Source organism: Tabrizicola sp. T74, assembly GCF_057219935.1.
In genome coordinates this window covers 1-52,468 of record NZ_JBXVVT010000002.1, presented here as the reverse complement: position 1 = coordinate 52,468, position 52,468 = coordinate 1, and the positions used below count along the sequence as shown (strand labels likewise).

General features: G+C 66.0%; 57 protein-coding genes and 1 other RNA gene (1 of these 58 cut by a window edge). 31 read left to right on the top strand and 27 right to left on the bottom strand.

The window, feature by feature from the left end:
- Positions 1 to 305: the 5' portion of an NUDIX hydrolase gene (locus tag AC2EAL_RS06905; RefSeq protein ID WP_484723463.1), read on the bottom strand. Its footprint begins 241 nt before the window's first position; the window shows 305 of its 546 coding nt (coding positions 1-305); its start codon is at positions 303 to 305; its stop codon lies beyond the left edge, outside the window.
- Between the two features lie 164 nt (positions 306 to 469).
- Between AC2EAL_RS06905 and AC2EAL_RS06900 the strand changes: the two genes are divergently transcribed.
- The 11 genes from AC2EAL_RS06900 (at position 470) to AC2EAL_RS06850 (ending at position 11,421) form a co-directional block, all read left to right on the top strand.
- Complete coding sequence (locus AC2EAL_RS06900; protein WP_484723462.1) at positions 470 to 985, top strand: glutathione peroxidase; 516 nt, start codon at positions 470 to 472, stop codon at positions 983 to 985.
- Positions 982 to 2,121, top strand: coding sequence for an acetoin utilization protein AcuC (locus AC2EAL_RS06895; RefSeq protein WP_484723461.1), 1,140 nt, complete (start codon positions 982 to 984; stop codon positions 2,119 to 2,121). The genes AC2EAL_RS06900 and AC2EAL_RS06895 overlap by 4 nt, the downstream gene beginning before the upstream one ends.
- Positions 2,118 to 2,660, top strand: coding sequence for an RNA 2',3'-cyclic phosphodiesterase (gene thpR, locus AC2EAL_RS06890; RefSeq protein WP_484723460.1), 543 nt, complete (start codon positions 2,118 to 2,120; stop codon positions 2,658 to 2,660). Before AC2EAL_RS06895 ends, thpR begins: the two co-directional genes overlap by 4 nt.
- A 66-nt stretch (positions 2,661 to 2,726) precedes the next feature.
- Positions 2,727 to 3,755, top strand: coding sequence for an N-acetylneuraminate synthase family protein (locus tag AC2EAL_RS06885; RefSeq protein WP_484723459.1), 1,029 nt, complete (start codon positions 2,727 to 2,729; stop codon positions 3,753 to 3,755).
- Positions 3,752 to 4,909 (top strand): rhamnan synthesis F family protein, encoded by a 1,158-nt coding sequence (locus AC2EAL_RS06880; RefSeq protein ID WP_484723458.1) that lies wholly within the window; start codon positions 3,752 to 3,754, stop codon positions 4,907 to 4,909. The genes AC2EAL_RS06885 and AC2EAL_RS06880 overlap by 4 nt, the downstream gene beginning before the upstream one ends.
- 252 nt (positions 4,910 to 5,161) lie before the next feature.
- On the top strand, positions 5,162 to 6,070 hold the full coding sequence (locus AC2EAL_RS06875) for a class I SAM-dependent methyltransferase (RefSeq protein WP_484723457.1): 909 nt from the start codon (positions 5,162 to 5,164) through the stop codon (positions 6,068 to 6,070).
- 13 nt (positions 6,071 to 6,083) lie between these two features.
- On the top strand, positions 6,084 to 7,337 hold the full coding sequence (locus tag AC2EAL_RS06870; protein WP_484723456.1) for a glycosyltransferase WbsX family protein: 1,254 nt from the start codon (positions 6,084 to 6,086) through the stop codon (positions 7,335 to 7,337).
- Positions 7,338 to 7,459: 122 nt separating this feature from the next.
- Positions 7,460 to 7,750: a hypothetical protein gene (locus AC2EAL_RS06865; RefSeq protein ID WP_484723455.1), complete on the top strand. Its 291-nt coding sequence runs from the start codon at positions 7,460 to 7,462 to the stop codon at positions 7,748 to 7,750.
- Positions 7,747 to 8,862 carry a UDP-N-acetylglucosamine 2-epimerase gene (gene neuC, locus AC2EAL_RS06860; protein WP_484723454.1) on the top strand — a complete coding sequence of 372 codons (1,116 nt, stop codon included), beginning with the start codon at positions 7,747 to 7,749 and terminating at the stop codon, positions 8,860 to 8,862. Before AC2EAL_RS06865 ends, neuC begins: the two co-directional genes overlap by 4 nt.
- The gene (locus AC2EAL_RS06855; RefSeq protein ID WP_484723453.1) at positions 8,855 to 10,108 is read left to right on the top strand and encodes a 3-deoxy-D-manno-octulosonic acid transferase; all 1,254 of its coding nucleotides are present in this window, start codon (positions 8,855 to 8,857) and stop codon (positions 10,106 to 10,108) included. The genes neuC and AC2EAL_RS06855 overlap by 8 nt, the downstream gene beginning before the upstream one ends.
- Positions 10,105 to 11,421, top strand: coding sequence for a 3-deoxy-D-manno-octulosonic acid transferase (locus AC2EAL_RS06850; protein WP_484723452.1), 1,317 nt, complete (start codon positions 10,105 to 10,107; stop codon positions 11,419 to 11,421). Before AC2EAL_RS06855 ends, AC2EAL_RS06850 begins: the two co-directional genes overlap by 4 nt.
- A 64-nt stretch (positions 11,422 to 11,485) precedes the next feature.
- On the opposite strand, the gene AC2EAL_RS06845 is transcribed toward AC2EAL_RS06850, so the two are convergent.
- The 11 genes from AC2EAL_RS06845 to AC2EAL_RS06795 form a co-directional block, all read right to left on the bottom strand.
- On the bottom strand, positions 11,486 to 12,277 hold the full coding sequence (locus AC2EAL_RS06845) for an SDR family NAD(P)-dependent oxidoreductase (protein WP_484723451.1): 792 nt from the start codon (positions 12,275 to 12,277) through the stop codon (positions 11,486 to 11,488).
- Positions 12,270 to 12,965 (bottom strand): acylneuraminate cytidylyltransferase family protein, encoded by a 696-nt coding sequence (locus tag AC2EAL_RS06840; RefSeq protein ID WP_484723450.1) that lies wholly within the window; start codon positions 12,963 to 12,965, stop codon positions 12,270 to 12,272. Before AC2EAL_RS06840 ends, AC2EAL_RS06845 begins: the two co-directional genes overlap by 8 nt.
- Positions 12,962 to 13,897 carry a Gfo/Idh/MocA family protein gene (locus AC2EAL_RS06835; protein ID WP_484723449.1) on the bottom strand — a complete coding sequence of 312 codons (936 nt, stop codon included), beginning with the start codon at positions 13,895 to 13,897 and terminating at the stop codon, positions 12,962 to 12,964. The genes AC2EAL_RS06840 and AC2EAL_RS06835 overlap by 4 nt, the downstream gene beginning before the upstream one ends.
- A 24-nt stretch (positions 13,898 to 13,921) precedes the next feature.
- A complete protein-coding gene (locus AC2EAL_RS06830) occupies positions 13,922 to 15,343 on the bottom strand; it encodes an amidase (protein ID WP_484723448.1) in 1,422 nt (473 codons plus the stop codon).
- 132 nt (positions 15,344 to 15,475) lie between these two features.
- Complete coding sequence (locus tag AC2EAL_RS06825; protein WP_484723447.1) at positions 15,476 to 16,498, bottom strand: extracellular solute-binding protein; 1,023 nt, start codon at positions 16,496 to 16,498, stop codon at positions 15,476 to 15,478.
- A 29-nt stretch (positions 16,499 to 16,527) separates the two neighbouring features.
- Complete coding sequence (locus AC2EAL_RS06820) at positions 16,528 to 17,325, bottom strand: ABC transporter permease (RefSeq protein ID WP_484723446.1); 798 nt, start codon at positions 17,323 to 17,325, stop codon at positions 16,528 to 16,530.
- Entirely contained in the window at positions 17,322 to 18,230 is a 909-nt protein-coding gene (locus AC2EAL_RS06815; RefSeq protein WP_484723445.1) for an ABC transporter permease, read from the bottom strand. Before AC2EAL_RS06815 ends, AC2EAL_RS06820 begins: the two co-directional genes overlap by 4 nt.
- Before the next feature lie 3 nt (positions 18,231 to 18,233).
- Positions 18,234 to 19,307: an ABC transporter ATP-binding protein gene (locus AC2EAL_RS06810; RefSeq protein ID WP_484723444.1), complete on the bottom strand. Its 1,074-nt coding sequence runs from the start codon at positions 19,305 to 19,307 to the stop codon at positions 18,234 to 18,236.
- A gap of 64 nt (positions 19,308 to 19,371) precedes the next feature.
- Positions 19,372 to 20,820, bottom strand: a complete 1,449-nt coding sequence (locus AC2EAL_RS06805; RefSeq protein ID WP_484723443.1) for an amidase — start codon at positions 20,818 to 20,820, stop codon at positions 19,372 to 19,374.
- Positions 20,821 to 20,920: 100 nt separating this feature from the next.
- Positions 20,921 to 22,522 (bottom strand): ATP-binding protein, encoded by a 1,602-nt coding sequence (locus AC2EAL_RS06800; RefSeq protein WP_484723442.1) that lies wholly within the window; start codon positions 22,520 to 22,522, stop codon positions 20,921 to 20,923.
- 136 nt (positions 22,523 to 22,658) lie between these two features.
- The gene (locus tag AC2EAL_RS06795) at positions 22,659 to 23,003 is read right to left on the bottom strand and encodes a DUF6476 family protein (RefSeq protein ID WP_484723441.1); all 345 of its coding nucleotides are present in this window, start codon (positions 23,001 to 23,003) and stop codon (positions 22,659 to 22,661) included.
- On the opposite strand from AC2EAL_RS06795, the gene AC2EAL_RS06790 reads away from it, so the two are divergent.
- Together AC2EAL_RS06790 and AC2EAL_RS06785 are read left to right on the top strand one after the other, a co-directional pair.
- Positions 23,002 to 24,069: an RluA family pseudouridine synthase gene (locus AC2EAL_RS06790; protein ID WP_484723440.1), complete on the top strand. Its 1,068-nt coding sequence runs from the start codon at positions 23,002 to 23,004 to the stop codon at positions 24,067 to 24,069. The two genes, AC2EAL_RS06795 and AC2EAL_RS06790, sit on opposite strands and share 2 nt — an antisense overlap.
- Before the next feature lie 343 nt (positions 24,070 to 24,412).
- Entirely contained in the window at positions 24,413 to 24,670 is a 258-nt protein-coding gene (locus AC2EAL_RS06785; RefSeq protein WP_484723944.1) for a YjhX family toxin, read from the top strand.
- 251 nt (positions 24,671 to 24,921) lie between these two features.
- On the opposite strand, the gene AC2EAL_RS06780 is transcribed toward AC2EAL_RS06785, so the two are convergent.
- Positions 24,922 to 25,458, bottom strand: a complete 537-nt coding sequence (locus AC2EAL_RS06780; RefSeq protein ID WP_484723439.1) for a DUF4189 domain-containing protein — start codon at positions 25,456 to 25,458, stop codon at positions 24,922 to 24,924.
- Between the two features lie 353 nt (positions 25,459 to 25,811).
- Between AC2EAL_RS06780 and rpoH the strand changes: the two genes are divergently transcribed.
- The gene (rpoH, locus tag AC2EAL_RS06775) at positions 25,812 to 26,708 is read left to right on the top strand and encodes an RNA polymerase sigma factor RpoH (RefSeq protein ID WP_484723438.1); all 897 of its coding nucleotides are present in this window, start codon (positions 25,812 to 25,814) and stop codon (positions 26,706 to 26,708) included.
- 11 nt (positions 26,709 to 26,719) lie between these two features.
- Here rpoH and AC2EAL_RS06770 read toward each other — a convergent pair whose 3' ends face one another.
- Positions 26,720 to 27,685: an alpha/beta fold hydrolase gene (locus AC2EAL_RS06770; RefSeq protein WP_484723437.1), complete on the bottom strand. Its 966-nt coding sequence runs from the start codon at positions 27,683 to 27,685 to the stop codon at positions 26,720 to 26,722.
- On the opposite strand from AC2EAL_RS06770, the gene AC2EAL_RS06765 reads away from it, so the two are divergent.
- From AC2EAL_RS06765 to AC2EAL_RS06740, 6 genes are all read left to right on the top strand, one after another.
- On the top strand, positions 27,671 to 28,531 hold the full coding sequence (locus tag AC2EAL_RS06765; RefSeq protein ID WP_484723436.1) for a phosphatidylserine decarboxylase: 861 nt from the start codon (positions 27,671 to 27,673) through the stop codon (positions 28,529 to 28,531). The genes AC2EAL_RS06770 and AC2EAL_RS06765 overlap by 15 nt on opposite strands.
- Before the next feature lie 2 nt (positions 28,532 to 28,533).
- Positions 28,534 to 29,286: a CDP-diacylglycerol--serine O-phosphatidyltransferase gene (gene pssA / locus AC2EAL_RS06760; protein ID WP_484723435.1), complete on the top strand. Its 753-nt coding sequence runs from the start codon at positions 28,534 to 28,536 to the stop codon at positions 29,284 to 29,286.
- 87 nt (positions 29,287 to 29,373) lie between these two features.
- Positions 29,374 to 29,997, top strand: a complete 624-nt coding sequence (locus AC2EAL_RS06755; protein WP_484723434.1) for a class I SAM-dependent methyltransferase — start codon at positions 29,374 to 29,376, stop codon at positions 29,995 to 29,997.
- Positions 29,998 to 30,043: 46 nt separating this feature from the next.
- A complete protein-coding gene (locus AC2EAL_RS06750; RefSeq protein WP_484723433.1) occupies positions 30,044 to 31,027 on the top strand; it encodes a Gfo/Idh/MocA family protein in 984 nt (327 codons plus the stop codon).
- A gap of 146 nt (positions 31,028 to 31,173) precedes the next feature.
- Positions 31,174 to 33,000: a M3 family oligoendopeptidase gene (locus AC2EAL_RS06745; protein WP_484723432.1), complete on the top strand. Its 1,827-nt coding sequence runs from the start codon at positions 31,174 to 31,176 to the stop codon at positions 32,998 to 33,000.
- 80 nt (positions 33,001 to 33,080) lie between these two features.
- A complete protein-coding gene (locus AC2EAL_RS06740; RefSeq protein WP_484723431.1) occupies positions 33,081 to 33,944 on the top strand; it encodes a hypothetical protein in 864 nt (287 codons plus the stop codon).
- 48 nt (positions 33,945 to 33,992) lie between these two features.
- On the opposite strand, the gene AC2EAL_RS06735 is transcribed toward AC2EAL_RS06740, so the two are convergent.
- Positions 33,993 to 34,406, bottom strand: a complete 414-nt coding sequence (locus tag AC2EAL_RS06735; protein WP_484723430.1) for a baeRF12 domain-containing protein — start codon at positions 34,404 to 34,406, stop codon at positions 33,993 to 33,995.
- A 179-nt stretch (positions 34,407 to 34,585) separates the two neighbouring features.
- On the opposite strand from AC2EAL_RS06735, the gene AC2EAL_RS06730 reads away from it, so the two are divergent.
- Positions 34,586 to 34,897, top strand: a complete 312-nt coding sequence (locus tag AC2EAL_RS06730; protein WP_484723429.1) for a hypothetical protein — start codon at positions 34,586 to 34,588, stop codon at positions 34,895 to 34,897.
- A 51-nt stretch (positions 34,898 to 34,948) separates the two neighbouring features.
- Here AC2EAL_RS06730 and ssrS read toward each other — a convergent pair.
- A non-coding RNA gene (ssrS, locus tag AC2EAL_RS06725) (6S RNA) lies at positions 34,949 to 35,107 on the bottom strand.
- An 82-nt stretch (positions 35,108 to 35,189) separates the two neighbouring features.
- Between ssrS and AC2EAL_RS06720 the strand changes: the two genes are divergently transcribed.
- Positions 35,190 to 35,645 carry an MmcB family DNA repair protein gene (locus AC2EAL_RS06720; protein ID WP_484723943.1) on the top strand — a complete coding sequence of 152 codons (456 nt, stop codon included), beginning with the start codon at positions 35,190 to 35,192 and terminating at the stop codon, positions 35,643 to 35,645.
- Between the two features lie 57 nt (positions 35,646 to 35,702).
- Here the strand turns inward: AC2EAL_RS06720 and AC2EAL_RS06715 are convergent, their stop codons facing one another.
- The 3 genes from AC2EAL_RS06715 to AC2EAL_RS06705 are packed head-to-tail and all read right to left on the bottom strand — an operon-like array spanning position 35,703 to position 39,775.
- A complete protein-coding gene (locus AC2EAL_RS06715; RefSeq protein ID WP_484723428.1) occupies positions 35,703 to 37,904 on the bottom strand; it encodes an RNA degradosome polyphosphate kinase in 2,202 nt (733 codons plus the stop codon).
- A 45-nt stretch (positions 37,905 to 37,949) separates the two neighbouring features.
- Positions 37,950 to 38,573 carry a P-loop NTPase family protein gene (locus AC2EAL_RS06710; RefSeq protein ID WP_484723942.1) on the bottom strand — a complete coding sequence of 208 codons (624 nt, stop codon included), beginning with the start codon at positions 38,571 to 38,573 and terminating at the stop codon, positions 37,950 to 37,952.
- Positions 38,574 to 38,611: 38 nt separating this feature from the next.
- On the bottom strand, positions 38,612 to 39,775 hold the full coding sequence (locus AC2EAL_RS06705) for an AI-2E family transporter (RefSeq protein WP_484723427.1): 1,164 nt from the start codon (positions 39,773 to 39,775) through the stop codon (positions 38,612 to 38,614).
- Between the two features lie 218 nt (positions 39,776 to 39,993).
- On the opposite strand from AC2EAL_RS06705, the gene AC2EAL_RS06700 reads away from it, so the two are divergent.
- Genes AC2EAL_RS06700 through AC2EAL_RS06690 form a run of 3 tightly spaced genes read left to right on the top strand, consistent with a single transcriptional unit; the run spans position 39,994 to position 41,433 of the window.
- Positions 39,994 to 40,272: a PepSY domain-containing protein gene (locus AC2EAL_RS06700; protein WP_484723426.1), complete on the top strand. Its 279-nt coding sequence runs from the start codon at positions 39,994 to 39,996 to the stop codon at positions 40,270 to 40,272.
- Position 40,273: 1 nt separating this feature from the next.
- A complete protein-coding gene (locus AC2EAL_RS06695; RefSeq protein WP_484723425.1) occupies positions 40,274 to 40,921 on the top strand; it encodes a cytochrome b/b6 domain-containing protein in 648 nt (215 codons plus the stop codon).
- Entirely contained in the window at positions 40,918 to 41,433 is a 516-nt protein-coding gene (locus AC2EAL_RS06690) for a helix-turn-helix transcriptional regulator (RefSeq protein ID WP_484723424.1), read from the top strand. The genes AC2EAL_RS06695 and AC2EAL_RS06690 overlap by 4 nt, the downstream gene beginning before the upstream one ends.
- On the opposite strand, the gene AC2EAL_RS06685 is transcribed toward AC2EAL_RS06690, so the two are convergent.
- The 4 genes from AC2EAL_RS06685 to AC2EAL_RS06670 form a co-directional block, all read right to left on the bottom strand.
- Positions 41,417 to 42,196, bottom strand: coding sequence for a carbohydrate ABC transporter permease (locus AC2EAL_RS06685; protein ID WP_484723423.1), 780 nt, complete (start codon positions 42,194 to 42,196; stop codon positions 41,417 to 41,419). The genes AC2EAL_RS06690 and AC2EAL_RS06685 overlap by 17 nt on opposite strands.
- Complete coding sequence (locus AC2EAL_RS06680; RefSeq protein WP_484723422.1) at positions 42,193 to 43,041, bottom strand: carbohydrate ABC transporter permease; 849 nt, start codon at positions 43,039 to 43,041, stop codon at positions 42,193 to 42,195. The genes AC2EAL_RS06685 and AC2EAL_RS06680 overlap by 4 nt, the downstream gene beginning before the upstream one ends.
- Positions 43,042 to 43,100: 59 nt before the next feature.
- Positions 43,101 to 43,763, bottom strand: a complete 663-nt coding sequence (gene trhA, locus AC2EAL_RS06675; RefSeq protein ID WP_484723421.1) for a PAQR family membrane homeostasis protein TrhA — start codon at positions 43,761 to 43,763, stop codon at positions 43,101 to 43,103.
- An 85-nt stretch (positions 43,764 to 43,848) separates the two neighbouring features.
- Complete coding sequence (locus tag AC2EAL_RS06670; protein WP_484723420.1) at positions 43,849 to 44,505, bottom strand: ThuA domain-containing protein; 657 nt, start codon at positions 44,503 to 44,505, stop codon at positions 43,849 to 43,851.
- A gap of 151 nt (positions 44,506 to 44,656) precedes the next feature.
- Here AC2EAL_RS06670 and AC2EAL_RS06665 point away from each other — a divergent pair, with 151 nt between their 5' ends.
- From AC2EAL_RS06665 to AC2EAL_RS06645, 5 genes are read left to right on the top strand one after another with little or no spacing between them, the layout of a single operon-like run.
- Complete coding sequence (locus tag AC2EAL_RS06665) at positions 44,657 to 45,103, top strand: hypothetical protein (RefSeq protein WP_484723419.1); 447 nt, start codon at positions 44,657 to 44,659, stop codon at positions 45,101 to 45,103.
- Between the two features lie 3 nt (positions 45,104 to 45,106).
- Positions 45,107 to 45,325 (top strand): helix-turn-helix transcriptional regulator, encoded by a 219-nt coding sequence (locus AC2EAL_RS06660; RefSeq protein WP_484723418.1) that lies wholly within the window; start codon positions 45,107 to 45,109, stop codon positions 45,323 to 45,325.
- Positions 45,326 to 45,350: 25 nt separating this feature from the next.
- Complete coding sequence (locus AC2EAL_RS06655; protein ID WP_484723417.1) at positions 45,351 to 45,992, top strand: DUF2306 domain-containing protein; 642 nt, start codon at positions 45,351 to 45,353, stop codon at positions 45,990 to 45,992.
- Positions 45,989 to 46,708 (top strand): DUF2306 domain-containing protein, encoded by a 720-nt coding sequence (locus AC2EAL_RS06650; RefSeq protein ID WP_484723416.1) that lies wholly within the window; start codon positions 45,989 to 45,991, stop codon positions 46,706 to 46,708. Before AC2EAL_RS06655 ends, AC2EAL_RS06650 begins: the two co-directional genes overlap by 4 nt.
- Complete coding sequence (locus tag AC2EAL_RS06645) at positions 46,705 to 47,664, top strand: NAD(P)-dependent alcohol dehydrogenase (protein ID WP_484723415.1); 960 nt, start codon at positions 46,705 to 46,707, stop codon at positions 47,662 to 47,664. The genes AC2EAL_RS06650 and AC2EAL_RS06645 overlap by 4 nt, the downstream gene beginning before the upstream one ends.
- 2 nt (positions 47,665 to 47,666) lie before the next feature.
- On the opposite strand, the gene AC2EAL_RS06640 is transcribed toward AC2EAL_RS06645, so the two are convergent.
- A complete protein-coding gene (locus tag AC2EAL_RS06640) occupies positions 47,667 to 48,656 on the bottom strand; it encodes a potassium channel beta subunit family protein (protein ID WP_484723414.1) in 990 nt (329 codons plus the stop codon).
- Positions 48,657 to 48,838: 182 nt separating this feature from the next.
- On the opposite strand from AC2EAL_RS06640, the gene AC2EAL_RS06635 reads away from it, so the two are divergent.
- The gene (locus AC2EAL_RS06635) at positions 48,839 to 49,504 is read left to right on the top strand and encodes a hypothetical protein (protein WP_484723413.1); all 666 of its coding nucleotides are present in this window, start codon (positions 48,839 to 48,841) and stop codon (positions 49,502 to 49,504) included.
- A gap of 26 nt (positions 49,505 to 49,530) precedes the next feature.
- Here the strand turns inward: AC2EAL_RS06635 and proS are convergent, their stop codons facing one another.
- The 3 genes from proS to AC2EAL_RS06620 form a co-directional block, all read right to left on the bottom strand.
- Positions 49,531 to 50,868, bottom strand: a complete 1,338-nt coding sequence (proS, locus tag AC2EAL_RS06630; protein WP_484723412.1) for a proline--tRNA ligase — start codon at positions 50,866 to 50,868, stop codon at positions 49,531 to 49,533.
- A gap of 61 nt (positions 50,869 to 50,929) precedes the next feature.
- On the bottom strand, positions 50,930 to 51,619 hold the full coding sequence (locus AC2EAL_RS06625; RefSeq protein WP_484723411.1) for a DUF1194 domain-containing protein: 690 nt from the start codon (positions 51,617 to 51,619) through the stop codon (positions 50,930 to 50,932).
- Between the two features lie 168 nt (positions 51,620 to 51,787).
- Positions 51,788 to 51,919, bottom strand: coding sequence for a hypothetical protein (locus AC2EAL_RS06620; protein ID WP_484723410.1), 132 nt, complete (start codon positions 51,917 to 51,919; stop codon positions 51,788 to 51,790).
- Positions 51,920 to 52,468 lie beyond the last annotated feature (549 nt).

Here is a 52,468-nt window from a genome sequence, read left to right as displayed (position 1 = left end):
GCGACCGCACAGGGCACCGTGGCCGAGACGGAAATCCCCTTCTGATAGCCGAACCGACCGATGCACAGCGGGTTGATCTGGCCATTCACCCCGGCCTCTTCCCAGGCTTCCTGGGCGGCGGCGGCTTCGGGCGCAAGCCCGGGCATCGGCCAGCCCTTCGGGATGACCCAGCGCCCGGTGTCGCGGCTGGTGATCAAGAGCACCTCGACCCCGGCGTCGCCGTCCCGCCAGCATAAGGCCCCGTACTGCACCTTCGCATGTCCCAGACCGGCACCCTGTGCCGGTATCTTGTCCTGCCAACCCATCTCACGCCTACCTGATCGCCCGTTTACCGGGACTTGGATCTGCCCTTATCCTCAGCAACAATATGGCATGGCTGTGGAAAAATTCACAGGGGAAACCGGAAAATTTGACCTGAAACGGGGTCGGTTTATCTGACTTTTCGATGCAGGATGCAAAAGGAGGCAGCATGATCCGGTTCCTGACCAGCCTTTTGGCAGCCACGGCCTTGTCCCCTGCCTGGGCTGCGGACGGCTTCCGTTTTGCCTCGATCGACGGCGGCGTGATCGATCTGGACGACTGGCGCGGCAAGCCGGTGCTGGTGGTCAACACCGCTTCGCTCTGCGGCTATGCCGGGCAGTTCGACGGGCTGCAGGCGCTGCACGAACGGTTCGGGGACAAGGCTCTCATCCTGGCAGTGCCGTCGAACGATTTTGACCAGGAGCTGGCGGATGAAGCCGCGGTCAAGGAATACTGCGCCCTGACGTTCGATCTGACCCTGCCGATGACCGAGATCACTCATGTGAAGGGCGCGGAAGCGCATCCGTTCTATGACTGGGTGCAGGACCAGACAGGTTTTGTCCCCGGCTGGAACTTCAACAAGGTGCTGATCGCGCCCGATGGCAGCATCGCCGGAACCTTCGGTGCACCGGTCAAGCCCGAGGGACGCCAGATCGCCGGGCGGATCGAAGCGATGCTGGAATGATCCTCGGGCCGCCGCCGGCCCCTGGCGTGACGCTGGCTGCCTCCCTGTTCATCGGGTCCGAGATCTATCGTGGTTCGTCCTATGGCACGCGCCATCCCCTGCGGGTGCCGCGGGTCTCCGCCGTGATGGACCTGGCCCGCGCGCTGGACTGGCTGCCGCCCGACCGCTTCCGCACCAGCCCCCGCGCTAAGCCTGCGGCGCTGACCCTCTGGCACGACCCGGCCTACATCGCCGCCCTGCAAGCGGCCGAGGCCCTGGACGAAGCGACGCCAGAGATGCGCGAACGCTTCCACCTCGGCACCCTGTCGAACCCGGTCTTCCCCGAGGTCTACCGCCGCCCGGCGACCGGGGCAGGTGGGGTGATGCTGGCGGCAGAGCTTGTCACGCGGACCCCGGGCGTCATCCACATCCCCGGCGGGGGCACGCACCACGGCCTGCCGGGGCGGGCGAACGGCTTCTGCTACCTGAACGATGTGGTCCTGGGCATCAAGGTCCTGCAGCGCAGCCTGACCCGCATCGCCTATGTCGACCTTGATGCGCATCACTGCGACGGGGTGGAACTGGCCTTTGCCGGGGACGAAGGCGTGCGGATGATCTCTGTGCACGAAGAAGGCCGCTGGCCCTTCACCGGCCTTATGACCGACACCGCCCAGGGATCGGCCTTCAACCTGCCGGTGCCGCGCGGCTACAACGACAGCGAGGCGCGGGCGGTCCTGCACGGCCTGATCCTGCCCCGCGTCGCCGAGTTCCGCCCCGAAGCGCTGGTCCTGCAATGCGGCGCCGACAGCCTGACCGAAGACCCGCTGTCCCGCCTGACCCTGTCGAACCGCGCCTATCTGGAGGCGGTGCAGGCGCTGGTCCCCCTGGCTCCCCGTGTCCTGGTCCTGGGTGGGGGCGGCTACAACCCCTGGTCGGTCGGGCGGCTTTGGACGGCGATCTGGGGGCTTTTGTCGGGGCGCGAGCTGCCGGACCGGCTTCCCCCCGCCGCTCAGGCCGTGCTAGAGGGTCTAGGCTGGAATGGCGGCACCAGACCCCCGCCCGCAGCCGATATGCTGGAAACCCTGATCGACGCCCCCCGCGAAGGCCCCGTCCGGGCCGAAATCCGCGACCGCCTGGCGGTGCTGGCGCGGCGATGATCCGCGCCTTCCTTGGGATCGACCTGCCGCAACCCGTGCGCGGCGCGCTTCAGGTGCAGCAGTTCCTGATGCCCCTGCCGCGCAAGGTGGAACCGGAAAACCTGCACCTGACGCTGGTCTTTCTGGGCGAATGCCCGGAACCGGTGCTGGAGGCCGCGCATGAAGGGTTCGAGGCCCTGCGCGAGCCCCGTTTCACGCTGGCCCTGCAGGGCCTTGGTCTTTTCGGCAAGGCCAAGCCGCATGCCGCCTGGGCCGGTGTCGCCGCCTCGGCCCAACTCACCCGCCTGCAGGCCAAGGTCGAAACCATCGCCCGCCGCGCGGGATGCGCGGTCGACGGCCGCAAGTTCACTCCGCATGTCACCCTGGGCCGCTTTCCGACCCCCGACCCCGCCGACATCGCCCGGCTCGAACGCGCCGTCGCCATGGGCACCGGCTTTCGCACCGAGCCTTGGGAGGTGACGGAACTGACCCTCTGGCGCAGCCACCTGACCGCGCGCGGCCCGCAGTACGAGGTGCTGGTCCGCTATCCGCTGGGCTGACGGCCCCCGGCTTGACAGGGGCACCGGCCTCATGCAGCACGGGCACCAGCCTTTCGGAGACCCGCAATGAAGATCGCCCACCGCGAGATCGGCCCCGGCCACCCCCCGCTTGTCATCGCCGAGATCGGCATCAACCACGGCGGCGACCTGGCCGTCGCGAAAGAGATGGTGCGGCTGGCGGCGGGCGCGGGCTGCGAGATGATCAAGCACCAGACCCACATCCTTGAAGACGAGATGACCGACGAGGCCAAGTCGATCTTCCCGCCCAATGCCGATGTCTCGATCTGGCATGTGATGGAACGCTGCACCCTGACGCGGGACGAAGAGGCGGAGCTGAAGCGCTATACCGAAAGCCTGGGGCTGATCTGGATATCCACCCCCTTCTCCCGCGCCGCCGCCGACTGGCTGGAGACGCAGGATGTCCCTGCCTACAAGATCGGGTCAGGTGAGGCCGACAACCTGCCCCTCATCCGCCACATCGCGCGGAAGGGCAAGCCCGTAATCCTGTCGACCGGCATGCAAACCATTGAAACCATTCGTGCTTCCGTAGATATCCTCGACAAGGCGGGGGTCGAGTATGCGTTGCTGGAATGCACGAACCTCTACCCCAGTCCGGCCGAGATCGTCTCCTTGAGGGGCGTCACGGAACTGAAGCAGGCCTTCCCCAAGGCGGTCGTGGGCTTCTCCGACCACTCCATCGGCCCGGAAATGGCGCTCGCTTCGGTGGCCCTGGGCGCCTGCATCCTGGAACGCCACTACACCGACACCCGCTACCGCAAGGGGCCCGACATCATCAACTCGATGGACCCGGCAGAGCTGCGCTTCCTGATCGACCGGTCCAAGGAAATCTGGATCGCCGCCAACAACCCCAAGCAACGCAGCGCACCCGAAGAGGACGTCTACCGCTTTGCCCGCGGCTCGGTCGTGGCCGACAAGGACCTCCCCGCGGGTCATGTGATTCAGGAGGCCGACATCTGGGCCCGCCGCCCGGGGTCCGGAGAGATCGCGGCCTATGACTTCGACAAGGTCCTGGGCAAGCGCCTGACCCGAGCAGTCACGCGGAACACCCAGTTGCGGTGGGGCGATCTGGCGTGACACCGGGCTGGAAGGTCAAGCGAGAGCTCTGGCGCATCGTCGACAAGTTTCGCGAATTACCCCGGCGGCTGGTGGAACCGGTGCAGCGCTGGAACTACGACCGGACGCGCTGGCAGCGCATATCGGTGACCGGAACGGCGGAACCCACCGGTGACCGCTACTGCATTCTTCTGATTTACCAGCCTGACGGACTTGCAGCCTCGCTGCTGGAAACCTGCCGTTTCATGTCGGCCAATGGCTATGCCGTTCTGGTGGTGGCGAACAAGGGATTGCGTCCGGAAGACCGGGATCGCTTGGCCGGACTGGTCTGGCGCGTGCTGGAACGGCCGAACTTCGGCTACGACTTCGGCGGCTACCGCGATGGCATCCACTATCTCATGCGCCGGGATCGCACTCCGCGCTTCCTTATCCTGATGAACGACAGCATCTGGTTTCCGCTGAACCACAGCAGCAGCGTGATCCAAAGGCTGGAAGCCGCCGAATTCGACATGACCGGGCTCTTCCTCCATGTCCCGGCCCGCAACGAATACGCCAAGGAACGGGCCCGCTGGCGGCGTCGCAGGAAGCTTGCGGAACACATCGAATCCTACGTGACGCTGGTCCCCGAAACGACATACCGGACCAACGCCTTCAGGGCATTTTGGCAATCCTATCCTCAAACCAGTTCAAAGACGCTGACCATCCGGCGGGGCGAGATCGGCTTCTCCAAGGCGATTGCCGCCGCCGGACTGCGCGTTGGCGCCTTGTCCCGGCGCAGCCAGTTCATCTCGGCGATTGAAAGCCGACCGGACGAGTTCCTTGAGCAAACTTTGCGCTACGCCGCCTATTCCGACGAAGAGTTTGCCCTGACGGGCAAGGCCCTGCTGGCCGCACCGCGCGACGGGCACTGGCGCGACAAGGCGCTGGATCACATCCGCGCGGTCGTGGAACGTCGGCGCTTCAACGCGTCCTTCAGCTGGGCCACCGAGCTGATCTTCGACACGGGCTTCGTGAAGAAGCACCCGGGCCGACTTTTCCAGCTGGGCCGGATCCGCTTTCTGGAAGCCGTCGACACCGGCGATCTGGCGGTCGACAACAAGATAGCGCTTGCCGAAATCCGCGAACGCGTGGCCCGGGATAAGCTTTTGCTAGGGACGGATCTTGCAGCCGAGTAACTCTCGGCCTGCCTCTTGCGCGGACCTGTCAACAATTTCCCGCCTTGACCGGACCGCTGTCACCCGGTCAGCCGTCCGCCCATATTCCGCCAGATGGCATGGACGCGATGGGCGCGTTTCGCCACTTTGGACGCATTCAATCTTTCCATTTCGCGTATTTGGCGATAGCGGAGCAACTAGGGCATGCGGCCGTTCGGGGTGCACTCGCCTTGCGAGCGCGGCCAGAAAGTGACGTCAAGTGGTGGACAAGGGATGAGCGAACAGAAGCACGTTTACGATTACGACATCGACCTGACGTCCGACACGGCGCCCGCCCGCGTGATCCGCATGGTGCGGCGCGGCAGCAAGGTTCTTGAAATCGGGGCTGGTCCAGGCTCGATCACCCGGCATCTGGCGAACACGCTCGGCTGCGACGTCGACGCGCTTGAAGTTGACCCTTCGGCGATTGAAGTCCTGAAATCCTATGGCCTCAACGCCTATCCGGGCGATCTGAACAACGCCGGGTGGAGCCAGGAGATCGCTGCCCGGCGCGGCAAGTTCGATTTCGTGATTGCTGCAGACGTGCTGGAACACGTGCTCGATCCCTGGGCGGTGCTGGCCGAAATGAAATCGCTGCTCAACGATGGCGGCCAGATCATCCTGTCGATCCCCCATGTCGGGCACGCCGCCGTCGTGGCCTGTCTCCTGGACGAGGATTTCGAGTATGGGCCCTGGGGACTACTCGACCGTACCCATGTTCGCTTCTTTGGCATCAAGAACATGCAGGCCCTTATCAACGGCGCGGGCTTGGCCATCGAACAGGCCGAGTTTGTTGTCCGCACACCCGAAATGACCGAGTTTGTGGGCCGTTGGGACCGTATACCCTCTGATGTCAGAGCGGCCATCCAGCGCAACCGGTTTTCCCATGTGCTGCAGGCCGTCGTTCGGCTTCGTCCGGCAAACGGCGACGAGCGGGGGCTCGACCTTCTGGCACAGACGCCGGTTCCCCCCGATCAGGACACCTTCGACATGTGGAACCGCGCGATGCGGCACCATGCGGCAACCCGGGTCGTCGACGAGCGCAGTCCGATCGGCAGCTTTCCGGTCAAGGGCCCGAAACGCAACGTGTCGTCTCGCCTGCGCAAACTGAGAAAAAAGCTCGCGAAGCGTTTCGCAAAGTAAAGGGTGGATTGTTGTGACTGAAGACCGTGCCGATGTCCGGCTGGTGGCATTTTACTTGCCGCAGTTTCATCCGTTCAAGGAAAATGACGAATGGTGGGGCAAGGGCTTCACCGAATGGACGAACGTGACCCGCGCGAAGCCGATGTATGTGGGCCACTACCAGCCGCATTTGCCGTCTGACCTGGGGTTTTACGATTTGCGCTTGCCCGAAGTGCGGCGCGAGCAGGTCGCAATGGCCAAAGCTTACGGGATCGACGCCTTCTGCTACCACTATTACTGGTTTTCGGGCAAACGCCTGATGGAACGCCCGCTGGACGATATGTTGGCCGATCCCGAAGCCGACATGCCGTTCTGCTTGTGCTGGGCCAACGAAAACTGGACCCGCCGCTGGGATGCCAAGGACCATGAGCTGCTGATCAAGCAGGACTATCGGCCCGAAGACCCGGTGGAATCCTTACGCTCGATGCTGCCCTATCTCAGGGATCCACGCTATCTGACCCACAATGGCCGCAAGGTCATAGTCGTGTATCGGCCGCAGCAATTGCCGGATTCACGGGCCTGGGTTGCGACGTGGCGCCAGGAAGCGCAGGCCCTTGGTCTGGGCGAACTGCATCTGGTCTGCGCGCTGACCCACGGCAACTGGTCCTATAAGTCCGTGGGTTTCGATGCCGGCGTCGAGTTTCCGCCCCACAACCTAAAGCCTGAAATCAACAAGCACCTCGAAAACGTTGGCTTCTTCGAAAGGTTTATGGGTGTTCTGCCTGAAATGAAGGATGTGGCGGAATTCTACCTTGACCGCGACCGGTCTGACGAACCGAACGTCCACCGCACCGTGTACCCCTCATGGGACAACACCGCACGCCGGAAGGCGCGGGCTTTGGTCACGCTGAACGGCACGCCGGAGAACTATGAATACTGGCTTCACCGCGCGATCCAGGAGACGCGGCGCGAAACCGGCGGCAAGGACGGTCTTGTCTTCATCAACGCCTGGAACGAATGGGCCGAAGGGTGCCACCTGGAACCCGATCAGCGGTACGGCAGGGCTTTTCTCGATGCCACATTACGCGCCAAGACTGGCAGTCAGCTGACCGGGTGGACACATGTGGGTGTCCCGCCAGAGGCGAATGCCGAAGCTCAGGCAAGCCATGTCATGGGCATGAGCAAGCTGCAGACCATTCGCCTCAGCAAGCACAAGAATCCGGTGCGCAGGGTCGTGCTTGGCATTCGTGACGCCCTCAGGGTACTGCGCGGCAAGCGCGTCGACTGATCTTTCCCGGCGTGCGCGTGGTGACAGGCCGTCTCTGGCTCGCCAGCCCAGGACCGGGTTGCGAAACCGCGCGGCTCGGCGCAAAGGTTGGCCACCCCGTTCCCGGGGCCATGGAGCCGTGGATGAAGCAGACCGCCAGCCTCAGCTATGCCGATCACCGGTTCTGGCCGACGCTGCCTTTTCATGGCCTGCGCCCCGACCTCTTGATCTGCGATATCGAAGGCGCAGAAGCCGAACTGATCCCCGTCCTGCCGCTGACGGGCCTGCGCGCCGCCGTGATCGAACTGCACCCCCAGATCGTCAACCGGCAGGGCATGGCCCGGAACTTCCGGTCCTTCCTGGACGCAGGTCTGGTGCCGGTGGTCGAACAGTCGTTCGAAACCGTCGTCGCCTTCGAACGCGTGGACCCATGACCCGCCACCTTCTCTTCCTCACCGGCACCCGCGCCGACTTCGGCAAGCTGGAACCGCTCGCCGCCGCCGCCCGTGATGCCGGGCACCGGGCGACCTTCTTCGTCACCGGCATGCACATGCTTGACCGCTATGGCCTGACCGTGAACGAGGTCCGCCGCATGCGCGGGGTGGGAGTTCAGGAATTCGTCAACCAGGCCGAAGGTGACCCGCAGGACCTCGTCCTCGCCCGCACCGTCACCGGCTTCTCCGCTTACATCCGCGCCGAAAAGCCCGACCTCATCATCCTCCACGGCGACCGGATCGAGGCGCTGGCCGGCGCGCTGGTCGCCGCCACCAACTACATCCGCTCGGCCCATGTCGAGGGCGGCGAGGTCTCGGGCACCATCGACGAGGTCTTCCGCCACTGCAACACCAAGCTCTGCACCCACCATTTCGTCTCCTCCGACGCCGCCGCCCGCCGCGTCCGCGCGCTCGGCGAACCCGAGGAGACGATCCATGCCATCGGCTCACCGGAACTCGATTTCCACGCCCGCCCCTCCGGCGTCACGCTGGCCGAGGTCTGCGCGCGCTATGACATCCCCTTTGACGACTACGGCATCGCGGTCTTCCATCCGGTGACCTCGGAACAGGACAGCATCGGCGCGCAGGCCGCCGATCTCTTCGCCGCGCTGGAAACCTCGGGCCGCAACTTCGTCGTCATCGCCCCGAACAACGACCCCGGCTCGCGCCAGATCTTTGCCGTCCTCGACCGCCTGCCGAAAGACCGCTTCCGCGTCCTGCCCTCGATGCGCTTCGCGCATTTTTCCGAACTGATGAAGAACGCCGCCTGCATGGTCGGCAATTCAAGCGCCGGGGTGCGCGAGGCACCGTTCCTTGGCCTGCCCTCGCTCGACATCGGCACCCGCCAGACCAACCGGGCCGAGGCGCCCTCGGTCACAGCCTGCCAGGCCGCAGACCGCGCGGCAATCCTCGAGTTCCTGAAAACCCATTGGGGCCGCCAGGCCGAACAGCACGCTGGCTTCGGCCAGGGCACCGCTGCCGAGCGTTTCGTCCAGGTCCTGGCCCAGCCCGCCTTCTGGCAGCAGGACCTGCAAAAGGCCTTCCGTGACTAGCCCGACGCCCGGCCCGTCTGGTCCCCTGCTGCGGGCCTACCTTGCCGCGAGCCGGGCCATTCCCTTGTTCGCGCCCACGCTCCTGCGGCGGCGGCTGGCGCGGGGCAAGGAACTGCCCGACCGCTGGCGGGAAAAGCTGGGCCAGCCCAGCCTGCCGCGCCCCGACGGCCCGCTGATCTGGCTCCATGCCGTGGGTCTGGGCGAGACGCTCGCCCTGCGCGGCCTGATCGCGGCCATGGCGGCCCGGACTGACGCCCACTTCCTCGTGACCTCCACCACCCGCGGCTCGGCGGACGTCTTCGGCGCCAACCTGCCGCCGCGCACCCGCCACCAATTCCTGCCCTTGGACGCGCCGGGCTACCTGGCTGCCTTCCTCGACCACTGGCGCCCCGCGCTGTCGGTCTGGGCCGAACAGGACCTCTGGCCGGGGGCCGTCGCCGCCACCGATTCCCGGGGGATCCCGCTTGCCCTGGTGAATGCCCGGATGAACGCCGAAGCCTATGCCCGCCGCCGCCGCTGGCAGGGGCTTTACGCCGATCTCCTTTCCCGTTTCCGCCTGATCACCTCGCAGGACACCACCACTGCCGGTCACCTGCAGGCCCTCGGTGGCCGGTGCGTAACCATCACCGGTTCGCTCAAGGCGGCTGCCCCGCCGCTCAATGCCGACCCCGCCAAACTTGCCGCCGCGCGCGAGGCATTGACCGGCCGCAACCCCGTCCTCCTCGCCTCCTCGCACCCCGAGGATGAGTTCGTCCTGCTCTCTGCGCTCCGCCGCCAGCCCCGGCCGCTGACCCTGATCGCCCCGCGCGATCCGCAGCGCGGGCCCGAGATCGCCGCACGTGCCGCCGAACACGGCCTCACCGCCACACTCCGCAGCGCGGGGCAGGGGCCCGAGGCCGACATCTGGATCGTCGACACCTTCGGTGAGATGGGCCTGTGGTACCGGCTTTGCGCCACGACGCTGATTGGCGGCACCTTCGGCCCGACCGAAGGCCACAACCCGTGGGAGCCCGCGGCCCTCGGCTCGGCCATCCTGCATGGCCCGCGCATCGCCAACTTCGCCGCCGATTTCACCGCCCTGCACCAGGCCGGGGCGGCGCTGCCGGTGCAACCGGAACAGCTGATCGCCGCTCTGATGTCGGATCATTCCGCCATGGCCGCCCGCGCTGCCGCCCTGGCCGAAACCGCGCGCGGCTCCCTCGCGCCGCTGGCCGAAGACCTTTTGCAGCTTGCGGGTCTGGCATGAGGCTCTGGCTCTTCCTCCGCCTCTGGTCGCTTCTCTGGCACATCGGCCTGCCGGGGGTGCTGCTCTACCTCTGGAAACGCGGTCGCAAGGACCCGCTCTATTCCCGGCACCTTACCGAACGCTTTGGCCGTTACCCGTCGGGACTGCCCGGCGCGGTCTGGGTCCATGCGGTTTCGCTGGGCGAAATGCGGTCCGCCGTGCCGCTGGTCCGCGCGCTCCTAGACCGGGGCGACCGCGTCGTCACCACCCATTTCACCCCCGCCGGTCGGCGTGAGGCGGAACGGGTCTTCGCCGCCGAAATCGCCCGGGGCCGCCTGATGGCCGTCTGGAGTCCGTTCGAGACGTCATGGGCTTACGCGGGTTTCTTCAAGGCGTTTCGCCCGAAGGCCGGTCTGGTCATGGAAATCGAAATCTGGCCCCGGATGATCTTCGCCTCCCGCCGCGCCGCCGTGCCGCTCTTCATGTGCAACGCGCAATATCCAACGAAATCAATGGCACGCGACGCGAAGATGACTCTGCGTCACAAGCTGATGCAGGGCTTTGCCGGGGCCTTCGTGAAGTCCGACCTGCAGGCGCAGCGCTTCGCCTCGGTCGGGGTGCAGAACATCCACGTCACCGGCGAGTTGCGGTTCGACCAGCCGATCCCGCCGCATCTGGTGGAAGCAGCCCTTGCCCTCCGGCCAATGCTCGCGGGGGACCGCCCGGTCATCACCTTCGCCTCAGTGGTCGAGGGCGAGGATGACCTCTACCTCGACGCTATTCAGACCGCGCTCCGCCACCCCTCGCGCCCATTCGTGGTCTATGTCCCGCGCAAGCCTGAACGGTTCGACCAGGTCGCTGGCCTGCTTGCCGCGCGGGGGCTGCGGTACTTGCGAAGGAGCCAGGACCTTGGCCCGACGCTGACACCCCAGAACCTCCCCTCCCCCCCGTGGGGAGGGGATGGGGGTGGGGGGCACCCGCCCGACATCCTCTTGGGCGACTCCTTGGGCGAGATGTACTTCTACATTGCCCTCTCCGACCGCGTCATCACCGGCGGCGGCTTTACCCCGCATGGCGCGCACAACATCATCGAGCCTCTCGCGCTGAAGCGCCCGGTGATCGTGGGCCCCGAGATTCACACCATCGAGTACCCGGCGGTCGAGGCGATTGCGGCCGACGTCTGCCTGCGGGTCGAGACGCCCTTGGCGCTGACGCAAGCCCTGACCGACTGGCCCGGACCAGGGGCCGACGCGATCCAGGCCTTCTTCGCTGCCCATTCCGGGGCCACGCAAAAGACCCTTGCGGCCTTGGATTCAGAAGTTAAGACCAGGTAAACAGAAAATCGCAAGGCCTTGATTTCATTGGGTGGTCAGTGATTGTCCACCGTGGACACTTTTCTCACCACCCGCTGAAACCCCCATCCACATTGACCATCTGCCCGGTCATGTACCCCGCCTGGGCGCTGGCCAGGAACAGCATCGCATCCGCGATCTCGTCGGGCTTGGCCATCCGGTCCAGCATGATCAGCTCACCCACCCGGCGCTGGAATTCCTCGGAATGCCCGTTGAACACCGCCCCCGGCGCGATCGTGTTCACCGTCGCCCCCCGCGGCGCCCAGTAGCCCGCGAGCCAGACCGTCAGCCCATGAATCCCCGCCTTGGTCACCCCATAGGCCGAGAAATTCTTGAACGGCATCCCCTCGTAAATCCGGTGATGCGCCCCGTTCAGCGCGTACATCGAGGCCACGTTGATCAGCGTGCAGGGCCACTTGCCGACGATGTCCCGGTCCATCTGCCGCGCGATCATGAACGGCCCCGTCAGGTTGGTCCGCAGCGTCTTCTCCCAGTCGCTGACCTTGAGGTCGGCAAAGTCCGGAAACGGTTGCCCCGCGCCCATCAACAGCTCTCCGGTGATGGCGGCATTGTTCAGGACGACGTTCGGCTCCCACCCATCCTTCAGGATGCGCTGGAAGATCCCCGTCACCTCGTCCTCGTTCGCGACGTCCAGCGGGTAGAACCGGAACGCCTCGTTCCCCCCGTGCGCCTCAACCAGGGCATCCGCACGCTTGCCCGGCAGGTCCGAAGCGATCACCCGCGCGCCCTCGGCCAGCATCCGGCGGACGTAGGTTGATCCCAGCACACCCCCCGATCCGGTGATGAAGACCGTGCGGCCCTTGAGTTGCTCAGCCATTCTGGGGCTCCTGCATCAGAAATTCGACAAGACGGAAATCGAACGGCGTGTCGATGTCGACGCAGCGTTCGGGTGGCATCAGGTAGGGGATGACGCGCCCCTCCCACAATCCCTTCGACCGTTTCAGATAGGCCGGATCGACGACGTAGGTCGAGGCCGCGTGTTCGTAGACGACCGGCGCCTGCTGTCGGGCGACCACCCCACCCGGCAGGGGTTTCGACACATGCAGAGCGCCTGTGGCATCCGGCTCCACAAGGTTGAAATAGGGATTCTTTCGCGCCTCGCAGCAGCTCATCACCAGGTCAGGATGTTCGGTTTTGTAAATTTCCAGCGCTGCGGTGATGTCCGAGGGCAGGCGCAGGGGCGAGGTGCAGTCGAGGTCCAGGAAGGCATCGACCGGGCCAATCAGCGCCTCGGACGCCTCAAGCGCGTGCTGCCAGACGCCCCATTTCCCCGCCGTATCGGTCGCCAGATGCGCGGGCCGTAGGCCGATCTTGAGGCAGCCCTTGGCGACGGCGTGGTCGTAGATTTCCTCGTCATCGGTGCTGACGACGACGGCGTCGACCAGGGGATGGGTCAAGAGCTGGTCCAGCGACCAGTCGATCAGCGGCTTGCCGTGGATCATCCGGAAGTTCTTGCGCGGGACGCCCTTGGAGCCTTTTCGTGCCCCGATATGACCCAGGATCATGGGATTTCCTTCGTGATTTCACCGATGAAGGCCCGTCGGGACCAGGCCTCGGCCACCAGACGTGCCGAAGCGAGGCACAGATCAAGCCGGGGCATCAGTGGGTTGCTGGACTGCGGCCCGCCGAACGCGAGGCCAAGGAAGTCCCGCATCGCGTCCAGGAACATGGCGTTGCGTTCAAGGGGCAGGTCCAAGAGGCGGGACCCGTTGGGCTCGGTCACCCGGTAGACCTGCGCGGCGAAGTCAAAATCCTGCATCCGTTCCGTCCCGCGCAAGGTCGTGCGGCGGTGAAGAAGCGGCGTCAGGTAGTCCATCGAGACATCGCCGACAAGCCCCTGACGGCGCAAGGAAATCCGGCTGGCGAAGTCCACCCCGGGGAAGGCTGGATGGCCCAGGCTTTCGACGCGCGTGACCTCAAGCCCCGGGAACAGGCAGCAGGCCAGGTCCAACTCGTGGCAGAGGTCCAGAAGCACCCCGCCACCGTCGGGCCGCGCCGCATAGCTTTCGGAAAACCGCCAGTTCTGCCGCCATTGGGTCACGTCATGGCCGATGGTCAGGGCGAACTGGAAGACGTCCGCCAAGTCCATCGCGGCCAGCGCCCGGACCGCCGGGTGATAGCGCAGCATCAGCCCCAGCATGGATCGCTGCGCAACCGGCTCCGCAACCGAAGCAATCGCTTCCACCTCCTCCGGCCGGAAGGCCAGGGGCTTCTCGACATACATCGGCAGGCCGCGCGCCGCTGCAGCCTCGATCAGTGGCAGGCGGATGTCCGTGGCGGTGGCGATCACTACGGCCTGAGTGTCCGTCATCGCCGCCAGCGCCCCGCCCAAGCCCGCTTCGCGCCAGGACAACAGCCGGGACGAGGCCCCCAAGGCCTGAAGGTTGTCGTGGTGCCTGCGCCCGATCGACCCGGACCCGATGACAAGAACGCGCATGCTGCCTCCCTCGCGGGCCAAGCCCTAGCGCGAATTGTCGCCTGCCACCAGAGGCGGGCGGCGCTGCGGCCATTCGGTCGCGCGGTGATAGGCCTGGCCGATGGCCAGAACCCCAGCATCGTCGCCTGACCGCCCGATGATCTGCATGCCTATCGGCAGGCCCGTGTCCGAGAACCCGACGGGCACCGACAGAGCGGGCAGGCCGATCAGGCTCGCGGGGACCACCACCTCCATCCAGCGGTGATAGGTGTCCATCGGCTTGCCGTTGATCGCCTGCGGCCAGCGCCAGTCGGCCGGGAAGGGCCAGACCTGGGCGGAAGGCAGAACCAGCGCATCGAACCGGTCGAACAGCCGCGCGGCATGGGCATGCCAGCGGCTGCGGATCACGCTGGCCTCGTAGACAGCCTGCGCGGACAGACCGAGACCCTGTTCGATCTCCCAGATCGTCTCGGGCTTGGTCAGCGCCCGTTTCGCCGGGTCTTCGGCCAAGGCGCGCTTGGACCCGGCGTTCAGCATCGCCCGCAGGGTGACCCAGGCGGACCAGAGCTTTTCGTCCGGGAAGGGCGGGGGCAGGGGGGTGACCTGGGCCCCAAGCTCTTCCAGGACCGCCAAGCCCGTGGCACAGGCCTCAAGGATCCCCGGTTCCATCGGATAGGCCCCGCCCCAGTCGGCCAGCCAGCCGATGCGCAGGCCCTTCACTCCGCGGTCGAGCCCCGTCAGCACGTCGGGGACGGCACGCGGAAAGGGGGTTTCCGGGTTCTCGCCGGCCAGCACCAGAAAAAGCCGCGCCACATCCTCGATGGTCCGCGCCATCGGCCCTTCGGTCGACAGGGTCGAGAGGTAGGTATCGCCCTCGGCATCCTGCGGAACCAGCCCCCAGGTCGGGCGAAAGCCATAGACGTTGCAGAAGGCGGCCGGGTTGCGCAAGGAGCCCATCATGTCGGACCCGTCGGCCACCCAGGCCATGCGGCTGGCCAAGGCCGCCGCCGCCCCGCCCGACGACCCACCCGCGCTGCGGGTCAGGTCGTAGGGATTGCGCGTCACGCCGTAGACCGGGTTGAAGGAATGCGACCCCTGGCCCCATTCCGGCACATTGGTCTTGGCGGCAATCACCGCCCGGGCAGACCGCAGCCGGGCCGCGACCAGATCATCCTTCACCGGCACATGATCCTGCCAGATCGGCGAGCCCCAGGTGGTCCGCAGCCCCTTGGTCGCAACAAGGTCCTTCACCGCGAACGGAATGCCATGGAGCCAGCCCGCCGGGGCCATGTCATCCAGCGCCCGCGCCTCCGCCATCAGCTGATCCGGGTCACGCAGCGAGACCAAGGCATTGACCGGCCCATTAACCGCCGCGATCTGTGCCAGCCATGCGGCCATCACTTCGGAAGGCGCGACCTCGCGCGTATGGATGGCGTGCGACAGGTCGGTGGCAGACCACTCCAGCATGTCTTGCCCTTTCTCCAAATACTCTCTGGGAGTGCGGGAGGGCGAAGCGACCTCGCGCGCACGGGCGAAGGCCCGCGCCATGAAAGCCTTGTGCCGGGGCTTTTCGGCCCCGGCACGCCGCATGACAGGCGGTTACTTCTGCAGCTCGGTCCAGATCGCGGTGTAAAGCTCTTGTGCCTTCGGACCGCAGGTCGGGATGAAGCGGCCCTTGTCGGCCAGTTCTGGCGGGATCTGCAGCTCGGGCGCAGTCTTCATCACATCATCCATGAACTCGGTCGCCCCGCTGATGCCGCTGGCATAGCGTGCAAAGTTGGAGATCAGCGCAGCATTTTCCGGTGCTGCGATGAAGTTCATGAAGGCGTAGGCTTCTTCGACGTTCTGCGCGTCCGACAGCAGCATCACCTGGTCCATCCACTCGATGAAGCCTTCCTTCGGCACCGCATAGACGACATCGGGGTTCTTCAGCCGCGCCCGAATCATTGCGCCGTTCCAGTAGACCGAGGCGGAGACGTCGTTCACCGCCATTTTCTCTTCCATGCCGTAGTCCATGGACATCCAGTACGGCTTGGCGGCCAGCAGCTTGTCGCGGACGCGCTTCAGCACTTCAAGATCTTCGGTGCAAGGCTCGCCGCCTTCGTACATGATGGCAAGCGCGAGGACGTCGTTCATCTCGGGCGTGACGTTGATCTTGCCTTTCAACTCCTCCGGAGGATCCAGCCAGATCGCGCTAGTGCCGATCTCGCCGCCGTAGACCGACTTGTTGACGGCAACGCCAGTGGTGCCCCACTGCCACGGGATCGAGTATTTGCGGCCCGGGTCGTAGGCGACCTCCATCCACTTCGGCTCGATATTGGCGTGGTTCGGGATCTTGGACAGGTCCAGTTCCTGCACGAGTCCCTTCTCGATCCAGATCGGCACGTAGTTGGCCGATGGCACCACTAGGTCGAAGCCCGAGCCACCAGCCTCGACCTTGGCGAGGGCAGTGTCGTTCGAATCGTAGTCGGTTACCGTGACGGTGATCCCGGTCTCGGCCTTGAACTTCTCCAGAAGCTCGGGGCTGGTGTAGTTGCCCCAGTTGTACAGCTGCAACTCGCCCTCGGCAAAAGCCGGAACGGCAAGCGTGACCATCGCGGTCGCGATCAGAAAGCGTTTCATGCGTGTCTCCATGTTGGGGCGGGGCGTCTTCAGCGCCTTTCGCGGGTGAGTAGGAAGAAGATCGTCAGAAGCAGGACGGTCAAGCCAAGAAGTGCGGTGGAAATGGCGTTGACCTCGGGGGTGATGCCGCGCCGAAGCTGGCCCAGCATGTAGGTCGGCAGGGTGTCCTGCCCGGCCGATTTCACGAATTCGGTGATGACCACGTCGTCCAGCGAGATGATGAAGGCCAACATCCCGCCCGCGATGATCCCGGGTGCCATCAGGGGCAGGGTCACCCGGCGGAAGGTCTGCCAGGAAGTGGCGTAGAGGTCGGCAGCGGCGGTCTCCAGCGCCAGGTCCATCCCTTCCAGCCGAGCGCGGATCGGGAGGTAGGCGAAGGGGATGCAGAAGGCGGCATGGGCAATGATCAAATACCCCATGCCCTGATAGCCGGTGATGACCTTGACGCTGGCAAAGACGATCAACAAAGCCACTGCCGTGACGATTTCGGGCACCATCAGGGGCTGGTTGATGACCAGGTAGATGAAGGTCTGGCCCTTGAACTGTGCACGCCGCGTCGTGCCCAGTGCGGCCATCGTGGCTACGACGGTTGCAATGAAGGCGGCGGAAGTTGCCAGAACCAGCGAGCGGACCGTGGCCTCCTGTACCGCTTCGTTCTCCCAGGCCTTGCCATACCAGGACAGAGAGAAGCCGCCCCAGCTGGACACCGAGGGCGAGGCGTTGAACGAATAGGCCACCAGCGTGATGATTGGCAGGTACAGAAGGACGAAAACAAGGATTGCCGTGGCGGCAAAGCCCGGCAGTCGGGTGGCGGACCAGCGCGTCATGACTTGCGCTCTCCCTGGATGGCACGGACGTAGAACAGTAGCGCCACCGTCACGATCAGCAAAAGCACCATGCTTAGCGCCGCGCCAAGCGGCCAGTTGCGGCCCTGTCCGAACTGCAATTCGATGAAGTTGCCGATCATCATGTTCTTGCCGCCGCCCAGCACGCGCGGCGTAACATAAGCGCCAAGCGAGGGGACGAAGACCAGGATCGAGCCCGCGACGATCCCCGGCGCGATGATCGGCAGGATGATCCGGCGCAACACGCGCCAGCTGTCGGCGTAAAGGTCGTAGGCGGCTTCCAGAAGCCGCATGTCGAAGCGGTCGATGGCGGCATAAAGCGGCAGGACCATCAGCGGCAGATAGACATAGACCATGCCGATCAGCACGGCGGTTTCGGTGTAGAGGATCTGCAGCGGTTCGCTCCGCAGGCCGGTCTTGATCAGCAAGGTATTCAGGAGGCCTTCGTTCCGGATCACTTGCAGGATCGCGAAGGTGCGGATCAGAAGGTTGGTCCAGAACGGGATGGTGATCAGGAACAGCCACAGCGGGCGCTGGTTCGCCGGGCGCGTGGCGATGAACCAGGCAGTGGGCAGGCCGACAAGGAAGGTCAGCACCGTGGTCGCGACCGACAGCCAGACCGACCGCCAGAAGATAGTCAGGTGTGCGTCTGCCAGCGTGACGGCGGTCGGGTCGAAGATGTCGCGTTCAAAGAGGACCTGGAACCAGGCGTCGGTGGAAAACACCCACTCCACGTTGCCGAACTGGCCGGGGGTCAGGAAGGCATAGACCACCATTACCGCCAGCGGGCCGATTGCCGCGATGGCCAGCACGAACAGCGCCGGGGTCGACAGCAGCCAGCCATTGCGGGCCGAGGTCCTGATCGCGTTTTCCTCGGCGGGGCTCATCGCTCAGTCCTCCACCCGCTGGACCGCGCCTTCGGCAAAGCGGATGCCGACGGTCTGGCCTTCGCCGAGGCCCGCGTCACCGGTGGCCGGGCTTTGCAGGCGGGCCACGACCTCGGTCCCGTCGGCAAGTGCCAGGTGGCAGTGCGTGTCGGTGCCGAAATAGACCAACTGCTGCACCGTGGCCTTCAGCCCATCCGATGGCAGGCCCAGCCTCACCTGTTCGGGCCGGACGCTGATCGTTGCCTCGCCGCCCGCGGGCAGGCCCGGAACCTCGACCCTCTCGCCCGTGCCAAGCCGCAAGGCGCCCGCTTCGGCCTTGCCGTGCAGGAAATTCGTCTCGCCGATGAAGCTCGCGACAAAGCGGTTCTTCGGGTGGATGTAGATCTCTTTCGCGGTCCCGACCTGCTGGATCTTGCCGTTCGACATGACGGCGATCCGGTCCGACATGGTCAGCGCTTCTTCCTGGTCGTGGGTGACGAAGATGAAGGTGATGCCGGTCTCAAGCTGCAGGCGCTTCAACTCGATCTGCATGGCCTGCCGCAGCTTCAGGTCCAGCGCAGAGAGGGGTTCATCCAGCAGCAGCACCTTCGGCGCCGGGGCCAGCGCGCGGGCCAGCGCCACGCGTTGCTGCTGCCCGCCCGACAGCTGGCTGACCTTCCGGCTGGCAAAGCTGTCCAGCTTGACCAGGGCCAGCATCTCGGCCGTGCGCGCCTTCACTTGGGCGGCGGGTTTTCCAAGCATCTCCAGCCCGAAGGCCACGTTCTGCGCCACGGTCAGGTGCGGGAAGAGGGCATAGCTTTGGAACACCGTGTTCACCGGGCGCTTGTTCGGCGGCAGCGTGGTGATGTCGGCCCCGTCGAGAAGGATCGTGCCCTCGGTCGGCATCTCGAACCCGGCGATCAGGCGCAAAAGCGTGGTCTTGCCGCAGCCCGAGGGGCCAAGCAGCGTGAAGAACTCGCCCCGCCGGATGTCCACCGAGACATCGTCCAGCGCCCGCACCGCGCTTGCGCCTTGCCCGAATGCCTTCACGACATTCCGGGCCGAGATCACCAGCTCATCGGCCACGGACACCCCCATTCATCCCCGCAGGTTTGATCATATTGGGCGGAAACTTTCTTTCCCGACAAGCGATTCCTTGGCATCAGCCCGCCATCGGCGCCCTTTTTCCCGTCCAGGGGGCGGCGCGCTCAACCTCTGCGCACAGGCTGATCAGAAGTTCATCCTGGCCGAAAGCGGCGGCGAGATGGATGCCGATTGGCAGGCCCGAGGCGGACCAGCCCAGGGGCAGGCTGGCCGCGGGCTGGCCGCTGGCGTTGAAGACGGCGCAGAAGGGGGAGTAGGCAAAGATGCCGTCGGGGCCTACGCGATAGGCAAGGTAGTCCTCGGTATCATGGGCAAAGCGGCCCACCCGCGCTGGGGGTTCGGCCAGGGTGGCGGACAGCAGGATGTCCGGTCCCCCGCCGCTGTCAGGTTCGAAGAAGGCGGCCATCTGACGGCCGAAGGCGTGGATCTCGCCCACCGCCTGCAGATAGCGGGTCGAATGCAGCGTCTCGGCATAGGCCCAGGCACCGCGACCCACCCCCTCGACCTCATCCGCGCGGGGAGGGCGGTCGCCCAGCTTGGACCGGATCGACAGGGCGGTGCCGATGCCGACGATGTCGGTCCAGGCCTGCATCATCATCGGCACGTCGGCCTTGGGGCGGGCCGGTTCGACATGGTGCCCCAGGCTTTCCAGAAGCCGGCCGGCGGCGCGGACTGCCTCGGCGACCTCGGGGTGGATCGGGTCACCGGTTAGCGTGGTGTCGCAGATCGCCACGCGCAGGCGGCGGGGCGGGCGGCTGATTGCGGCGGCATGACCGCGCGACAGGGGCGGCGCGGCATAGGGGGCGCCAAGGTCCGCGCCTTCGCAGGCGTCCAGCATCACCGCCGTGTCGCGGACTGACCGGGTCAGAAAGCCGTCGATCGCCATCCCGGCCCAGCCTTCGCCCGCATAGGGCCCGTCCGGTAGCCGCGCCCGGGTGGGCTTGAACCCGAAAAGTCCGCACGAGGATGCCGGTATCCGCACCGACCCGCCCCCGTCCGACCCATGCGCAAAGGCGACGATCCCCGCCGCGACCGCCGCCCCGGCCCCGCCCGAGGAGCCGCCCGAGGTATGGTCGAGGTTCCAGGGGTTCCGCGTCGGCCCGCCATAGACCGCGGCCTCGGTCGCCGCACCGATCCCGCCTTCCGGGCTGGTCGTGCGGCCGAAGGTCACGACGCCGGTCGCGCGGATGCGTTCGTAGATTGCCGAGTCGCGCCGGTAGACTGTGTTCGCGAAGAGGCGTGAGCCGTTGTGCGAGGGGAAGTCGCGGGCCTCGCAGCCCAGGTCCTTGATCAGGAACGGCACGCCCCGGAACGGCCCGGGCGGCAGGCCGTCAGCAATCGCCTTGCGCGCCACACCCTCTTGCACCAGGACCACGGCGTTCAGCGCCGGATTGCGTGCCTCGACCGCGGCCAGGGCCGCATCCAAGAGCTCGGTGGGCGAGACTTCGCGGCGCGCGACCATGTCGGCCAATTGCGTTGCATCCGTCACGCCAAGATCGCCAAGCATCAGGACCCCCATCGCCACCCGACCTCAGCCTGCGCCGCGCGACAAGGAGGCGTCATGCCTGCCACCGACATGGGCTGCCGCGAACGGGCGCTGGCCGGTGTCAGGAGAAGACGCGATCCAGGGCTTCGCGCAGCGCTTCGGGCAGGATCGGCTTGGCCAGGAACCCGTCCAGCGCGGTGCGCAGGTCGTCGTCGCGGCGAACCGCCAGAACATCAGCCGTCATCGCGATGACCGGCACCCGCCTGCCATAGGCCGCCCGGATCCGGCGCAAGGTCTCGGCCCCGTCCATCACTGGCATCATCAGGTCCAGGAGCACCACGTCGATGCCGCCCTGTTCCAGGCGTTGCAACGCCTCGGGTCCGCTGGCGGCCTCGATGACGCGCCCGCCTGCAGCCATCAACAGCTGGCTGGCGACCAACCGGTTTGTCGCGATGTCGTCGACGACGAGGATCGTGCGGTCGCGCAGGTCCTTGGCCCCGGACCGCTGCCCCTCGGCCTCGGCTTCGGGGGCAAGGACCGTCAGGCGGAACGTCGCGCCCTGCGCAGTCGGCACGATCACCAGGTCGCCACTCATCTGCCGCGCCACGGCCCGGCTGATCGACAGGCCAAGCCCCACCCCGGGCGTTTCGCTGGAGCCGCGGTAGAACGGCTCGAATACCTGTTCGTGCAGACCGGGCGGAATCCCCTTGCCCTGGTCGGCGACGTCGATCACCAGCCGTGACCTGGCATAGCGCACCGTGACCGACACCGGCCCGCGCGAGGAATGCTTCAGCGCATTGCCTACGAGGTTGCCAAGGCACTGCCGGACCCGCTGGCTGTCGATCAGCAGGTAGGTCGGCACATCGCGCTCGACCGTCACCTGCAGTTCGCGCCCATGATTGCGGGCCTGCAGATCGAAGACCAGAAGATTGGCCGACAGTTCCGCCCGCACCGCCACCGGGCGCGGCGTGATCGCGACGCGGCCCTCGTTCAGGGCCGAGTAGTCGACCGCATCGTCCAGCATCACCGCGAGGTCGCGGGCTGAGGTCACGATGGTGCGCAGGCGTTGCCGGGAGGGGCCGGTCGCCGTGGCGGCCTCGATCTCGCCCAGGCCGATCACGGCGTTCAGGGGGGTGCGCAGCTCGTGGCTGATCTGCGCCAGGAACCGTCCCTGCGCGACATTCGCCGCCCGGGCCGCAAGGGTCGCCTCGACGCTTGCCCGGTGCAGCCGGTTGTTCGAGATCATCGCGGTCATCGCATAGCCGAAGGCAAAGACCACCGTCACGCTGGAGGCTGCTAGCCCGATCCAGTTCTGCAGCCCGATCCAGTGGTAGGCGTTGAAGGACATCACCACCGCGCCCGCCGTGGCCATCCCGACCAGGCCAAGGGGCAGGTGGATTGACCGAACCGAGGTCAGATGCAAAAGCGCGCCCATCACGATCCCGACCGCAATGGCCTTGGCATAGGGGTCGTCCTGCAGCCACAGCATCCCGGCGGCCGAAGTGATGGCCGCCTCCATTGGCACCAGCGAAAACAGATAAGCCAGATACCGCCGGGGCGAGCGGCTTGGATCAAGCCCGCGCAAGAGGCGCTGAGAGATGTACTCGCCGATCAGTTCGACGAAGAACAGCACCAGCATCAAGGGCGGCAGGACGTAAAGCGAGCAGAGGGCATAGGCAAGCGCGACCAGAAACATGCGCGGGATGAATTCGCCCCGAAGCATGCGGTATTGCCTCGACAACTCGTCGCGCACCCGTTCTGCTTCCGCATTCGAAAGTGTGGGTGCGAGTGCCATCGGCCCGATTACATGGAAGGTTGCAGCGCTGGGGCCGACAGTAGCCCGAAGGTTGCCTGTCGGGTCAAGGCCCGGTCTCGGGCGAAATGCGCAGGTCCTGCCGCAGGGTGCCGTTCCGGCCATAGATCAGGATGCGGTCATCGGTGGTGACGACTGCGATCCAGCCGGTGCCGAAGGTGATGGCGGCGGGCTCAAGGCCATCGGGCAGGACCAGGCCTTCGGGCAGTGTCGGGGCCGTGGCGCTGAAGGCCTGGGGCATCCGGGTGACAAGCAGCCCGACCACGGTTATGACACCTCCGATCATCGTCAGGGTCAGGATGATGACCAGCCACTTCAGAAGCCGCAGGCTGGGCGGCAACGGGGCTTCCGGCGTGTCGGGGGCGATGGCAGGCGGTACGGGATCGGACATGGAAGAGCCTTACGAGGACGACGACGCCGTCGCAAGTCTTGTGACCGGCCCCGGCGGCAGTCTTGCGGTCACGATCGGCCAGGACGCCCCGGGTCGCCTGGACAAGGCGCTGGCCGCAGCCGTGCCCGAGGATGCGGCCCTGTCGCGGTCGCGCCTGATGCGGATGATCGCCGAGGGCGCGGTCAGCCGCGACGGGGTGGCGGTGACTGATCCGAAGGCGAAGGTGGCGGAGGGCGAGGTCTACCAGCTGCGGCTGGACCCCGCCGCGACTGTCGAGACGCTGGCCGAGGATATTCCCCTCTCGGTCGTCTGGGAGGACGCCGACCTGATCGTCATCGACAAGCCTGCCGGGATGGTCGTCCATCCGGCACCTGGATCGCCCTCGGGGACGCTGGTCAACGCGCTCCTTTTCCACTGCGGGGAGACCCTCTCGGGGATCGGGGGGGAACGGCGGCCGGGGATCGTACACCGGATCGACAAGGATACTTCGGGGTTGCTGGTCGTCGCGAAGTCCGACCGGGCGCATCATGGGCTGGCGCGGCAGTTCGAGGATCACTCGGTCACCCGGCACTACCTGGCGGTGGTGCATGGAGTGCCCTCGTCGGCCGACCCCCGGCTGCGGGGCCTGCGGGGGGTGAGCTTCGAGGCAGGGGGCATCCTGCGGATCGCGACCCACCTCGCCCGGCACCGGACCGACCGGCAGCGGCAGGCGGTGGTCTGGGAGGAGGGCCGGCACGCCGTCACCCGGGCGCGGGTGGTGGAGGGGTTCGGAGGTCAGGCGGCGCTGGTCGACTGCTGGCTGGAGACGGGGCGGACGCATCAGATCCGGGTCCACCTCGCCTATGCCGGGCACGGGCTGGTGGGGGACCAGACCTATGGCGGCAAGAAGCGGCTGTCGGAGAAGGTGCTGGGGCAGGGGGCGGAGGTCGGGAACGCCTTCCCCCGGCAGGCCCTGCATGCGGCGAGCCTGGGCTTCGAGCATCCGGTGACCGGGGAGCGGATGGAATTCACCTCGCCCCTGCCGGAGGACATCGCGGGGCTGATCTCGGCGATGCGGGCGGTGTGACGCGAAAAGTGTCCACGGTGGACAAATGCTGGGACGATTTTGGAATCAATGGCTTGGTCGCGGACGTTAGGGATTTGGAAAGGTTTGCCCGGCGCGGGTTTTGGGCCCAAATTTCTTGAGGAAGAAATTTGTCAAATCCCTTACGCAAGGGATTTGGGTCGGCTATATCTCCGGTTGCACTGGTCAAGCTGGCCCATGGAGTGCGCTTTATGTCCGAGACTGTAGCCACCTGCTGACGTCATCCGCCCCCTGAACCGGGGTGGCACTGGATGACATGAACGACCGACGCAGCGCGGATGCCTGCGTCCGGTCCGGCATGGCGACTGACTTCGGACTTACTCCAATGAACATCTCGCGGACCGAACAACGGGTCCTTCACGTGCTTGCCCTTGGCGGGCGCATCGACCATTCGCGCAATGGCAAGCGGATCGAGGAGATCCTTTGCGTCACCCGCGACGGCTTTATCCTCGCCGACTGCACGCTGGACATCTTCCGGCGCCTGCGCCGCAAACGGCTGATCGCCTCGGAAGGCGGCGGACCCTATCGCATCTCGCGGTTGGGGCGGCTGTCCGTCAGGGCGCAACTCGACAATCAGGGATAACGTTATGAGCAACAAGACGATACGCACACTGCGGCGGGACGCATCCGGGACCACTATCAGGCAGGCGACGACAAGTTAGTCTTTGCCAAGCCGCTGTCGGGGTGATGACCGCCCCCTCACCCTGACCCTCTCCCCCGGTGGGGAGAGGGGAAGCGATGGGTTGGCGCCAGTAACCGGTGGCAGCGGCGGAGCCTCCGGCGGGGATATTTGCGGAAGGGAAAGCCGGGGGCGTGGCCGGGCGGCGTCGGGGCTCAGTAGCTGACCCAGGCGGCGGGGCTTTCCAGGACCTGTTCGATCTTGCAGCCCTTGCCGCCCTCGCCCTTGCAGAAGCGGAGCGCCTTCTTCTTGGCCTGCCGCGCATCCTTGCCCCAGTCGGTGTGGAGCGTGCCGCTGCTGTCCACCGCAACCGCAATCGCGCCGTTGGTGACCCCCATCGCGATCCGGCAATCGCGGAAGCCCGAGGCCTGGCACTGGGCGAGGGCGCCATTGTCGGCCTCGGCCTGGCTGGAGGCGTTGATGTACCAGGAATAGGTCGGCCCGCCGTTCTGGTCGGTGCCCCAGGCGAGCGTGGCGTACTGGTCGACCCAGTATCCGCCGGGGTCGCTGTAGCCGCCGCCATCTTCGCCGACATACTCGCACAAGGGGGTGGGCGGGGTGGTGTTGTTGTCCATGCCGATCAGCACCTCGCCCGGGCCGGGGCCGTTGCAGGGGTAGTAGGCCAGTGCCTGGCCGGGGCTGAACAGGACAAGGGCGAGCGCGGCGAGATGGGCGAGGGAGAGGCGGGACATCGGGACCTTCGGCGTGACATCTGGGAACCGCAGCAATAGCGGGAAGTTGCCGACCTGTAAGGTTCGGAAATCCTTATCCAAGTGCACGCTACGCAGCCACGTCGAAGCCGCATCCGGCGTGACGTCACGCATTGTCGGCGCAGCGACGGGGCGAGCGGGTGGCGATCTGGGGCGCGCGGCCCCACATTCTGACATTCGCGTGAGAGACTTGACACGTTTCTTTGCACCCGACGGAGGAACCCACACCTGACGTTAACGGTTCGGTGGTAAATGGGCCTTGCACAGGGGTGGCGGTTACTTTAGGTTATCGCATTCCCGGGGGCGCTGACGCACCGGGCAGAATAGGGGGCAGAATGAGCACCTACACGAACCTTCCCGCACCAAGCCCGGAACAGGGCTTGAACCGGTATCTGCAGGAAATCCGCAAGTTTCCGCTGCTGGAACCGGAACAGGAATACATGCTGGCCAAGCGCTGGGTCGACCACCAGGACGCGGGCGCGGCGCATCAGCTGGTCACCAGCCACCTGCGGCTGGCCGCAAAGATCGCCATGGGCTACCGCGGCTATGGCCTGCCGCAGGCCGAGGTGATTTCCGAGGCGAACGTCGGCCTGATGCAGGCGGTCAAGCGGTTTGACCCGGAAAAGGGTTTTCGCCTCGCGACCTATGCCATGTGGTGGATCCGCGCCTCGATCCAGGAATACATCCTGCGGTCGTGGAGCCTGGTGAAGCTGGGCACGACCAGCGCGCAGAAGAAGCTGTTCTTCAACCTGCGCAAGGCCAAGGCCAAGGTCGGCGCGCTGGAGGAAGGCGACCTGCGCCCCGAAAACGTGGCCCAGATCGCCAAGGACCTGTCGGTGACCGAGGAAGAGGTCATCGACATGAACCGCCGCCTGTCGGGGTCGGACGCGTCCTTGAATGCGACGGTCGGCACCGATGGCGAAGGCGCGACGCAGTGGCAGGACTGGCTGGAGGACGAGGACAGCGACCAGGCCGAGGCTTATGAGGAAAAGGACGAGCTCGACGCCCGCCGCGCGCTTCTGGTGCAGGCGATGGCGGTGCTGAACGACCGCGAGAAGGACGTCCTCATGCAGCGCCGGTTGGCGGACGATCCGGTCACGCTGGAAGAGCTGTCTGAAAGCTATGGCGTCAGCCGCGAGCGCATCCGCCAGATCGAGGTCCGCGCCTTCGAAAAGCTGCAGGCCCGGATGCGCGAGCTGGCCAAGGGCAAGGGCATGGTGATCCCGGCCTGAGGCAGCGACGGCTAGCCGACTTGCCGCAGGAAATCGCCAATGCGGGCCATGATCTTTTGGTCATGGCCCACCCAGACATGACCGCCTTCCGGCAGGATCAGCGCCTCAGCCCCGGGTACGGTCGCAGCGATATTCCGTGCTGCAGCGGCGGTTCCGAAACGGTCATCCTCGACCGAGATCGCAAGGGTCGGGGCGGTGATCCGGTCCAGCGGAAACTCCGGTGGGGCTGCAGCCCAGCGGGCATCGTTCAAGAGACCCTCATACTTCAGACTGACCGGCAGGATGCCGTGCAGGATCGCGGACACGCGGTCCTGTTCTTCGGGTGCGGCGGCTTCCACCAGATCCGGGTCGGTGGCCAACAGCGTCGCGATCATCTGTCGCCGTGCCAGGCGAAGACCGGCCCAGACCAGGGCATCTGACCGAAGCCCGTGCTGTATGATCCAGGCGGCCAGCGGAGTAGGGGGCGGTGGCGCGGGACGGCCCGGAACGAAGGTTGCGGGCACGATCGGCACCAGTGCCCGGGTCCGGTCGGGGTGGCGCAGCGCAAAGGTGAGCGCCGGGATGGCCCCGGCCGACCCGCCGAGAACGGGGATCCGGTCCAGACCCAGGCTGTCCAAAAGGTCGGCCAGCGCATCAGCCTGCGCCTCGGGTCCGGGATCGGCGGGAAAGGCCGTGCCCAGATAGCCAAACCTTGACGGGGCGATCACCCGGAAGCCCTGCTGGATCAGGCGGCGGGCAAAAAGAAGGCCCTGGTCAAACCCGCCGCCGGTGCCGTGGATCATCAGGAGCGGCGGGCCTTCTCCGACATCGGCATATTCCTGCGGCCCGAAGCGGCTTGGGGCCTGGAGGGCGGGACCTGCGGCGGTAATCGCGGCCCGGGCGTCGCGCAGGACCCGGCGGTAGTCCCAGATCGCCGCGCCGGTTCCGGCGGCGATCAGGGTGGCCGTCCCGAGTTTCAAGAGATGTCTGCGCCGCATCCCGCCTCTCCTGTCCGTGAAACAGAAGAAACCTGGTTGGGTCCGGTGTCCTTGACCAAGGTCAATCCGGCGGCATGTCGCGTGCGTGACCTCATTCGGCATTGCCCCGACCGCGATCAAGAGCTACGAGCCATCCCACAACGGAGACATCCGATGCGCATGATCGACACGTTCCTCAAGCCGATGCACCCCGAGGGGTGGAAATTCGTTCCCGTCTTTGCGGCGGTGACGCTTGTGCTTTGGTGGATCTGGGACCCGCTGGGCTGGCTGGGTCTGGGCCTGACGGTCTGGTGCTACTACTTCTTCCGCGACCCGAAACGGGCGGTGCCGGAGAATGCGGGGCTGCTGGTCAGCCCGGCCGATGGCGTGGTCAGCCTGATCGAACGCGCGGTGCCCCCGGCCGAGCTGGGGCTGGGGCCCGAGGCTTTGGTGCGGGTTTCCGTCTTCATGTCGGTCTTCAACTGCCATGTGAACCGCGCGCCCATCGCCGGGAAAGTAACGGCGGTGGCCTACCGGCCGGGCAAGTTCTTCAACGCTTCGCTGGACAAGGCCTCGGAAGAGAATGAGCGCAATGCCCTTGCCATCGAGATGGCCGACGGGCGCAAGATCGCGGTCGTCCAGATCGCGGGCCTCGTGGCGCGGCGGATCATGTGCTGGAAACAACCGGGCGAGACGGTGCGCACGGGTGAGCGGTTCGGTCTGATCCGCTTCGGCAGCCGGCTGGACGTCTACCTGCCCGAAGGCGTGCATCCCCAGGTCGCGCTGGGCCAGACCATGGTCGCCGGTGAGACGGTGATCGCGCTGATCGGCCAGGATGCGCCTGCGCGCGCGGCGCGGGTCGAGTAACCATGGCCCGCAAGCCCACCGACGCTCCGCGTGAGCTTCTGCTCCTCAAGCTGTTGCCGAACCTGGTGTCAATTCTGGCTTTGTGTTCGGGCCTGACGGCCATCCGTTATGCGATTGCGGGGAACTTCACGCTGGCGGTCCTGTTGATCGGGTTCGCGGCGGCGCTGGACGGGTTGGACGGGCGCCTGGCGCGGATGCTGAAATCGGAAAGCGCCATTGGCGCGGAACTGGACAGTCTGTGCGACTTCGTCAACTTCGGGGTGACACCGGCGCTGGTCCTGTATCTGTGGGGCCTGCGCCCGGAGACGAGCCTCGGCTGGATCGCGGTGCTGGTCTATGTGGTGTGCTGCATGCTGCGCCTGGCCCGGTTCAATGTCGGCTCCAAGGTCGCGGTGGGCGAGGCGGCCGAGAAGACCGCGTTCATCGGCGTGCCCTCGCCGGCAGGGGCGCTTCTGGTGCTGTCGCCGCTCTACCTGTCCTTCGCGACCGACCAGGCGCTGCATGTGCCTCCGGTGCTGGTCGCGGCCTGGATGGTCGGCATCGGGGCCCTGATGATCAGCCGGGTCCGCACGCCGTCCTTGAAGCGGATCACGATTGCCACCGACCATGCGCGCTATGTGCTGGTGGCCGCGGTGATGGTGGTGGCGGCGGTGCTGACCTATACCTGGGTCACGCTTCTTGTCCTGTGCCTGGCCTATCTGGCGGGCGTGCTGTGGCTGGGATTGCGCAGCCTGCGGAAACCTCCGGCAGGCTGATTTCCCGCACCGGTTGCAGCTTTTCCTTGCATTCCCCAGATCGGTCGGCACTGTCGCCGTTCCGGAATTTTGAAGGGAATCATATGCATGCAAGTAGATGCCATCCAGAAATCCTATCGCCGCTGGGCGCCGGTCTATGACCTGACCTTCGGGCGGATCACTCAAGGGGGCAGGCTGCTTGCGGCGGATCACGTGAACGCCCAGGGCGGCGTGGTGCTGGAGGTGGGCATCGGCACCGGGCTGGCGCTGGACTATTACGGCCCACATGTCCGGGTCACCGGCATCGATCTCTCGGCCGAGATGCTGCGCGAGGCAGAGCTGCGGGCAAAGAAGAAGGGGCTGAAGAACCTGGCGGGGCTTTACCAGATGGACGCGCGCGAGATCGCGTTTCCGGACGCCAGTTTCGACCATGTCGCCGCGATGCACATCATGTCGGTGGTGCCCGATCCGGAACGGGTCCTGAACGAGATGGCCCGTGTCGTCCGCCCCGGCGGGTCGGTGATGATCGCCAACCATTTCGCGGGCCGCGCGGCCGAGGGCTGGGCGATTGCCGAGCGGCTGGCAGCGCCCCTGGCGAACCTTCTGGGCTGGCATTCCGACTTTGCCATCGACCGGGTGATGGGTCACCCGCAACTGCGGCTGGAGGAGAGCCGCCAGGTCCGGCCTTTCGGTCTGATGACCTTTCTGCGCTTCCGGCGGGTTGAACGTTAGCGCAAAACCTGACCTATTGGCACCGGTGCTTTCGGGGGAGGATGACATGAAGCCGGTCAGATGGGGTGTGCTTGGGGCAGCGAAGTTTGCACGGGAACACATGGCCCCGGCGATCCACGCCGCCGAGGGGGCCGAGCTGGTGGCGCTGGCCACTTCGGACCCGGCGAAGGCGGCGGGGTTTCAGGCCTTCTGCCCATCCCTGACAGTGCATTCCAGTTATGAGGCGCTGCTGGCCGATCCAGGGGTGGATGCGGTCTACATCCCGCTGCCAAACCACATGCATGTCGAGTGGACGCTGAAGTGCCTGGCGGCGGGCAAGCATGTGCTGACGGAAAAGCCCATTGCGATGAAGGCGCGCGAGATTGACCAGATCATCGCGGCCCGCGACAAATCCGGGCTTCTGGCGGCCGAAGCCTACATGATCGTGCATCACCCGCAGTGGCAGCGCGCGAAGGAGTGGTTCGAGGCCGGCGAGATCGGCGACCTGGTCCATGCCGATGTTGCCTTCAGCTTCCACCTGACGGACCTGTCGAACATCCGCAACCGGCCCGACGCCGGGGGTGGCAGCTTGCGCGACATCGGGGTCTACACCTTCGGCTCGATGCGTTTCGTCACCGGGGCGGAACCCGTCGACATCTCGGCCCGCATCCACCGCGACAATGGCGTTGATACCTTCGCCCAGGTCGCGGCGGTGATGGAGGGGCCGAAGGGCCGGTTCACCTATGGCTCGATGACCTCGATGCGGATGTACAACCGGCAGGTGGCGACCTTCCAAGGCACGAAGGGCATGATCCGGCTGGAGGGCGGGCCGTTCAATGCCAACGTCAACGACCTGGCGGAAGTGGAGTTGCACCAGAACGGCAACCGGGTGACGGTGGAACGCTTCCCGACCGCGAACCACTACAAGCTGCAGGTCGAGGCCTTTGGCCGGACGGTCCGCGAAGGCGTGGCCTATCCCTGCCCGCTGGAATTCGTGCGGGGGACCCAAGCGATGATGGATCGGGTCTACGACGTGGCGGTCGAGATCTGAGGCACCGCTCGTCGTCGCCTTCGGCGCTCCTCGGCTCAATGGGGACGCTTCACGACGAGGAGACGAAGTCGAACGAGGAGTGGTCCGGGGGTTTTCCCGGGCCGCGTCCCAGCCTAGATGACAGTGAACGCTTTTCGGAGATTGCCATGACCCTGCACCTGCCCAAGCCCGTGTTCGACGCCAATGCCAGCGGGGGCGGGTTCGGGGACCTGCCGGACTGGGATCTGACCGACCTCTACCCTTCTGCCGACGGCCCGGAGTTCGCGGCGGACATGGCGGAACTGGAACGCGCCTGCGCTGCTTTTGCGGGGACATACGAGGGGCGGCTTGGCCGGCAGGATGCGGCGGGTCTTCTGGCCTGCGTGCGGGAGTATGAGCGGATCGAGGTGATCGCCGGGCGGCTGATGTCCTATGCGGGCTTGCGCTACTACCAGAACACCATCGACCCGGAACGCGCGCAGTTCATGGGGAACGCGCAGGACAAGGTGACCACGGCCACCACGCCGCTGGTCTTCTTCAGCCTGGAGTTCAACCGGCTTGACGACGACCACCTCGCCCGCCTTCTGGCCGAGAATGCCGGTCTTGCCCGCTACAAGCCCGTCTTCGACCGGATGCGTGCAATGCGGCCGCACCAGCTTTCGGACGAGCTGGAGAAATTCCTGCATGACGAGTCGGTTGTGGGCGCCAGCGCCTGGAACAAGCTTTTCGACGAGACGATGGCGGGCCTCATGTTCACCGTCGAGGGTGAGCCGGAGGAGCTGAACCTTGAAGCCACGCTGAACCTTCTGACCGACCCGGCGCGCAACCGGCGCGAGGCGGCGGCGCATGCGTTGGCCGAGGTCTTCCAGAAGAACATCAAGCTCTTCTCCCGCATCCACAACACGCTGGCCAAGGAAAAGGAAATCCACGACCGCTGGCGGAAGATGCCCACGCCGCAGCATGGCCGCCACCTGTCGAACCATGTCGAGCCCGAGGTGGTGGAGGCTCTGCGCAACGCCGTCGTGGCCGCTTATCCGAAGCTGTCGCACCGCTACTACCGGCTGAAGGCCAAGTGGATGGGGCTGGACAAGCTGCAGGTCTGGGACCGGAACGCGCCGCTGCCCACGGAAGCCCCGAAGGTCGTCGACTGGGCCGAGGCGCGGCGCACCGTGACCGAGGCCTATGCGGCCTTCGATCCGCGCATGGCGGACCTGGCGACCCCCTTCTTCGACAAGGGCTGGATCGATGCGGGCGTGAAGCCGGGCAAGGCGCCGGGCGCCTTTGCGCATCCGACGGTCACGACCGTGCATCCTTATGTCATGCTCAACTACCTCGGTAAACCGCGCGACGTGATGACGCTGGCACATGAGTTGGGGCACGGCGTCCACCAGGTCTTGGCGGCGGGGCAGGGGGAGCTTCTGTCCTCCACCCCGCTGACCCTGGCCGAGACGGCAAGCGTCTTTGGCGAGATGCTGACCTTCCGCAAGCTGCTGGACCAGGCCAGGACCCCGGCCGAGAAGAAGACCCTCCTCGCTGGCAAGGTCGAGGACATGATCAACACGGTCGTCCGCCAGATCGCCTTCTACGACTTCGAGTGCAAGCTGCATGCGGCCCGCGCGCAAGGCGAGCTGACGCCCGAGGACATCAATGCCCTCTGGATGTCGGTGCAGGCGCAGTCCCTGGGCGACGCGTTCGAGTTCATGGACGGGTATGAGACCTTCTGGGCCTATATCCCGCACTTCATCCACTCGCCCTTCTACGTCTATGCCTATGCCTTCGGCGACGGCTTGGTGAACGCGCTTTATGCGGTCTATGCGAGCGGTTTGCCGGGGTTCGAGGAAAAGTATTTCGACATGCTGAAGGCTGGCGGCTCGATGCACCACAAAGAGCTGCTTGCCCCGTTCGGCCTGGACGCCAGCGACCCGAAGTTCTGGGACAAGGGCCTGTCGATGATCGCGGGCTTCATCGACGAGTTGGAGGCGCTGGAGGCCTGACAAAGCCCGAGCCGCCTTGCGTGCTTCGGTCTTTGCTGGGATGATCCCGCGAAGGCTGTCGTGTGTGGGGAGGCCATCTCGTGCCCTTGCTGTTGCGTTCGCTGCCGCTGTCCTTTGTGACGCTTTGGCACTACATCTTCGTGATGCCGATCGTAATGCTCTTTGCGCTGTGCTTGTCGGTTCTGACGCTGTTGCCGATCATCGGTATCTTCATCAGCATCACGATCTTAACATTCTTCGCTTTCATGGGCCATCGCTGCGCTCTGGCTGCCCTTGGCAAGGGGAATGAGCCTGACATCGTCAAGCTGGTGAAGGGCAGCCTGTTCTTTGGCGTCGCCAATACCATGATAGGTGCAGTGATCGCGCTTGCATGCATCAGCGTGGCGTTCATCTTGATATATGTTGGGGTAAATGGCGATCTCGACGTGCCTTGGGGCGACGCTATCCCCTGGGTCCCAAGCCTGGCGGTGATCGTCTTCTTCATGGCCAATGGGCTTTACAACTGTGCCATTGCCGTGCCGATGGCGGAAGCCGCGCATTCCGCGACCTCAAACGGGCGCAGCCCGGACCCGCTGTTCGGGCTCGGTCGGGGCATGTTCAGCCTGGGGCTGATCTGGATGGTCTGGCTGTTCGGGATCTACTTCAGCGGGTTGATCGAGTTCACGATCTATGAGCTGCTCCGCATCCTGGTCGAAGTCACGGGTTTGCCCCTCCGCGATGGGCCCACCGTGCTTCCCGAGCGAAACATTCCGTGGCTGATCGGGGCCTGGCTGGTCCTGTTGTGGGGGACCTGCTGGTACTATGCCACAGCCGCGCTGGCCTGGGAGGACGAGATCCAGCGGCGCGAGGCCGAGCGGACCAGGACGGTTGAGGTCGCCCGGGTCAGCCCAGACGACCTGCGCGCCCTTCGGGAATCGCGGATGCCGGGCAAGGGTGAGTCCTGACGTGACGACCGGTCCGGAGGGTCGGTCCCGCCCGTCAAGCCTGCCGCCTTAAGCGAAATGATCCGCCAGCGCATGGACCGGCACGTCCGACAGGTCCTTGCTGATCTCGGTCGCGATTTCCTGCGCCAGATCCTTCGGCATCGCCTGACGCAGGGCGCCGAGCATCTTCGGGCCGGCGGCAAGGACGATACGCCCGGCACCGCCCTTTTTCCATTCCGCCTCCAGCGCCGCGACGATGTGTTTCGCGAGGCGCGGCCGTTCGATTTCATCCGGATCGCCGCCGCCGGTGCCAAAGTTGATGCCGCCCGACCGGTTGCGACCGGGATCGGTCACGGCGTGAGACCAGTCGGGAAAGTCGTCTGCCGCGGCTTCATGGGCCAGCTCCATCCGCTGGCCGTTGCCGCGCAAGAGGCGGAAGCCGCGTTCGTCGGCGATGCAATAGAGGGTGTCTGCAACCTTCATGGTCTGTCCTCCTGTAATCTGGACGGATCGTGGCGCCGAACATGCGGCCGCGCCATGATCCAGGTCAGCGCGCGCCCCACCGTCCCGGGTGCTGCGGCGGAAAGGCGCATGGGGTCAACGCGGGGGTTGGCAATGCTGTTCCCCCGGCCTAGCTTTGACGGGCAAGACAGGAGGTCCCGATGCCCAAGCTTGTCCGCCTTTACATCCAGTCCGTGGCCATGGGCTTTGTGATCTCGGCTGCCTTCACCGGTGGGCTCCTGTGGCTGGACGTCGCCGGGTTGGGGCATCTGGTGATGGGGTCGAGCATCGGCTGGGTCGCGGTGGCGATGCTGGTGGTGTTCAACGGGATCGTCTTTTCCGCCGTCCAGTTCGCCTTCCGGGTGATGGCGATGGCCGAGGATGACGAAGGCCCCCGTGGTGGGCATGCTGCGCGCGAGCCGGTGCTGGTCCCGGCCCGGGTTCCGGTAAAGCCGCAGAAGCGCCGCGGCTAGGCGCCGATTTCTTCGAAGACAGCGGTCCGAAGATCTCGGGTGGCGCGGGGTGGCGGGCCCGCAGCAACCGTGGGGACGTGGGTTTTCCCGAGAGCCAGAGGTCTCAGGTGGGCGCCAGATACCTGGACCAGGATCCAGGCAGAGCCAGCCCCCGTTCGCTTGCTTATCGGCCACTGGAAAATTGGCCCCGCACGCGAGGAGCAGAACCCGCCACCAATCAAGATAGGGCGTGGGGGCAGGGGCCGCAAGGCTGGACAGATGTTCACCTTTGGTTCATATTTCCCGCATGGATATGCCAGTCGACATCGCCGAGGTCTTGCCTGCCTTGCCGGGTCAGCGCCTGCAACGGGGCGTCTGCCGGGGCCTAAGGGCGCTGGATTTCGTCTGCGTGGAGGAGCTGATCCCGACCCCGGGCCTGCGGGTCGACGTGATGGCGCTGGGGCCCAAGGGCGAGGTCTGGGTGGTCGAATGCAAGTCGGGCCGGGCGGACTACCGGGCGGACCGCAAATGGCAGGGCTATCTCGACTGGTGCGACCGGTTCTTCTGGGCGGTGGATGCGGATTTCCCGGTGGACCTGCTGCCGCCGGACACCGGGCTGATCTATGCCGACCCCTATGATGCCGAGGTGGTGCGGATGGCCCCCGAGACGCCCCTTACGGGCGCGCGGCGGAAGGTGGTGCTGCGGACCTTTGCCCGGGCGGCAGCGGGGCGGCTGCAACTGATGCGCGACCCCGGCGCGGGCGTTTGAGGGCCCAAATTTCTTAAGCAAGAAATTTGTCAAAATCCTTGCTCAAGGATTTTGGGCCTACTGCGCTGCCACGGCCCCGGAGGAATCGTCGTCCTTCACAGGCAGCAGCCGCGGCGCGTCCTTGGCCGCGGTGCCGCGACCGGACAGGGAGGGGTTTTCCATGAAGAACTGGTGGCAGCTGAACAGCCGGACGCCCTCGGGTCCCAGGTCGCGGGCATAGCTGCCGTCCGGGGCAAGAACCCAGCTTTGCGCCTCGTCCCCCAGGTTCGCGGCCATGATCTGGCTGAGGATCTGGTTCTTCACCGTGGGGTTCAGCGCCTCGACCAGGGTTTCGACGCGGCGGGTCAAGTTGCGGCCCATCCAGTCGGCGGAGGAGAAGAACACCCGCGCCTTCTTGGCGGGCAGACCATGGCCGTTGCCGAAGCAGACGATCCGGGAATGTTCCAGGAAGCGACCGACGATGGACTTCACCCGGATGTTCTCCGACAGCCCCTTCACGCCGGGCCTGAGACCGCAGATCCCGCGGACGATCAGGCTGATCTTCACCCCGGCCTGGCTTGCCGCATAAAGTGCGTCGATGACGTCGGGGTCGATGATCGAGTTCATCTTGGCCCAGATTTCGGCCGGGCGGCCCGCGCGGGCGTGCTCTGCCTCGGCGGCGATCAGCTCCAGAAGCCGCGGCTTCAGCGTGATCGGGCTGATCGCCAGGTTCTCCAGCCCCTCGGGTTGCACATAGCCGGACAGGTAGTTGAACACCTTGGTCGCGTCGCGTCCCAGCGCGGCATCGCAGGTGAAGAACGACAGGTCGGTGTAGATCCGCGCGGTGATCGGGTGGTAGTTGCCGGTGCCGTAATGGGTGTAGGTGACGAGGTGATCGCCCTCGCGCCGGACGACGGTGCTGATCTTGGCGTGGGTCTTGTAGTTCACGAACCCATAGACGACATGTGCGCCCGAGCGTTCCAGGCGGCGCGACTGCCGGATGTTCGCGGCCTCGTCAAAGCGGGCCTTCAGTTCGACCAGCGCGGTGACGGATTTCCCGGCCTCGGCCGCCTCGCAGAGCGCGCTGACAATCGGGCTGTCCCAGGAGGTGCGGTAGAGGGTCTGCTTGATCGCCAGCACGTTCGGATCAGTCGCCGCCTGCTGCAGGAAGCGGATCACCATGTCGAAGGTCTCGTACGGGTGATGCAGCAGCATGTCCTTCTGCCGGATCGCCGCGAACATGTCGCCGTCGTGGTCCTGCACCCGTTCCGGGACACGGGGGGTAAAGGGCGGCCACATCAGGTCCTTGCGGGAAGAGAGGATCAGCTCTTTCAGGTCGGCGACGCCCAGCAGGCCCTTGACCTCCACCACCTCGTCCTCGGTGACGGCAAGTTCCTGCATGATCAGCGCGCGCAAGGATTCCGGCGCGCCGGCGGACATCTTCAGGCGGATCACCTCGCCCCGGCGGCGGCGTTTCAGCGCGGTCTCGAATTCGCGGACCAGGTCCTCGGCCTCGTCCTCGACTTCCAGGTCGCTGTCGCGCAGGACGCGGAAGGTGCAGTGGCCGCGGTCGGTATAGCCTGGGAACAGCATGCTCAGGTGGAGGAGGAGGAGTTCCTCGAGCGGCAGGAAGCGGTTTTCGCCCTCTTTGCCCGGCAGCGGCACGAAGCGCGCGATCTGCTGCGGAATCGGGAGGAGCGCCTTCAGCTGGCGATGATCTGCCATCCGCTCCAGCTCCAGCGCCAGGCTGAAGCCGGTGTTCGGGATGAAGGGGAAGGGGTGGGCCGGGTCGATGGCCAGGGGCGACAGGACCGGGAAGACGTTCGCCAGGAAGTGCGTTTCCAGGTGCTTCAAGTCCCGCGCATTCAGCTTGGAGCGGGGGACGATGCTGATCCCTTCGACTTCCATTTCCTTGCGCAGCCGGTTGAAGGTGGATTGCTGGGTCTGCATCAGCCGCCGGGCATCCGCGTTGATGAGCTGAAGCTGTTCAGCCGGGCTGCGGCCGTCTTCCGACAGCGTCCCGTTCGCGGACCGGACCAGCGCGCGGAGGCCCGCAACGCGGACGGTATAGAATTCGTCCAGGTTGGTGGCCGAGATCGACAGGAAGCGCAGCCGTTCCAGCAGTGGCACGGCGGGGTTCGCCGCCTCTTCCAGGACGCGCCAGTTAAACGCCAGCCAGCTGAGTTCGCGGTTGAAGAACCGCCCGGGCCCGGCGGTTTCCGCAAAGGGAAGCTCTACCGGGGCAGGGAAGGGCGAACGAAGGAAATCGGCCTGAGTCATGACGGGCTTATGCCGCGAGGTTCGTGAAGCTATTGTGACACTGTTTCATTCAGGGTCCCCGCTGTCCAGCACCTCACCGGCCAGCGCCCGGGTGATCGGGCGTCCGGCGGCCAGGGCGCGGGCGTCCAGGGCAGTCACCAGCGCACGGGCGGCGCCGATCGATCGGGGCATGCGGCTGACCAGGTAGGGGATCAGGTTCGCGGGCACGGCGACCTGGCGGTCGGCGAAAAGCTTGACCAGGACGGCAGAGAGGAGCGCGTCGTCGGGGGCCTCCAGCCGGGCGATCTGGGTGGCCTGCATCCGGCTGACCAGGTCGGGCAGCGTCAGGCCCCAGTCGCGCGGCGGGGTGCGCGCGGTGAGGAGAAGCGCCGCGCCAGAGGTGGCCAGGTTGTGCAGGTGGAAGAGTTGCGCCTCGGCGGAGCCGATGCGGTCGGCGTCCTCGACCACCACGGCGCGGCCCGCGAGGCTGGCGATGTCGGTGCCGGAAAGCGAGGTGGCGGGCAGGATCGCGGCCTTGGCCAGCGTGGCCCAGATCTGCGCCAGATGCGTCTTGCCCGCGCCTTCGGGGCCGACGAGCAACAGCTTCCGCCCCGGCCAGGTCTGCCAGCCTTCAACCGACTGCAAAGCAAGGGCGTTGGAGGGCGCGACGAAGAAATCCTCGCGCGTCATGGCTTCGGCAGTGGGCAGGTCGAAGGCCAGCTGGCGGATCACGCGGTCGGGTCCGTCTTGGCCGCTTTGCGGCTGCGCCGGGGTTTCGCCGGTGGCTGAGACTGCGGCGGCTGGGGCGCGGTGGTGAAGCTTGCAGTCGCGACCGGCGCCCCGGTCCTGCCTTGGTACAGCAGGCTGGACCGGTACTGCTCCATCCCAAAGCGGGTCAGCACGCCGATTGACGCGGCCACGGGCACGGCGATCAGCATGCCGACAAAGCCGAAGACCGTGCCGAACGCGGAAAGAGCCAGCAAAAGCCAGACCGGGTGCAGACCCACGGATTTGCCGACCAGACGCGGGGTCAGGATGTTGCCCTCGACGAACTGGCCCACGGCGAAGATTGCGGCAATGATGCCGATCTGCACCCAGTCGCCCCAGAACTGGAACAGCGCCAGGCCGATGGCCAGCGCCCCGCCGACCAGAGAGCCGACGTAGGGAATGAAGGTGATCGCCCCGGCGATCGCGCCGACGATCAGGCCGAACTGCAGGCCTGCCGCCATCAGGGCGGCCGCGTAGAAGGTGCCAAGCGCCAGGCAGACCGAAACCTGCCCACGGACGAAGCCGGCCAGCACGGCATCGATCTCGCGCCCCAGGCGGCGGATCGTGGGCGCATGGTCCAAGGGCAGCATGCTGTCGATCCGGGCTACCATGTCGTCCCAGTCCAAGAGCAGGTAGAAGGCCACCACCGGCACCACGACGATGAAGAGAACAATCGAGATCACCCCAAGTGCCGAGGTCAGGATCCCCTGCGCGAGCTGCCCCCCGCGCGCCTGAATCGCGGCACCGATCTCGGCCAGGGTCTGGCGGATGGTCGAGGTCGAATCGGCCAGGTCGGGGAAGCGCTCCAAGAGGAAGCCTTGCAGCCGCTTGGCGATGTCGGGGGCTGCGTTCACAAGGGCGGTCAGCTGGTTGACCAGCGTCGGGATCACCGCCAGCACCAGAAGCACGACCAGCAAGAGCGCAATCAGCGAGATCACTGTGGTAGCGGCGACGCGGGACAGGCCCAGACGTTCCAGCCGGTCGGCAACGGGGTCTAGGAAATAGGCGATGGCGCCGCCCACGATGAAGGGCAGAAGCACGTCGCCGAGGAACCACAAGAGCAGGAAGAACACCAGGGCGGCGATGCCCCAGTAGCGGAACTGGTCGTTGATCGGCAGGGCCATCCGTGGGTTCCTTCGCTTTGCCCCACATATCGCCGCTGCGCATCTGCCGCGCAAGGGGAAGGACCGGCGGAAAGCCGCTGTCAGCATGCGCTTAAGTCCGGCGGGGTAAGCATCGCCGGGATAGAGCCGGGGGCGTTCATCGGTGCAGGGAAGGACAGCCGGGGCACGTCGCACCGGTTCCGGCCTGCCGCTTCGGGCGGGCCCAAACGAAAGGCAAGATGATGAACACCAAGCTTCTCTCCATCCTGGCCATGGCGGCCCTTCCCATGGCTGCCCCCATCGCCGCATTTGCGATGCCGGCAGTGGGGGACATGATCGGCACCGACCCGACCACCGCGACTGCGGCGCTGGAAAAGGCCGGCTGCAAGGTGAACGCATTCGAGGCCGAGGACGGCAAGATCGAGGCCAAGTGCACCGACGCCGCCACCGGCAAGGCGATGGAAGTCTATATCGACCCCGCGACCGGCAAGGTCGCCGACATCAAGGCGGAAGACTGACATGGCTGCCCCCCGGACCCTCGCCGCAACCGAAGCTCCGCCCAGCCTGTGGGACCCCGTGGTGCGCCTGACGCATTGGGGGATCGCGGTATCCGTCCTGTGGAACGCCGTTCTCGATGAAGGTGGCAGCCTTCTGCACGTGTCGGTCGGCTGGATCGTGATGGCGCTTCTGGTGTTGCGGCTGGTCTGGGGGGTGCTTGGCCCGGCCGAGGCCCGGTTTTCGGCCTTCCCCCCCAACCCCGTCACCGCGTTCCGCCATCTGCGCCAGCTGGGGACGGGCCGGGTGCGGCACTACCCCTCGCACAATCCGGCCGGTGCGCTGATGGCCTATGCCTTCTGGGCCACGCTGGCGGTGGTGACCGCAACGGGACTTTACCTGACCGGCGGCGCGACACCGATGCAGGTGGCAGATCAGAAGGCGGCGGTTGCATCCGGCGACTGGTCTGCTTTGATCGCTGACAGCGAAGGCGAATCCTCGGACGAGGACAAGAGCCTGCGCCACACGGCCGAGGAGGTGCATGAAGTGGCTGCCAACCTGTTGTTGTTCCTAGCAGTGCTGCATATCGCGGGTGTGATCGTCGAAGGCCGCGCGATGCGCCGGAACCTGGTGAAACCCATGCTGCTGGGTGACACGCGGCGCAGCAGATGAGCACGACGCCGGACATCCGGACCGCAGGGCGGCGCCAGACAGTCGCCCTGTCGGTCTTTCTGGTGATCCAGTCCCTGGGGACGGTGTTCTTCGTGGGCGACGTGATCGGCGACCTGCGCGAGGACCCGACCTCGATGCACTTCATCTTCGAGGCGGTGGTGACCGCGGCCCTGGTCCTGGGCATCATCTTCGGCGCCTTCGCGCTGCGCCGCACGATTGAGCTTCTGCGGGCGCAGGACCAGGCACTTGCCGTGGCACAGGGCGCGCTGTCCGATGTGATCGAAGGCCAGTTCACCGCCTGGGCCCTGACCCCGGCGGAGCGTGACGTGGGCCTTCTGGCGCTGAAGGGCCTCGACGTCGCCGAAATCGCCGAGCTGCGCGGTGCCGCGCAGGGCACGGTCCGGGCGCAGCTGACGCGGATCTATTCCAAGGCAGGTGTCTCAGGCCGCGCCCAGTTCGCGGCGTTCTTTGTCGAGGACCTGCTGGGCCAGGGCATCACGCCCGAAGCGTGAACCCCCGCGCGAGGTGGTTCCGGACGAACCAGATCATCGCCACCCCCGGCACCAGCGACAGGCAGGTCATCGCCATGACCATCCCGATGTCGGTCTGGAAGGAAAACATCGCCTGGATCGCCATGGTGATGGGTTTACCCCCGGTCACCGTCAGGATGCGGGCGAAGACGACCTCGACCCAGGAGAAGATGAAGCAGAAGAAGGCCGCGACGCCGATGCCGGGCGCAATCTGCGGGATCAGGTGGCGGAGGAAGAAGGACGTGCCGGAATGGCCGTCGAGGAAGGCGGTCTCGTCAAACTCGCGCGGGACAGCGCGGATGAAGCTTTCCAGGATCCAGATCGCCACCGGCAGGTTGAAGAGGCAATGCACCAGAGCGATCCCGACAGGCGAGTTCACCAGGCCGAACTGGCTGAACAGGATGAAGATCGGCAGCGACAGGACAACGGGCGGGGTGACCCGGAAGACGAGGATCGCCATCAGGAAGTGCCGATCCCCGGAAAAGCGTGTTCGGGCCAGCGCATAGGCGGCGGGCAGCGCGATCGCGATGCAGAGCGCGACGTTCAGGCTGACATAGATCAGCGAGTTGACCATCGCCGCCTGAAGCTCTGGCGTGGCAAGGACGGCACGGTAGTTCATCAGGCCCACTGTGCCCTCGGCCACCGTGTCGGTTGGCAGGGTCGCGGTGAAGGACAGAAGGATTGCCTGCACCAGCGGCAAGAGGATGAAGGTGGCGAGCGCCAGCAGGGCGAGCGCGCGGATCATGCCTCGCGCTCCCTTGTGGCGGCGACGAAGGCCCAGACGACGGCGAGGACGATCAGGAAGTAGAGCGTCGCGCGGGCGGCGGCCTGGCCGTAGGAGAAACCCTTGATCTCCTCGCCCAGCTCCAGCGTCAGGAAGCGGGTCGCGTCGTTCGGGCCGCCGGCGTTGATCGCGAAGGCCTCGGTGTAGATCATGAAGCTGTCGACGAAGCGCAAAAGGAAGACGATGGCCAGGACCCCGGTGATGCGGGGCAGCTCGATATGGCGGAAGACGGCCCAGCGGGTGGCCCCGTCGATGGCGGCGGCCTGGCGGTAGGCGGGCGGGATGGCCGAGAGGCCCGCATAGGCCAGGACGACGACAAGGCCCAGCCAGTGCCAGGTGTCGACCGCCAGGATCAGCGCCCAGGTGTGCCAGCCGGTGAACTTCCAGTCAAAGCCGATGGCGGCAAGGCTGGGGCCGAGGATCCCGGTCTGCGGCTGGATCAGCCCGAGCCAGAACATCGGAATCATGTTCCAGGGCACGACCAGCGGCAGGGCGACCAGCATCAGCCCCCAGACCGCTCGCCGGCCGCAGGTCATGAGCAGCAGCGCCACCGCGATCCCCAGCGGCACCTGGATCGCCAGCGCGAGGGTGGAGAAGAGAAGGCTCCGCCCCAGCGAGGCGAGGAAGCGGTCCGAGCCCAGGATGTCGGCGAACCACTGGACGCCGACCCAATGCACGTCCGACAGCGTGAAGATGTCGTGGAAGCCGTAGTTTATCACCGCCAAAAGCGGCAGCCCGCCCACCAGCAGCAACAGGAGCACGGCGGGGGCGATCAGGAACCAGGCTCGGTTGTCATGGGGACGCATCACGGGGCAGACCACCGTGCCGGGACGCGCAAGTCAAGACCTGCCGTGGACGAAACCGGTCAGGCGACAGCGATGGCGATGGCGGCGAAGTGCAGGCCTGCGGCTACGGCAACAAAGCCGTGCCAGATCGCGTTCTGGAACTGCAGGCGTTCCCAGACATAGAAGCCGACGCCCGCGACATAGGTCACCCCGCCCGCAACCAGGAGCCAGAGCGAAGCGGTGGGCAGCGCGGCGATCACCGGCCCGGCGGCAATGACGCCGACCCAGCCCAGCATCACATAGGCCAGGATCGCCAGCCGGTCATAGCGGCCCGGGAGTGCCACCTTGACCGCGATCCCCAGCGCGGCACCCGTCCAGACCACCGCGCCCAGGGTCCAGGCCCAGGCCGGGCTGTCGAGATGCGGGATGACGGCGGTATAGGTCCCGGCGATCATCACGTAGATCATCGAATGGTCGAACCGGCGCAAAAGCCACTTCAGCGCCGAGGGCGGGGTCATGTTGTAGGCCAGCGAAAAGCCCCACATCAGGAAGAACCCGGCAGCATAGACGGTCAGCGCCGCGAAGGTCCCCGCATCCGCCGTGGTCAGCCCATGGAACAATAGGAGCGGAAAGGCGATCAGCCCGGCCAGCAGCGCCAGGGCGTGGACGATGCCATCGGCCAAAAGCTCGGCCAGCGACAGGTCGCGCTTCAGCGTCCGGTAATGGTGGGCGGGCAGGGTCATGGAACAAATCTTGCAGGGAACTGTTGCAAAAGGATGACCGGGACCTGCCACATTGCAAGTCACCTTTGCCAGAGGTGACGCGGGGTCAGCCCTTCCGCGCGGCCCAGAGAAGCCCGCGCCGCATCAGTTCGGCCGCCGGGCCCTGGTCGATCACGTTCTTCTGGTGGCCCAGCGCGTTGTAGTAGACCCGGCCCTTGCCGTAGCCCTTGGTGAAGACGACCGGCATCGCGACGGGTCCGTTGACGCTGTGCGGCCCCTCGACCAGCGGGAAGTCGCAGACCGCATGCACCTTCACAGCCGGATCGACGTGCAGGTAATACTGTTCGGTCTTCACGGTGAAGTCCGGCACTCCGTTCACCAGCGGATCGGTGGAGGTGATGCGCACCCCGTACTCCACCCCGTCGTTCCCCGGATGCGCCACCCATTGCGCGCCGGTCATGAACTGCCAGTCCACATTCTCGCGAAAGGCGTCGCACATGCCGCCGTGGCAGCCCGCGATTCCGGTCCCCGCGGCAACGGCGGCGCAGGCGTTCAGGGCCTGTTGCTTCTCGATCTTCGACATGGTCCAGACCGGCACGATCAGGTCATACCCCTTGACCGCATCCGCGTCGTCGAAACAGGCGAGGCTGTCGGTGAGCCGCACCTCCATCCCCGCCTCGCGCAGCCAACCGGCGAACATCGGGCCGACCTTCTCGGGCTCATGCCCTTCCCATCCGCCCCAGGTGACCAGTGCCTTTGCCATGCCGCGCCTCCGCTGTTTGGCCGCAGGCTAGGCAGGCTGGGCACCCGGGTCAATCCTGCGTCTTGGGTATGGAAAGCCAGACATTAGGTAAAGAATCCTTTACACAATGTCTGCACCCCTATACCTGTTCAGCCAGACAGGAGGAGTTCCGATGTCAATGGGTGAACGCGAGGCTGTGATGGGCCTCATCACGATGCTGATCGTGCTGGTGCTGTTTCTGTGGCGGATGACCGGGCTGGCCGAGGCCGGGCTGTTCGACGGGCCGGACGCCTTGCAGACCTGGGCGCGGTCGGTGCTGGTGCTGGTGGCCTGGTCAATCGGCATCGCCATCCTGGTCGCCATCGGGTTTCACATCCTCTACGCGGCCGTGACCGGGGAAAAGCCCGACGACCGCCGCGATGAGCGCGACCGCGACATCGACCGCCGCGCGCTGATCTGGGCCTGGTACCTCCTGTCCTTCGGGCTTCTGGGTGTAATCGTCGACGTGGCGCTGGGGGCCAGTGCATTCCGGGCCATGAACCTGGTCCTCGCGCTGTGCATGCTGTCCGAATTCTTCAAGGACGGGTTGAAGATCTGGCTCTACCGGCGCGGAGCCTAGGCCATGCCGCCCCCCGGCCGCATCGAGAACCGCATCCGTCGCCTGCGCTTTGACGCGGGCGAGATGACGCAGAAGGACCTGGCCGACCGCGTGGGCGTCACGCGGCAGACGATCCTTGCCATCGAGAACGGCAAGTACTTTCCGACGCTGGAGCTTGCCTTCCGCATCGCCCGCACCTTCGGCGTCGGCCTCGACGAGGTCTTCACCTACCACGACGACTGACCCTTTTCCCTTCGGAGACACGTTCATGTTCCGCCTTCTGTCGCGGCCGACCCCGCTTGTCCTGGTGCTGGCCTTCCTGACCGCCATTCCTGTCCTGAACGCCCTGGTCCAGGTGATCCAGATCCCGACCGGGACCTATCCGGCGGACAGCGCCAGATTGGCTGTCGCGCCGATCGCCTGGTTTGCCCATGTCCTGGCCGGGGTCGCCTTCGGGATCACCGGGCCTGTGCAGTTCGTCCGGGCGCTGCGCCACCGCTTTGGACACCTGCATCGGGTGACGGGGCGGATTTTCGTCGTCGCGGGGGCGGCGCTGGGCCTGTCGGGGCTGTCGCTTCTGATGCAGGTGACTTCGGTCGCCACGCCTGTCGCCGATATCGCCCGCGGGGTGTTCGGCCTGGCGCTTCTGGCGGCGCTGGCACTGGCGATGGGCGCGATCCGCGAGCGTGACATCCCGCGCCACCGGGCCTGGATGATCCGGTCCTATGCGGTCGGCATGGGGCTGGGGGTGGTCGGGCTGGTGTTCTTCCCGATCTACCTCGTGACCGGTCGGCCGCCGATGGGCCTTGGCGCGGACCTGCTGTTCGTCGGCTCGTGGCTGATGTCCATCACTGCGGGAGAGCTGGTCATCCACCGCATGGCGCGCCCGGCCGAACGGGTGTCGGCATGACCAGGGCATCCGAAGACTGGTCGCGCCCGACAGCACTCCCAAGCGAGGTCCTGATGCACTACCGCATGTCTGCCATGGTTCGCCTGTTTCAAAGGCCGATCCCGCTTGTGCTCGGGCTGGCCGTCTGCAGCGCCATACCCGTCCTTGTCGCGCTGATCCGCGTTGTCGAGGTCCTAGTGGGCAGCTACCCGGCCGAAAGTGCCCGCCTGGCTGTGGCCCCCGTTTCCTGGGTTGCCCATGCCCTGGCCGGGGTGGCCTTCGGGATTACCGGCCCCCTGCAGTTCGCGCTTGCCCTGCAGCGAAGGTTCGGCACGTTGCACCGCCTGTCGGGACGCGTCTTCGGGATCTCTGGGGCGGTGCTGGGCCTGTCCGGCCTGTCGCTTCTGGCTCAGGTGCAGCTGCAAAGCACCGACCTTCTCGCCCTGGCCCGGGGTGTCTTCGGCCTGGCGCTGCTTGTGTCTCTCGCCCTCGGCCTGACGGCGATCCTTGATCGGGACCTGCCCCGCCACCGCGCCTGGGCGATCCGCGCCTATGCCATCGGCATGGGGTCGGGGACGGTCTGGATCCCCCTCTTGCCAATTGGACTGATCACCGGTTCCGAGTTGACCGGCCTGCCGATGGACCTGGTTTTCGTCGGCTGGTGGGTCCTGACCATCGCTGCGGCCGAGGTCATTGTTCGCCAACCGACCCGAGTTGCCCCCCGGAGACCCGCATGAAGATCGCCCGCTACACCGCCTACGGCGGCCCCGACACGATTGCCTTCACCGAAACGCCGATCCCCGCTCCGGCCCCGGGTGAGCTGCTGATCCGTGTCCACGCAGCACCGGTCTCTGCCGGGGACGCCCGGCTGCGATCCGGCAGGGTGCCGCGCGGGTTGCAGCTGATGCTGCGGCTGGCCATCGGCTGGCGCAGGCCCCGGGTGGCCCCGGGCTGGGCCTTTTCGGGCGAGATTGCCGAATTGGGCGCCGGGGTGACCGGGTTCGCTCCGGGGCAGAGGGTCTTTGGCCTGACCGGCTTCAAGGGCGGCTCGCACCGGGAGTATCTGGTGATCCGCGCGGATGGCCCATTGCTGCCCCTGCCCGAGACGCTGAGTTTCGAGGAGGGGGCCGCCTTCTTCTTTGGCGGGCTGACGGCGACCCATTTCCTGATCGACCGCGCGAAGCTTGCGGCGGGCGAGCGGCTTCTGGTCTGCGGCGCAACCGGTGCGGTCGGTGGTGCGGCGGTACAGATCGGGCGGCACATTGGGGCAAACGTCAGTGCCACGGCGTCCCCGGCCAATTTCGCGCTGGCCCGCAGCCTTGGGGCGGCAGAGGTGGCGGATTACCGCGTCGGGCCGCCACCCGGGCCCCATGACGTCATCCTCGATGTGATGGGCAAACTTGGCTGGGTGGGCGCGCGCGAGTTGATGGCCCCCGGGGGCCGCTACGTCCAGATCACCGCCGACCTGTGGCAGATGCTGGGGGCCAGCCTGCGGCCCCGGCGGGGCGGGAGGCGGATCATCGTCGGCACGAACATGGAGGACCTTGCCTCGATGCGACGCCTGGTCGAGATCCACCAGGCGGGCGGCTATACCCCGGTGGTCGGCCCGGTCCTACCCTTTGCGGACCTCGCGCGCGCCCACGGCATCGCGGAAAGCTTCCACAAGCCCGGCAATCTGGTCGTCCGGATGTGAGTTCAGAACCGCTGTGGCGCCTCGGGCTTGTTCTGCACCACCTCCTCGATGGCGGCCATGACGTCTGGCGTCAGCTTTGCCTTGAGGTCCAGCGCCGTGAGGTTGTCGTGCAACTGCTCCAGCCGCGAGGCCCCCAGGATCACCGTCGACACCCGAGGGTTCGCCACGCACCAGAGAAGCGCGAGGTGATGGATCGGCATCCCGGCGCCCTCGGCGATCTTGGCCAGTGCCTTGACCTGTTCGACCCGACGCCGCCCCTTTGGCCCGGCGATGATGTCGCGCAGCCATTCGTAACCCGGAAGCGCCGCCCGGCTGTCCTGCGGGATGCCGTCGTTGTACTTGCCCGTGAGCAACCCCGAGGCCAGTGGCGACCAGATCGTCGTCCCCAGCCCGTAGATGTCATAGATCGGCGCATAGTCGCGTTCGACCTTGTCGCGTTCGAAGAGGTTGTACTGCGGCTGCTCCATCGTCGGGGGCGTCAGCCCGTCGCGGCGTGCCACCAGATGCGCCTCGGTGATCTGCTGGCCGGACCATTCCGAAGTGCCCCAGTACAGGACCTTGCCTTGGACGATCAGGTTGTGCATCGCCCGCACGGTTTCCTCGATCGGAGTGTCGATGTCGGGGCGGTGGCAGAAGTAGAGGTCCAGATGATCGACCCGAAGGCGCTTCAGCGCCGCATGGCAGGCCTCGGTCACGTGCTTGGCCGAAAGCCCCCGCTGGGTGGGCCTTTCCCCGCCCCAGAACACCTTGGACGAGACGATATAGCTGTCGCGCGACCAGCCAAGCTCCTGGATCGCCTGGCCCATGACCAGCTCCGACCGCCCGGCCTCATAGCCCTCGGCGTTGTCGAAGAAGTTGATCCCGGCGTCGTAGGCTGCGGTCAGCAGCTCCTTGGCGGGGCGCAGGTCGACCTGCTTGGCGAAGGTGACCCAGGAGCCGAAGGAGAACTCGCTGACCTTGAGGCCCGATTTTCCGAGGCGGCGATAGTCCATGATGATCTCCTGAATATGGGGGCGGTGGTGAAGGTGACCGCGGGAAGGGAAAGGTCAAGAAGAAAGCGGGTCCAGTACCCGCCGCAAAAGGAAGCCAGTTTGGCCGCGAAAGTTCCCTGCAGGCACCAATTGACACGCCGAGGTTGTCCGACGCAGGCTGGGCGGACAGTCCGGGGTGTTTCATGGTCAAGATTTATCGCGAGTCCATGAACTTCTTCCTGGCCTCGCTTCCCACGCTTCTGGTCTTTGCCGTCCTGATCGAGAGTGCAAACTGGTTTCTTCAGGCGGCCTGGATGCGTCTGGCGTTGGATTTTGTCGCCCTGACCATCATCGCCTATGCTTTCCACCGGCACTTCCTGTTCGGTGAACCCCTCCGCTTCCGTCGGCAGCCGGCGCCAAGTGCTGCCCCGCCGTTCAAGTTCGGGCAGTTTCTTGTCGTCAGCATGGTTCTGTATGTCGTGACGATCGGCCTGTTTGCCGTATGGTTATACACCGTGGCTGGAGACACCATGCCAGGGTTCGGGTACTGGACCCTGTATCTTGTGATCCTTGGGCTGTTTGGAACCGCGCTGCCTGCGACGGTTTTGCAGGACAGAAGCTATCGTTTGACCCAAGGCTTGCGCGCAGGGACAGAGACGGTGCTGAAGCTGGTCCTTGGCCCAGGGCTGGTGGGGACGGGGACGTTCGTGCTGGTCGTCACAGGCAATCAGCTGCTGCGAAACATACCCGACGATAGCTTGGTCCATCTGGCTTTTGCGGCGGTCGGAACCACGATCTATTTTCTTTCCACGGTCCTGGCCGTCGCCGTCTTGTGCGAGATGTACCACAAGACCAGACCGGCCCCCTGACGGATGCAGGGGGCCGGCGCGGCAGGTCAGATACCGGCGTATATCTGGGCGATCCGGTCGACGGCGGCTTCGGGAGAGACCTCTTCGGACTCACCGGTGCGGCGCGAGGTGAGTTCCACGACCCCGTTCGCGAGGCCCCGCGGGCCGACGGTGATCCGCCAGGGCAGGCCGATCAGGTCCATCGTGGCGAACTTCGCCCCGGCGCGTTCATCGCGGTCGTCGTAGAGGGCCTCAAGCCCCTTGGCCTGAAGGGCTTTGTAGAGGCCTTCACAGGCCGCATCCGCCGCAGCGTCGCCCTGCTTCAGGTTCACGATCCCGACCGGGAAGGGCGTGACGCCTTCCGGCCAGATTATCCCCTTGTCGTCGTGGCTGGCCTCGATGATCGCGCCAAGCAGGCGGGAGACGCCGATCCCGTGCGAACCCATTTCCACCGGGACCTTGGTGCCCTCGGCGGTGGTCACCTCGGCCCCCATGGACGCCGAATACTTGGTGCCGAAGTAGAAGATCTGCCCGACTTCAATCCCCCGCCCGACCTTGCGGTGCGCCTCCGGCACCTGGGCGAAGATCGCCGCGTCATGCGTCTCGTCCGTGCGGGCGTAGAGGGTGGTGAACTCCTTGCATACATCCGCCACCTGGGCGCGGTTGTCGTAGTCGATGTCCCGCTGGCCAAGCTTCAGCTGGGTCACGCGGTCGTCGTAGAAGACCTCGCTTTCGCCGGTTTGCGCCAGCACCAGGAATTCATGCGTGTTGTCGCCGCCGATGGGGCCGGACGCTGCCCGCATCGGGATCGCGGTCAGGCCCATGCGTTCATAGGTCCGCAGGTAGCTGACCATGTGGCGGTTGTAGGCATGCAGCGCGGCATCCCGGTCGACGTCGAAGTTGTAGCCGTCCTTCATCAGGAACTCGCGCCCCCGCATCACCCCGAACCGCGGCCGCATCTCGTCGCGGAACTTCCACTGGATGTGGTAAAGCGTCAGCGGCAGGTCCTTGTAGCTGTTCACGTGGCTCCGGAAGATGTCGGTGATCATCTCCTCGTTGGTGGGGCCGTAGAGCATCTCGCGCTCTTGCCGGTCCTTGATCCGCAGCATTTCCTGGCCGTAGTCGTCATAGCGGCCGGATTCGCGCCAGAGGTCGGCGGGCTGCAGGGTGGGCATGAGGAGCGGAATGTGCCCGGCGCGGATCTGTTCCTGGTGGACGATCTCCTCGATCCGCTTCAGGACCTTGAAGCCCAGCGGCAGCCAGGAATAGATGCCCGCCGCCTGCTGCTTGATCATGCCGGCCCGCAGCATGTAGCGGTGGCTGACGATCTGCGCCTCGGCGGGGTTTTCCTTGAGGACGGGGAGGAAGTAGCGGGAGAGACGCATGTTTGGGCCTTTGCCGAAAGGGACCCGGGTTTCCTAGCGGGTCGGGCCTTCGCAGGCAAGGTCAGGGCGCGGCGGTGGTGGTTGCTTGGCCGAGGGGCGTGCCCGCGATCTCCAGGATCAGCTTGCGGCGCAGGGCGGTGACGAACTCCTCGCGCCCCAGGGCGGGGATCGCGAAGGCGCCGGGGCCGCCGATGATGCGGGCCTCGTATTCCTGAAGGAGCGGGTCGTCCGGGCCGCCGTCGAGGATGGGGAGGCCGTTGATGACGATGCCGGCGGCGAGGACTTCCTGCCGGGCATCCTCGATGGAGGCGCCCGAGAAGTTGCCGGTCGAGTCGCCGGAGAAGTCGATGACCTGGCGGAGGGAGGTGATCTGGTTGGCCTCGATCACCCGCTTGCCTTCCAGAAGGGCGTTGCCGATGGCGTTCCGGCCGGTGGCGAGGCGGGGCGGGCCGAGGAGGGCGGCCGCAAAGGCCTCGGCTGTCTCGGGGCTGTCGATCACGGTCCAGTCGACGACGGTGGCCTGGTTGGCGGCCCATTCCACGTAGGTGACGGCAATGGAGCCGGTGAGGGTATTCTGGATCGCCTCGATCACGGCGGGGTCGGTGATGGCGGTGGCGGTGCTTTCCCGCTGGAAGTCGATTTCCTGTTGGGTGATCGACCCCGAGGCGTCGGCGAGGAGGACGAGTTCGAGGTCCACCTCCTGGGCCTGGAGGGGGGTGGCGAGGCAGAGGAGGAGGGCCAATGTCCGCATGGGGTGGGATATGGGGCGGGGGTCGGATGCGGCAAGTGTCCACGGTGGACAATCCGGGATTGTCCTTTGGGGGCAAGGGGTTGGTCGTGGGCGGTAAGGTTTGGGAAAGGATGATTTTTGGGGTGGAGTCGGTCTGAAGCCCGACCTACGTCGCACCACCCGCGCGGGCTATTTGATCTTCTTGCCCGCGATGACCGCGCCGTCCTTGTTCATCCCCGAATTCGCGGTGGCCAGCACCTTGGGGACTTCCTTCTTGGGCTTCTTCGCCTCTTTGTTGCCTTTGCTTCTGTCCTTGGACATCGGAGTGTTCCTTGTCTGCCCGGAGGAGGCTGCCGCCCGAGGCTGACGGGCGTCAGCGCGCGGCATCAGGGGCGCACCGCTTGCGCGGGGACGGAGCCTGTAGGGCAAAGGTGGGGGGCGGGGGGAGGGAATGCAAGTGTCGGGGGCTTGGGTTGGCGGGGGAGTCGGTCTGAAGCCCGACATACGCGCTGTCTGTCATCCCCGCGCAGGCGGGGATCCAGTTGCGGCGGGAAGTCATGGATCCCCGCCTGCGCGGGGATGACAGTGGGGAAGGGTGGCGCCGGGGTGTAAAGACCGCGACCGGCACGCGGGGGTGGGAGCGATATATCGCGCCCGCCCCCGGGGGGCGGGTCGGGCGCGGTCAGATTTGCTTTGGGCAAATCTGACGGGGCAGGGTCTTGTAGGGTGTCACAGACCTTACGCTTGCTAGGGTCAGGACCCATTGATCTTGCGTCTGTGGCGTGATTCAGCCTCCGTAAGGAGACTGAGCGATGAGCAACCTTTTCTGGCTGACGGAGGCGCAGATGGCGCGGCTGCAGCCTTTCTTTC

What these genes read in the sequence shown, in the direction of transcription:
- AC2EAL_RS06900 (WP_484723462.1), top strand. Translation starts at nt 470, where the DNA reads ATGATCCGGTTCCTGACCAGCCTTTTGGCAGCCACGGCCTTGTCCCCT.
- AC2EAL_RS06895 (WP_484723461.1), top strand. Translation starts at nt 982, where the DNA reads ATGATCCTCGGGCCGCCGCCGGCCCCTGGCGTGACGCTGGCTGCCTCC.
- thpR (WP_484723460.1), top strand. Translation starts at nt 2,118, where the DNA reads ATGATCCGCGCCTTCCTTGGGATCGACCTGCCGCAACCCGTGCGCGGC.
- AC2EAL_RS06885 (WP_484723459.1), top strand. Translation starts at nt 2,727, where the DNA reads ATGAAGATCGCCCACCGCGAGATCGGCCCCGGCCACCCCCCGCTTGTC.
- AC2EAL_RS06875 (WP_484723457.1), top strand. Translation starts at nt 5,162, where the DNA reads ATGAGCGAACAGAAGCACGTTTACGATTACGACATCGACCTGACGTCC.
- AC2EAL_RS06865 (WP_484723455.1), top strand. Translation starts at nt 7,460, where the DNA reads ATGAAGCAGACCGCCAGCCTCAGCTATGCCGATCACCGGTTCTGGCCG.
- neuC (WP_484723454.1), top strand. Translation starts at nt 7,747, where the DNA reads ATGACCCGCCACCTTCTCTTCCTCACCGGCACCCGCGCCGACTTCGGC.
- AC2EAL_RS06850 (WP_484723452.1), top strand. Translation starts at nt 10,105, where the DNA reads ATGAGGCTCTGGCTCTTCCTCCGCCTCTGGTCGCTTCTCTGGCACATC.
- AC2EAL_RS06845 (WP_484723451.1), bottom strand. Translation starts at nt 12,277, where the DNA reads ATGGCTGAGCAACTCAAGGGCCGCACGGTCTTCATCACCGGATCGGGG.
- AC2EAL_RS06840 (WP_484723450.1), bottom strand. Translation starts at nt 12,965, where the DNA reads ATGATCCTGGGTCATATCGGGGCACGAAAAGGCTCCAAGGGCGTCCCG.
- AC2EAL_RS06835 (WP_484723449.1), bottom strand. Translation starts at nt 13,897, where the DNA reads ATGCGCGTTCTTGTCATCGGGTCCGGGTCGATCGGGCGCAGGCACCAC.
- AC2EAL_RS06830 (WP_484723448.1), bottom strand. Translation starts at nt 15,343, where the DNA reads ATGCTGGAGTGGTCTGCCACCGACCTGTCGCACGCCATCCATACGCGC.
- AC2EAL_RS06825 (WP_484723447.1), bottom strand. Translation starts at nt 16,498, where the DNA reads ATGAAACGCTTTCTGATCGCGACCGCGATGGTCACGCTTGCCGTTCCG.
- AC2EAL_RS06820 (WP_484723446.1), bottom strand. Translation starts at nt 17,325, where the DNA reads ATGACGCGCTGGTCCGCCACCCGACTGCCGGGCTTTGCCGCCACGGCA.
- AC2EAL_RS06815 (WP_484723445.1), bottom strand. Translation starts at nt 18,230, where the DNA reads ATGAGCCCCGCCGAGGAAAACGCGATCAGGACCTCGGCCCGCAATGGC.
- AC2EAL_RS06810 (WP_484723444.1), bottom strand. Translation starts at nt 19,307, where the DNA reads ATGGGGGTGTCCGTGGCCGATGAGCTGGTGATCTCGGCCCGGAATGTC.
- AC2EAL_RS06805 (WP_484723443.1), bottom strand. Translation starts at nt 20,820, where the DNA reads ATGCTTGGCGATCTTGGCGTGACGGATGCAACGCAATTGGCCGACATG.
- AC2EAL_RS06800 (WP_484723442.1), bottom strand. Translation starts at nt 22,522, where the DNA reads ATGCTTCGGGGCGAATTCATCCCGCGCATGTTTCTGGTCGCGCTTGCC.
- AC2EAL_RS06790 (WP_484723440.1), top strand. Translation starts at nt 23,002, where the DNA reads ATGGAAGAGCCTTACGAGGACGACGACGCCGTCGCAAGTCTTGTGACC.
- AC2EAL_RS06795 (WP_484723441.1), bottom strand. Translation starts at nt 23,003, where the DNA reads ATGTCCGATCCCGTACCGCCTGCCATCGCCCCCGACACGCCGGAAGCC.
- AC2EAL_RS06785 (WP_484723944.1), top strand. Translation starts at nt 24,413, where the DNA reads ATGAACATCTCGCGGACCGAACAACGGGTCCTTCACGTGCTTGCCCTT.
- AC2EAL_RS06780 (WP_484723439.1), bottom strand. Translation starts at nt 25,458, where the DNA reads ATGTCCCGCCTCTCCCTCGCCCATCTCGCCGCGCTCGCCCTTGTCCTG.
- rpoH (WP_484723438.1), top strand. Translation starts at nt 25,812, where the DNA reads ATGAGCACCTACACGAACCTTCCCGCACCAAGCCCGGAACAGGGCTTG.
- AC2EAL_RS06765 (WP_484723436.1), top strand. Translation starts at nt 27,671, where the DNA reads ATGTCTGCGCCGCATCCCGCCTCTCCTGTCCGTGAAACAGAAGAAACC.
- AC2EAL_RS06770 (WP_484723437.1), bottom strand. Translation starts at nt 27,685, where the DNA reads ATGCGGCGCAGACATCTCTTGAAACTCGGGACGGCCACCCTGATCGCC.
- pssA (WP_484723435.1), top strand. Translation starts at nt 28,534, where the DNA reads ATGGCCCGCAAGCCCACCGACGCTCCGCGTGAGCTTCTGCTCCTCAAG.
- AC2EAL_RS06755 (WP_484723434.1), top strand. Translation starts at nt 29,374, where the DNA reads ATGCAAGTAGATGCCATCCAGAAATCCTATCGCCGCTGGGCGCCGGTC.
- AC2EAL_RS06750 (WP_484723433.1), top strand. Translation starts at nt 30,044, where the DNA reads ATGAAGCCGGTCAGATGGGGTGTGCTTGGGGCAGCGAAGTTTGCACGG.
- AC2EAL_RS06745 (WP_484723432.1), top strand. Translation starts at nt 31,174, where the DNA reads ATGACCCTGCACCTGCCCAAGCCCGTGTTCGACGCCAATGCCAGCGGG.
- AC2EAL_RS06735 (WP_484723430.1), bottom strand. Translation starts at nt 34,406, where the DNA reads ATGAAGGTTGCAGACACCCTCTATTGCATCGCCGACGAACGCGGCTTC.
- AC2EAL_RS06730 (WP_484723429.1), top strand. Translation starts at nt 34,586, where the DNA reads ATGCCCAAGCTTGTCCGCCTTTACATCCAGTCCGTGGCCATGGGCTTT.
- AC2EAL_RS06720 (WP_484723943.1), top strand. Translation starts at nt 35,190, where the DNA reads ATGCCAGTCGACATCGCCGAGGTCTTGCCTGCCTTGCCGGGTCAGCGC.
- AC2EAL_RS06715 (WP_484723428.1), bottom strand. Translation starts at nt 37,904, where the DNA reads ATGACTCAGGCCGATTTCCTTCGTTCGCCCTTCCCTGCCCCGGTAGAG.
- AC2EAL_RS06710 (WP_484723942.1), bottom strand. Translation starts at nt 38,573, where the DNA reads ATGACGCGCGAGGATTTCTTCGTCGCGCCCTCCAACGCCCTTGCTTTG.
- AC2EAL_RS06705 (WP_484723427.1), bottom strand. Translation starts at nt 39,775, where the DNA reads ATGGCCCTGCCGATCAACGACCAGTTCCGCTACTGGGGCATCGCCGCC.
- AC2EAL_RS06700 (WP_484723426.1), top strand. Translation starts at nt 39,994, where the DNA reads ATGATGAACACCAAGCTTCTCTCCATCCTGGCCATGGCGGCCCTTCCC.
- AC2EAL_RS06695 (WP_484723425.1), top strand. Translation starts at nt 40,274, where the DNA reads ATGGCTGCCCCCCGGACCCTCGCCGCAACCGAAGCTCCGCCCAGCCTG.
- AC2EAL_RS06690 (WP_484723424.1), top strand. Translation starts at nt 40,918, where the DNA reads ATGAGCACGACGCCGGACATCCGGACCGCAGGGCGGCGCCAGACAGTC.
- AC2EAL_RS06685 (WP_484723423.1), bottom strand. Translation starts at nt 42,196, where the DNA reads ATGATCCGCGCGCTCGCCCTGCTGGCGCTCGCCACCTTCATCCTCTTG.
- AC2EAL_RS06680 (WP_484723422.1), bottom strand. Translation starts at nt 43,041, where the DNA reads ATGCGTCCCCATGACAACCGAGCCTGGTTCCTGATCGCCCCCGCCGTG.
- trhA (WP_484723421.1), bottom strand. Translation starts at nt 43,763, where the DNA reads ATGACCCTGCCCGCCCACCATTACCGGACGCTGAAGCGCGACCTGTCG.
- AC2EAL_RS06670 (WP_484723420.1), bottom strand. Translation starts at nt 44,505, where the DNA reads ATGGCAAAGGCACTGGTCACCTGGGGCGGATGGGAAGGGCATGAGCCC.
- AC2EAL_RS06665 (WP_484723419.1), top strand. Translation starts at nt 44,657, where the DNA reads ATGTCAATGGGTGAACGCGAGGCTGTGATGGGCCTCATCACGATGCTG.
- AC2EAL_RS06660 (WP_484723418.1), top strand. Translation starts at nt 45,107, where the DNA reads ATGCCGCCCCCCGGCCGCATCGAGAACCGCATCCGTCGCCTGCGCTTT.
- AC2EAL_RS06655 (WP_484723417.1), top strand. Translation starts at nt 45,351, where the DNA reads ATGTTCCGCCTTCTGTCGCGGCCGACCCCGCTTGTCCTGGTGCTGGCC.
- AC2EAL_RS06650 (WP_484723416.1), top strand. Translation starts at nt 45,989, where the DNA reads ATGACCAGGGCATCCGAAGACTGGTCGCGCCCGACAGCACTCCCAAGC.
- AC2EAL_RS06645 (WP_484723415.1), top strand. Translation starts at nt 46,705, where the DNA reads ATGAAGATCGCCCGCTACACCGCCTACGGCGGCCCCGACACGATTGCC.
- AC2EAL_RS06640 (WP_484723414.1), bottom strand. Translation starts at nt 48,656, where the DNA reads ATGGACTATCGCCGCCTCGGAAAATCGGGCCTCAAGGTCAGCGAGTTC.
- AC2EAL_RS06635 (WP_484723413.1), top strand. Translation starts at nt 48,839, where the DNA reads ATGGTCAAGATTTATCGCGAGTCCATGAACTTCTTCCTGGCCTCGCTT.
- proS (WP_484723412.1), bottom strand. Translation starts at nt 50,868, where the DNA reads ATGCGTCTCTCCCGCTACTTCCTCCCCGTCCTCAAGGAAAACCCCGCC.
- AC2EAL_RS06625 (WP_484723411.1), bottom strand. Translation starts at nt 51,619, where the DNA reads ATGCGGACATTGGCCCTCCTCCTCTGCCTCGCCACCCCCCTCCAGGCC.
- AC2EAL_RS06620 (WP_484723410.1), bottom strand. Translation starts at nt 51,919, where the DNA reads ATGTCCAAGGACAGAAGCAAAGGCAACAAAGAGGCGAAGAAGCCCAAG.